Source organism: Brassicibacter mesophilus, assembly GCF_050433385.1.
GTDB lineage: Bacteria > Bacillota > Clostridia > Tissierellales > Proteiniboraceae > Brassicibacter > Brassicibacter mesophilus.
The window spans coordinates 1-52988 of sequence record NZ_JBNPXI010000027.1; the positions used below are offsets into that span (position 1 = coordinate 1).

Here is a 52988-nt window from a genome sequence, read left to right on the forward strand (position 1 = left end):
CTTCTGATGAAGGAAGAATACCTTCTTCAGTTACTTAGGTATAGAAAAGGTTAAATATGTATTAGCCTTAATGGCTATATCATTATTATACAAGGGAGGTGAAGAAATGTATAAAATAAGAGATCCAAATAGAAATAGCCTTAAAACTCAAAGGACTGCCGCCTAGCAAGTCGACTTAGAGTTAAAAGACTATTTGTTACTTTCATTATAACAATTAATTAGATGTATGCATACAGTAATATAAAAAATTTTTAAAATCAAATAAATTTTATAGCTTAATTAAAATATAAAAATCATGAGAATATAATAATAAAAAAGGATGGTGTAAACATGAAAATTTTAAGCAAAAGCTTAATAAATTTTCTTATTATAAGCATTATATTAGCGTCTGTTGTAATAGCGGCGCCAGATAAAGAGAAAGATAGTATATATTTGACAGAAGATTTAACATATAATAATCTCATAAAAAATATTGAGAAGACAAATAAAATGGAAGATGCAGAGAAATACAAATATATTATAATTGATAAAAAGGATAAGTATTTAAAAGAAATCGATAAGTGGTTAGAAGAAGGTAAGAAAATCATTATTAAAGATAAAGATATTAGTAAATATAACTTTGATAAATTGGGATTATCTGCAGAGCAAATTAAAGATAAGGAATTAGAGCGAGGCGAATATTTAAAAGAAATGGGGTTATATAAAACTGGGCTACTTATTTATGAAAAAGAAGACGGAAGCAGAAACTATGTTAATATCAATGTAAGTAATGAAAGTGAGGATTTTGTACTAGAAACATTTAATAGAGCTTTTACAAGTGACTATAGTGCTCTTATGGAAGCCGAATCATATATGACTATAAGTGGTGTAGCGTGGACACATGCTGGTACAGAAACAGATTATAACGCGCATCCTCAAGGACTAGATGTAAGATGTTCTTTAGTAGTATATAAAGACCCCAATTCACCTGATGACCAAGATGAATATCATACTTTTGCCGAATTTAGAACAGATGCTGAGATTGTAGATATTCCTGGAAGTACAGGAACTAGACACATAGATCAGGTTCGTTTAAAAATATTGAATAGCGATGGAACGGTTTATAAAACTGTACCGGAATCAAACATTAGTAATGAACCAGAATTCTCAGTATCATATCCTTGGGGAGTTAGTACACTCTTTAGTTTTGGTACAAAAGTAGATGTAACAAAAACAGATGGCGGAATTAATGATTCTTTCGTAAAGTATGAATTTGAGCCTCAATCAATGGGCTTAGATTCATATACTAGTGATATGCAATCTCTAGTTGGAATAACAACTGTAGGCAGTTCAAGTTCTTATAACTATTATGGTTACTATTTTGTTGATTTAATAGTATTTACTGATCCAGAAGGAGTATTGGATGGTGATCAAACTTATAATTCTTACATTAGAGTTAATAATAATTAGTACTAATTAAGTACTGTAATAGGTGTAAATGAAGATATAAACGGCAGAAACTATTCTAGAGGATATGTCTACACTCTACAAAACAAATAGACGAAGTGTGAACAGAAGTACGGACACAGGATTCTACTTTTTGTTCACACTTTTGTTTTGTATAGAAATGCATAAAAACAAATAAGAATATCAATTTGATGTAGATAGCCTGTTCTAAGGATTTTCGTTGTAATTAACTGAGTATAAGGGTTGTAAAGGTGGAGCTGTGAAAAGAGTCTTCCTTATTTATTTTTTGACTTAAAAAATATTTTGAAAATTAGTACTTTAATCTAGGATAGATTATTCATAATCGAAACATATATCGCATTATATTTATAGTTATTTTTAAAAAAATGATTAGGCATAGTGAAAATCCGATACAGAAGATAATGTATCGGATATCTATTTCTTGTATATATAATTTTACTTCTATACTACACCAATTCCTGCTTCTTCAAAGGTTATCATTTTTTTATTCATAAATGCAGCAGCTTCTATTATGTTAAAAGCAAGCGCCGCACCACTGCCTTCTCCTAGTCTCATATCAAGGTCAAGCATAGTTGGTAGTCCTAGTAAGTCAGAAGCTGTTTTTGCCCCTTTTTCATTGGAGGCATGAGAGCTAACCAGATATTGTTTAACCTTAGGTTCTATAGTTGCTGCAATCAGAGCAGCTGCTGTAGATATGTATCCATCTACTACAACAGGTACTTTATTAGCAGCTCCAGCAATCATTACTCCAGCCATACCGGCTATGTCAAGACCTCCTACTTTAGCTAATACGTCTATTCCATCTTCTTTGTTTGGTTTATTTATTTCAACAGCTTTCTTAATTACATTTATTTTGTTTATTAATTGTTCTTTGGGAAGATTTGCTCCTACTCCTGTGATTTCACTAGGATCAATACCGCTTAAAACAGAAATTATTGCTGTGCTTGGAGTAGTATTTCCAATACCCATTTCGCCAGTACCTAGCAAATTTCTTCCTTTATTTATCTGGTCAGTTGCTATTTCAATTCCTACTTCTATGGCTTTAATAGCTTCTTCTTTTGTCATAGCAGGTCCCTTAGTCATATTATCAGTACCATGCTTTACTTTTCTTTTTATAACGTTTTTATCGTCTATATCTTCCATTACTCCGATATCAACAGTTATAACATCTGCTTTTGCCTGTGCTGCAAGTGCACAAACACCACTTACTCCATTAGCTATATATGAAGTCATCATCTTTGTTACTGCCTGAGGCGCCGCTGCAACACCTTCTTCACACACACCATGATCAGCAGCCATAACAATTATAGCTCTATTATCAACACTCGGATGAAGTTTTCCTGTTATTCCAGATAGTTGGACAGCTATATCTTCTAATTTTCCTAAGCTTCTTTGAGGCTTAATCAAATTATCTATCCTCTCTTTTGCTTCATGCATTGCTTCTTGATTTAACACTGTTATTTTTTGTAGAGTTTCATTTAATATTTTCATATATATTCCTCCTATTTTAAAATATAAAAAAATCCACACCAAAAATGGCGTGGATTTTCCATCATCCTCACCTAGGCCTGCTTTTTCACACGAAGCGGCTTAGTAGTTCTTAGGCAGGTCTCCTGACTTAGGTTCATCACCAAAGTACTGCCTTCCCTCAATAAAGAAGTGGCATATTAGTATTGGCTTACCTTTACAGTGGCGGGCCCGTTCGAGATTTTCACTCGATTCCCTATTCTCCCTTATTACAGGGCACCTAAAAAATGTTATTCATTTTATTATATATAGATTTTATTCATAAAGTTACTAAATGTCAATAACATTAGCGAAATTATTATGCCTTAGACAGTTATTCAATATGCATTTGAAAAATGTATACTAGATATTTCTAAGATGAATTTTAGTAGTATATTGATGTTCTTATTAGTTTAACATCACATGATTCGACATTATTGAAGTTAAAGCAGAATGTATTTTCTGAGGATTTTCTAGTTATTTCGAATATATCGCCTTGTTGTAGTCTATACATTTTGTTTAATTCTGTAACGACTTCAAGATTCCCTTTTACTATATAGAATACATCTGTTATTGTTGAGTAGTTTCCGGTAACTTTATTAGTAAATATTATTTTTTTAGATACTTTTTCTTTTAAAATAATAGACTGTAAATTTCCGCAGCATCCACTAGACATCATTAAATTAAAATCAGTTACCTTTCCATAGCTTTTTGTAGTCCATTCACCTTTAAAACTGTCTTGTTCAAAAGCACTTAATTCAATAGTGTGATGCCCCTCATGTTCAAGCCGAAGCTTTTCTTCAATAATCATTATTATCCTTGATATTCCTGGCAAATATGTAAATGTAGATTCTTCATCATCAACTTTAGCGGAACTTAACCTCCATTTGAAGTTTCGTTCACCATATTCAGCTTCTTCTGGATAAATTAATAGCTGTGCTGTAGTGCCTCCTGACCATTTGCTCGTTTTATGCTCTTCTTTTTTTATAATACTAATTTTATTAATCAAGAAGATATCCTCCTTGTACAGTAATGTTTGTGTTGTAATACTTAATTCTAACTATATAGCTTGAATTCATAAAAAGTCAATATTCACTATAAAAATGATTTTTTTGTCAATATACACTTTCTAATACTTTTTTCATCAATTTTGGATAAACTAAATACATCGGGAGGTGTAAATGATGAAAAAAATTACTTTATTATTATTAATACTTATTTTGATTTTAACATCTTGTTCAATAGGACAAAATAATAAACCTGAAAAACCAAATACAGACTATTCTCAGAAAAAAGGACCAAACATTAATCCCAATGAAGGTGGAGAAGGTGGTCAGGACATAACAAATAGAGATGATGTGGAGCCTGATATTAATCATATCGATATTGAAGTAGATAGGAAGATGACAGATGATGCAGTAAAAAATGGTAAAGAAAAGAAAGACATTATATTAAATCAAAACAATTCTAAAAAAGATAATACGAAGGGGTTTAATAGTCAAAAGCTTTCAGATAACATTAATACAGGTATCTTAATAGAAAGATATAATACCAAGGTGCCAGACTATATAAATGTAGATTTAAGGTATGCTGAATATGACATACCACTTGATTATCTGCTAGTTACGACTGAAGGAGTAAAGATTTTTACTGAACCTAGAAAAAGTTCAAGTACACTAGGATCAGCAAACTTTTTTGCAAAAGTAAAATTGGAAGGAAAAGTAAAAGGCGAATATATAGACGCGCTGAAAACTGACGAATGGTACTTGTTATCTTGGATGGAAGAAGGGCAAATAGCATATGGATATGTAATGAAAAATGCTGGTGAACCAAGAACATTCAGATTTGATAAAATGGCTCAATCGATTAGAGGTCTTGAAGATAAGCTTATTGATAGGAAATATGGATATATATCGAACTATAAGGATAGAAATGGCTCTCCTCCACTAAAAGACGGAAAGGCTATAGATGAGTTTGGTATTCAGGCATATCAAAGTGCTCCTGCATATTCTAGTCTAGAAGATATGTCAGACTTTAGATATTTTCCTGATGGAACGATTGTATTTATCCATGATGAGCAAGGTGAATACTTCAAGGTTGAAAATTTAGCATATCAAGGAATGTATTGGATACCTAAAAAGTTTATTTCATTTGATGATAATATAGATAGTCTCAATAAGGTAGTAGTTGTAGATAAATTAAATCAAAATCAAGGTGCTTTCGAAAAAGTAGACGATAAATGGACACTTATTTCGTATACATTAGCTACAACAGGATCAACAGAACAAAATAAATTTGAAACTCCGACAGGATTCTTTAAGCTATTAGAAAAAAGAGATAGATTTTATTATATTAATGACAAAACAAAAGAGCTTGGTGGATACGCACCTTATGGAACAAGATTTACTGCAGGAGCTTATATTCATGGTGTTCCAATTGATTATGTCAAGAAGAATGGAGAAAATGTAGATCCTGGTATGCGAGAATATTTATTTACTATAGGAACTACTCCTAGATCACACAAATGTGTCAGGAACTATACAAGCCATGCTAAGTTTATATATGACTGGGCAGATGTTAACGATACTGCAGTGATAGCTATTGATTAGTATAAGAGAAAAAGTCTTCTTTTAGAAGACTTTTTTGTTCTTAATAAAAAACATGTAATAAACATAAAAAAAATATAAAAAGTATAGCACATTTAACTAAATATGATATAATATATAGTATAGTAAATGATAAAGGAGACGATAAACAATGAGCGAATATAAATATATAAAATGGTTTAATGAAATAAACAAAGAAGATATCCCTGTAGTAGGAGGGAAAGGAGCAAACTTAGGAGAGCTTACAGTAAAAGGAGTAAATGTTCCACCAGGGTTCTGTGTTACCGCATCAGCATATTCAGATTTCATAGAAAAATCTAATTTGCAATACGATATAGTAAATATTCTTAATCAATTAAATGTTGAGGATTCTGCTCAATTACAAGCTAAGAGCTCGGAAATAAGAGGACTTATTATTAAAGCGAATATTCCAACCGAGATAGAAAATGAAATTGAGAAGGCTTATATAGAGTTTAGTTCAAAAGTTAACTTAGAAAACCCTCAAGTAGCTATAAGAAGCTCTGCAACAGCAGAAGATCTTCCAGAAGCGTCTTTTGCAGGACAGCAAGATACATATCTCCATATTGGTGGGATAGAAGAAGTTATGAGACATATTAAAAGATGTTGGGCTTCTTTATGGACAGCTAGAGCAATATATTACAGACAAGATCAAGGATTTAACCATCAAGAAGTTTCATTAAGTGTAGTTGTTCAAAAAATGGTTAATAGTAGAATTGCTGGTGTTATGTTTACAGCTAATCCTATTACAAGTGATATGGGTCAAATAATGATCAATGCAAGCTGGGGTTTAGGCGAAGCAGTAGTATCAGGTATAGTAACTCCAGATGAATATATTTTAGACAAAGGAACACTATCAGTAGTTGAAAAAAATATAGCTGAAAAGAACACAATGGTAATAAAAAATATAGATGACGTTGGAACTGTAGAAATCAAGGTTGGAGAGTATCTTGGATATGAAAAAGTAACATCACCATGCCTAAATGATTTAGAGGTAGCTAACCTAGGTAGAAATGGTATGTTAATTGAAGAGCTTTACAAGGCACCTCAAGATATAGAGTGGGCATTAGATAGTGATACTGAACAGTTATACATCTTACAAGCAAGACCTATTACTACTTTAAAAGGGGAGAAAAGTGAAATGGCAGCTGAAGAGCGTACAGAAGAATTGAAAATGTTAGCAAAAGGATTACCAGCATCACCAGGAATTAGTAGTGGCAAAGTTAGAAATATTAAGGATATTAGTGAAATAGAGAGGGTACAAGATGGAGATATTCTTGTAACAGTGATGACTAATCCTGATATGGTCCCAGCAATGAGAAAGGCTGCTGCAGTAGTAACTGATGAAGGTGGTAGGACATGTCATGCTGCTATTGTATCAAGAGAATTAGGCATCCCTTGCATAGTGGGTGCGAAGAAAGCAAGCGAAGTATTAAACGAAGGACTTGAAGTTACAGTTGATGCTACCAGAGGAGTAGTATATAAAGGGAAAGTATTGCAAGAAAAACAACAAGCAAAGAATGAGAAGACAACAGCAGCAGCTGGATTTAGTGAAGAAATAATGAGTCAATTATCTCCTATAACTGCTACAAAGATATATATGAACTTAGGGGAGCCTGAGATGATTCAGAGATATAAGAACCTTCCTTTCGATGGAATAGGTCTTATGAGAACAGAGTTTATATTTACTAACCTAGTAGGTGCACATCCTATGTATCTATTAAGAACTGGTCAAGGACAATTATTAATAGACAAGATGGCAGAGGGTGTTACAAAAGTAGCGCAAGAAATATATCCAAAGCCAATAGTAGTAAGATTAAGTGACTTTAGAACAAACGAGTTCAGAGGATTAAAAGGTGGAGACGAAGTTGAGCCAGTAGAAGCTAATCCAATGATAGGATGGAGAGGCGTATCAAGATATATCTCTAATGAATATGAAGAAGGCTTTAGACTAGAGTGTAGAGCTATTAAAAAAGTAAGAGAAGAGTTTGGATTAACTAATGTATACGTAATGCTTCCATTTGTAAGAACTACTTGGGAACTAATTAAAGTAAAAGAAATCATGGTTTCAGAAGGACTAGTTCAAAGCAATAACTTTAAAATCTGGATAATGGCAGAAGTTCCATCAGTAGTATTTGAAGCAGAAGAATTTGCTCAATTAGTAGACGGATTTAGTATAGGAAGTAACGATTTAACTCAGCTTGTAATGGGTGCTGATAGAGATTCAGGAATATTAAACAATATGGGATATTTTGACGAAAGAAATGAAGCAGTTAAAAGAGCAATATCAATATTAATAAAAGCTGCTCATAAATATGGAAAAACTATATCAATCTGTGGTCAGGGACCATCTCAATACCCAGAGTTTGCTGAATTCTTGGTACAGCAAGGGATAGACAGCATGAGTGTAAATCCAGATACAGTAGGATATACAAGAAGAATAGTTGCTTCAGCAGAGCAAAAAATAATTCTTAAAAAATTAAGAAGTCTATAAAAAATATAAGAATCACCCTCAGATATATTAGAGGGTGATTTCATTGTTTTTTGAATGTCTTTTTAATAATTTAAAAGGACTTTGTGATTATAAGTAGAAGTAATTAGTATAATAAATTATAAAGCTTTGAAAGGGGTTTCCGTTAATGAATTCTTTTGACAATAATCCGAGAGATTACTCTACAAACAATCATAATTATCCAAATGAGTATCTAAATAGATACGATAGTGATGAAGTTGTTACACTAGGTACATGGATTGGGGTATTATTTATAACTGGAATTCCTCTTGTTAATATTATTGGTTTACTTGTTATGGCCTTTGGAGTAGAAAATAAAAATATAAGAAACTATGCAAGAGCGTCACTAATACTGTTAGTAATCGGATTTGCAATAGTTTTATTACTAAAGGGTTGTAGCTAGTTGTTTCTCTTGAATCTTACATTAAAAGATATAATATTGTCTACACATTCGGCCCATATTTTACCATCTTGGATTTCGACTAAGTTTTTTGCAATGGCTAGTCCAAGTCCAGAGCCACCGCTGTTTGATGACCTTGATTTTTCGACCCTATAAAATCTATCAAATAATTTGTCTAAGTCTTCTATTGGTATATTATCCCCTGTATTTTCTATATCTATAGTTACAGTGTTCTGATCTGAAAACAGAGATATTTTTACTATACCTGGCTTATAGCTGTATCTTATAGCATTCATGAGAAGATTTTCAAATATACGTACAGTTTTATCTGGATCGATATCTACATATATTTTTTCTCCGCTTATTTTCTTAACGAAAGTAATATCATTTTCCCTTGCAATAGGAACTAGCTCTTCAATTAACTGCTCAAGCAATTCATTGATTGAGACAGTCTTTAAATCAATGCTTACACCTGAATTAGACAGCTTTGTATATTCAAACAAATCTTCAATTAGAACTTGGAGCTTTTCTGATTTTTTATAAGCTACTTCAATGTAATTTTCAAGATCGTCAGCACTATTGAAGTTTTTATCTTTAACTAATCTTAAGTATCCCATAATTGAAGTCAACGGAGTTCTCAAATCATGAGATACGTTTGTTATAAGCTCACTTTTCATTTGTTCAGCTTTTCTTTCATTTTCAATTTTTGTTCTTAGCTCAATAGCCATAAAGTTTATGTTGTTTGCCAAAGCACCTAACTCATCTTGGCTTTTGACCTTAACACGATAATCTAAGTTTCCGGTAGCTATTTCCAATATTCCTGCAACTAATTCTTCTAGATATCTTACTTTTCTCTTTGTTATATAATAAAAAAGGAATATAAAAGTTGCGATTGCAGTAACTGTAGGTAAAAAACCGTCGCCTCGATAATAGTAAACTATATTTGCTTCAGGGATTCCGCTAACTATAAGATAAGCGTTTGTGTTTTTTATACTTATAGGATAAATGCTATAAAACTCTTTTCGATTCTCAATATATTCTTCATTATAATTATCAGTATACCTGTTATTCATAGCATTTTTTAAGATACTATAAATGTCTATTTTAGTTTCAGCTGCGTTATCTGATTTATAAAGCACATTACCATCTATATCTGTAATTCTTACTTTTAACCCCTGTGAATTGCTCCTATTATTGATAAAATCTTTAAATGATTCTTCGTTATTAACAAAATCACTGTTTCTAGTTAGACTATCAATAATATACTTTGCCTCTGAGTCTATATCTCTGATTCCAGATTCATAGTCAATAGTAGCATATCTATTTTGGTTTAAATTATCTACAATACCCAAGACAATGACAGAAGCAATTAGGCATAGAGCAATAGTTAATATGAGTTGTAGCCGTATATTCTTTTTTACCTTGGATTTTATACTTAGAAATATATTTTTTAAAAGCTTAAAAATATTTAGTTTTTTAAATAAATTTAATCTATTTTTCAACTTTATAACCTACCCCCCAAACTGTTTTAATGTATCTAGGTTTTCGTGGGTTGGCTTCAATCTTTTCACGAATGTTTCTTATATGGACCATTACTGTATTATCAGATTGCAAAAAAGGCTCCTTCCATACTGACTCATAAATTTTTTCTATGCTAAATACTATTCCTTTATTTCTTGAAAGAAGCAAAAGAATATCAAATTCTCTAGGAGTAAGTTTAATGTTTTTTCCATCTATTTTTACTTGATGGGTAGAAGTATTAATAACTAAATCATCTACTTCAATTTCTTCATTATTGTTACTAGTGCTGTAGTCATTTAGCTTTGTATATCTTCTTAATTGAGATTTTACTCTAGCGACTAGTTCCAATGGATTAAATGGCTTTGTTACATAATCATCAGCTCCGCTGCTTAGTCCTAAGATTTTATCCATATCCTCAGATTTTGCTGATAGCATGATGATTGGCATGTTTTTTTGCTCTCTAATTTTAATACATGCTTTTATGCCGTCAAGTTTTGGCATCATGATGTCTAGTATTATTAAGTCAACTTTTTGATTGTGTAAGATATCTAAAGCATCTAATCCATTAGTAGCTTTGATAATATCGTAACCTTCATTTTTTAAATATATTTCTATTAGTTCTCTAATTTCTTTTTCGTCATCAACAACGAGAATAGTTTTTCTTTCCATTGAGATACACTCTCCAAATCTAATTTATATATTATATTAAAAATTACCTCTCCTAATATTATAGCTGAAATTGCATCTAAAACCACATGTTGTTTTACAAATAAGGTTGATAAAATTATTAGTATAGAAATTGAACTAATTATTAATGTATTATACATATTTCTGACATTACTTTTTAATATTGCTTTCATCATCAAATAACTAGTATATGAATGAATGCTAGGGAAGCAGTTATATGGATTATCATTGCTGTATATTAATAAAACCAGCTTGGATAGTATATCATTACCAGTTATATTAGGTCTATGGACTGTTGTCTGGTACACGAAGTATACTATAAAACAAACTATCATACCTAAGTTATATGATATTAAAGTTTTATAATACGTATTCTTATCCTTTAAAGCTAAATACACAAGGACAATAAAAATGAAAAAATACCATGATACGTATGGAATAATAAATACTTTCATAAATGGAATTGCTCTATCTATGCCTGTAATTAAAACATTAGCTCCATTTCCAGGATTGTTCAGAAAATTATAAAATATACTTACGATTGGAATAGTAAGTAAACAAGCTAATGCTACAAGAGTTTTGCTGATTTTTCTCAACTTTAGTCCTCCTTTGATTATCTTATAGCATTAATTATAATAAGAAATTCTTAAAATATCTTTATATAGAATCTTAAGAAATTCTTAAAATTAAAGGAGCTACTTGAGTGATCAAATAGCTCCTTTATAAAGATGATATTTGTTAAAATGCAGGAACAACTCCTCCATTGTATTCACTTTCAATAAATTTCTTGATTTCCTCTGACTGTAAAGCTTTAATTAAAGCTTGAAGCTTAGTATTATTTTCTTCTCCTTTTCTAATTGCAATAATATTTGCATAAGGAGAATCTGCTCCTTCAAGAACGAGAGCATCTTTAGTTGGAACAAGACCGGCTTCTATTGCATAGTTTCCGTTAATAACAGCGCCATCCACATCATCTAGTATCCTTGGAAGCTGAGCTGCTTCTAATGGCTTGAATATAAGGCCTTTAGGATTTTCTGCTATATCTTTCTCAGTTGCTTTTAAACCTGCATTTTCATTTAATTTTATAATACCGTTATTTTGTAACAGGATAAGTGCTCTTCCGCCATTAGTTGGGTCGTTTGGAATAGCAATAATAGACCCTTTTTTCAACTCATCTATAGATTTTAATTTATTTGAATATAGACCTAATGGTTCCACATGAACTTGACCTAGTGATACAAGCTCTAAGTTCTTTTCTTGTGCAAAGCTTTCTAAGTATGGAAGGTGCTGAAAGAAGTTTGCGTCGATTTCTTTTTCTGCTAATGCTAGGTTTGGCTTAACATAGTCAGTAAATTCTACAATCTGAAGATCTATACCTTGTTCTTTAAGCTGAGGCTTTACTTTTTCAAGAAGCTGAGAATGAGGCATAGGAGTAGCACCAACCTTTAATATGTTTGAATTGTCGTCCTTTGATTGACATCCACCTAAAACAAATCCACTTAATAATACAGTAATTAATAATACAATAGCTAATGATTTTTTCACAATTACTCCTCCTTTATTTTCTTTTATCAATTCTTGCAGCAATTTTATTACCAATAGTCTGAACGCCTTGAACCAATATGATAATAACAATAACAGCTGAAATCATAATGTCAGTTTTAAAGCGATAAAGACCATAACGAATAGCTAAATCCCCAAGTCCACCTCCTCCAATAGCTCCTGCCATTGCAGAATAACCAATTAGATTAATTATTGTAAGTGTTATGCCTAAAACTAGAGAAGGCATTGCTTCAGGAATGAGCACCTTGAAAATAACTTGAAAAGTAGAGGCGCCCATAGCTGATACAGCTTCAACTATTCCTTTATCTACTTCTTTTAAAGAACTTTCAATAATTCTTGCAACAAAAGGTGCCGCAGCAATTGCTAAAGGTACAATAGTTGCTGTTGTTCCTATAGTAGTTCCAACAATTATTCTAGAAACTGGAAAGACTAGAATCATAAGTATGATAAATGGAAAGGACCTGCTTATGTTCACAACAGTGCTCAAAACAGAATTCAATAGTTGTTTTTCCCAAATACCATCTTTTTCGGTTATTACTAAGAGTACTCCAAGTGGAAAGCCTAGAAGTAATGCAAATACAGTCGATACAGAAACCATATATATTGTTTCCCATATAGATGGGATAAGTAGAGAAAACATATTATCCATTCCAAATCACCTCTAATCCTATATTTTCATCAATTAACCATTGAGAAGCTCGCTCTATTTCGTCTGTTGACCCTGTAAATTGTATAATTAGATTTCCTACACTTGTTGACTGAAGTTCATTTATATCACCAGAGAGAATATTGATATCAATATCGAATTTTCTTATTAATGATGATATAACAGGTTTTTTAGCTGACTCACCTAAGTAACTTAATCGCACTACCTTAGAATTAGAGATTTTAGGAAATATAATTTCTTCTTGAGAACTGTGCTTAATATGAGATACAAAAGTTTTAGCCGTTTCTGTTTTTGGTTTTGCAAATATTTCTTCTACAGTATTTAGTTCGATTATTTCTCCACCTTCAATTATTGCAACTCTATTACATATCTCACGTATTACTTCCATTTGATGCGTTATGAGTACAATTGTTAACCCATACTTGTTTTGAATTTCTTTTAATAAATTTAGAATTGATTTTGTTGTTTGAGGGTCAAGCGCTGATGTAGCTTCATCACATAGCAGAACCTTTGGGTTATTAGCTAGTGCACGAGCAATAGCAACTCTTTGCTTTTGTCCTCCACTTAACTGAGATGGATAAGAATCTTTTTTATCTGTCAAGCCAACTACGGAAAGTAATTGTTCGACTCTTCTGTTAATCTGGCTCTTATCATATCCAATTATTTCGAGAGGGAATGACACATTTTCAAATACAGTTCTTGAGCTAAGAAGATTAAAATGTTGAAATATCATCCCTATGGTTTTTCGTATTTCCATAAGTTCTTTTTTCTTGAGCTTTGTTATATCAGTTCCATCAATAGTGATATTTCCACTAGTTGGATTTTCTAATCTGTTTAATGTTCTTATAAGTGTAGATTTTCCAGCTCCACTTAGGCCTATTATGCCAAAAATCTCTCCCTTGTTTATCTCAAGGTTAATGTTTTTTAATGCATTTACACTGTTATTCTTGCTTTCATATGTTTTATATAAATTGGTTATTTTTATCAACTACTTCACTCCTTTATTGAATTATCGCAATAAAACGAACAAGCCAAACTAAGCTGCAAATAGAAAAATAGTCTATTTTAAAAAATATAGCTAATGTAATTTAATGCAAATAAAAAAACCTCCTTCGAATGAAAGAGGTTATATGACGATAAAAGCCAGCCTCTCTCATCTTTCAGCATATAATGCTGCAGGAATTAGCACCTTGTGTTTTGAACACCGGTTGCTGGGTTTCATCGGGCCAGTCCCTCCACCTCTCTAGATAAGAGCGTTTTATTTTGTTTATTAATCTATTATATTATTCTATTTTAAATTCATGACACCATATTGTCAATACCTATTTTAAAATTTTATTGATATATTTAAAATAGAGTTTGTTAATATAATCATTTAAAGTAAAATATGGAACGATATGTTTACTGGAGATAAACCAGGGTAAACAAATATATAAAAATGAATATAAGCTTAAAATAAATAAGTAGGAAAAAAGCATTTGCATATTCTTTTCTTTCAGGATTATCTGAACCTATTGGTGCCTTATTAAGATATTTTCTTTTAATGAAGTTTTTCAATGAGACAATATTTGGGCTAATCTTTGCAGTATTCACGCTCTTGCGCAGGTAATTAATAGAATTTGTGATGACTATTAATAGGAGATCCTATAGAGGATTAATATTAGTAGTTGTCCCATTTTTAAAATATTATATACAATGGTCATGAATAATGATAGAAATGTGAAGAGAAAGGACAAAAAATTATCTATAATATTAATATATTGACTTTACAAATTTCTATATTTCCTATTGACTTATATATTGATAGTGTTATAATGTGATTGGAAACATATCCAACTATTGGATGTTTATTTAAGAATATAAGATAATAATATTTTAAAATAGTGTACTGATTTAGGGAAAGGGGTGCAAAGCCCCTGCTGTAGTCGCAGCTGTAACCGGTTATGAAGACTAAAGTAAGCCACTGCAAGTTGAATTGTGGGAAGGTTTAGTTCTGAAGATGACCCGGAAGCCAGAAGACCTGTCATTACGCTCTTCTTAGAGTCTCCGACTTAGAGTAAGGGAAGATATAGGTGTATTTTTATAAGTTAGACAGACTAAAATTAGACTGAATTTTGTTTAGTTTTATTCAGTTATGTCTAATTATTTACCTGTGTTTATAAACCCTATCCTATGTGGACAGGGTTTTTTGTTTTGCAATACTATTTTTAAACAGTTTAGAAAAGGAGATGATTCATGCTTTATATTTAATTATGAGTAAGAAATATTTTAATTACTGAGGAGGGGTAGTGTGTATAAAAAGATAATAAGTTTAGTATTAGCACTTTCGATGGCACTTAGTTTAATACCAGTATCTACATTCAGCTCATACGCTGATAGTAATTATGCATATGAAGCTGGCGCTACTGTTACTGAAGATGTATATGGAACAGAGAGAAAAGTAGATACAGCTTTAGATGAATTAAGAGGTTTTTATAAAGATTATCAAATAGATTATATACCAGCTATGGCGTATAATCATTCTAGCGATAATTTAGATAATGACATAAAAATCATTAAAAAAAACTTAAGAACATATAATTCAACAAAAAATGTATATAACTGTTACAAGGGCATAATGGAAGCTATTGCCTGTGACAAAGACCCTAGGAGCTTTCAATGCAATGGTGAGGAGCTAAATTATGTTGATACTCTTATAGAAAAGCAGGATCCTAACACGGGAGAATTTAATAGTGACATAGAAACACATGCATATTGTATGCTTGCTCTAGACATGGCAAGTGGAGATTATGATAAACAAAAAGCAGTTGATGTATTGAAAAACAGCTTAAATGTTAAAGACGGCAAAGCCAGCTGCAGTGATGATTTGAAAAAAACAGCTGTTGTTATGACAGCACTTTCAAATCATAAAAGCATAAACGGAGTAAGTGCATTAATAGATAATTGCGTAGCATACATAAAATCAAAACAAAAAGATGATGCTGGATTTTTCAAGGACGAGCCAGAGATACTTGGTCCAGTAATACAAGCGCTTATAGCAGTAGGAGAAAATCCTGTAGCAGAAGATTATATAAAAAATGGCAATACGATGGTAGATGTGCTGCTACAATATAAAAATAGTGATGGTACATATAATAATAGTCCTTGGTATAAGAAATACGTTAAAGAATCTACTGAAGCTGCATTTGCAGCATTTGCAGATTTGAAAAAAGATAGCTCTATGTTCCATGAGCTTATGATAGAGGTTGGGGATACTCCAGCAGATATTTTACTTAGCGTTGATACTAATGAAATTATAGAAGGTAAAACTCTAAAAGTAAAAGCTACTGTAGTGGATAATCAAGGAAGGCTTGTTTCAGGTCAAAAAGTAAACTGGCAAAGTGCTGATCCTGTTGTTGCTGAAGTAGAAAATGGAATTATAACAGCTATAAAAGAGGGTAGTACAACTATAAAAGCACAGCTAGAAGGAAATGCTACTATTTCAAAAAGTATTGATATAACAGTAGTAAGCAGATTACCAGCATCTATAAAGATATATTTAGATGATGAAGAGGTTAAAGATACGGTTACTGTAAGAAAAGGTGAAAGCATAGAACTTCATTCAAAAGTGTTTGACAAAGATGACGAACAAATACAAGATTCAGTTGTAACTTGGGAAATAGTTAATGGAAGCGACAATGTACAAATAAACAATGGACAAGTTACAGGAATGAACAAAGGATATGCAACCATCAAAGTTCAGTGCCAGGATGTAGTTAAAACTGCTAACATATCAGTTATATTAATTACAGATTTGGTTAAGGATGCATTAGATGAGACTAAAGCATATTTTGATGATAGAGACTTAGATTATTATTCAGCTTTAGCGTTAAGGCATTGTGGTATTGAAGAAAGTACGATAAAAGATAATATAAAAATAAATTCATATACAAGTAATCCTGAAGATTATGCAGAAAATATTATCGCCCTAATAGCAGCAGGTCTAAATCCAAGAGATTATAACGGCAACAATTATGTGGATGAATTAGTAAAATCTCAAGATGATTCAGGGTATTTCAAGATAGGATATAATTACACATATCCTGAAAACATAATATTACCAATTATTGCATTAGATATGGCTGGAGCTAATTATGATAAAATAAAAGCTTTAAGTGCATTACAAATAAAAGTAAAAGTTGTTGGAGATAACAAATGCTTTGAAGGTCATGGAGATTACAATAATATCGAGATGACTTCTCTTGGAATTATTGCGATGTCTAATCATATGCAAATAGAAGAGATTAGTCAATTAGTAGCAAAATGCAAAGGTTATTTAAAATATAAACAAAATGATAATGCTGCGTTTGAAGCCAAAAGTGGATATGGATATGATGAAAAGGAAAATTGTAGAGCCACAGCATCTGTAGTTCAGGCATTAATCTCAATTAACGAAGATCCATTGTCATCAGAATGGATGAAAAATGGTAAAAACTTATTTGATGCATTATGCTCTTTTAGAAAGGAAGACGGATTTAAAGAAACTCCTTCATCTTATTCTGTAGATGCTAAAGCAACATCAAGAGCCGTTGGAGCATTAGCAGATTTAGTGAATAATAAATCTATGTTTAATGAATATGGTATTGAAATAGGTACTGTGCCACATAGCATAGAGATTATTTATGATCAAGATAGTGTTAAAGAAGGACAAAAAATAAAGCTTAGTGCAAAAGTACTAGACGAGGATGGAAAACTGGTTCCTAATGTGGAAATCGAGTGGTCAAGCTCTGACCCTTCTATTGCAGAAATAGATCAAAAAGGATTTATTACTGGAATAGAAGTAGAAGAAAACAAAACTGTTCAAATTACTGTTAAAACAGTTAACTTAGGAATATCTGCAACTAAAGATATTACTATAAAGGCAAGAATTCCTTATGAAATGAAAATAAATCTTCCATCAGGAAAGACAGACAAAACTTTAAAAGACGGACATAAGATCGTTCTATTTGCAAAGATTTTTGAACAAGACGGAGAAGAAATAGAGCATGAGAATGTTATTTGGAAAAGCTCTGATGAAAATGTAGCTATTGTTGATCAAACTGGTCTTGTTACAGCACAAAGTGTAGAAAAAGATACAGAAGTAACCATAACTGCAATATCACAGAATAAGCAAGAGGTTAAAGAGAGTATAGTACTGAATATCTTAGCTATAATACCAAATGAAATAAAAATATATTCTGAAGAGCAGGAAATAGAAGCAAAGACTATAGAAGCAGGATACAAATTAAAGCTTGAAGCAAAAGCTTTTGAGGCAGATGGTGCTGTTATAGATAAAGCAGAAATAGTATGGGACACCTCTAATAAGAACATAGTAAACATAGACAAAAATGGACTTGCTGAAGCAAAAGAAGTAGATGAAGATACTGAAGTTACAATTACAGCAAAAATAGATGGCTTTACTACAGAAAAGGCATTGACTTTAAAAGTCGTTCCAAAACAAAGCAGCAAACAAAAAACACAGAAAATAATAAATGATTTAAATGCATATTATGAGAAAGATGCAGAATACGATTATCTTGAAGCTATGGCATTAAATAGAATTGGATTCGACGTAGAGGATATTCAAAAGAAGTTTAGTATAACGAAGGTGAATTTTAATACTGGTTGGGATGGCTCAAAATCTATTGACTATTCTAAAGCTATCATGGGACTAGTTGGATTAGGATTAGATCCAAGAGATTACGAGAATAAAAATTATGTGGAATATTTGTCTAATTCACAAGTAGAAAAAGGTCATTTTAATCCTAGTAAATATTCTTATACAGATGATGATGAAGCTGACTTCATAGGATATTCCATCATAGCTTTAGACATGGCAGGTGCCGAATATGATATTAATAAAGCCACAGAAGCGTTAAAGGATATGTTCTATATATCAGGTAATAGGGCTTTTGTAAAGAAGTCTTCCTATTCAAGTGATCCTGATTTAAGGAAAACTGCTATAGCAATAATTGCTCTTTCAAATCATACTGGCAAAAATGGAATACAAGATTTAATAGACAAAACAAAGGTATATATAAAGGAACAATATAATGAGTGGGATATAAAAACAGATTGTGAAACTATTGCATATACCATTCAAGCATTGGTTGCTTTAGGTGAAGATATAAGCTCAGACGAATGGATTAGGATAGATGGTCATGGTAATAGATTATCAATGCTAGATTTTCTTTTGAAGCTTAAACTAGAAAATGGATTTAAAGAAAACATAGATGATGATAAAATCAACAACGAAGTAACAGCATTAGCTTTTATAGCTGCTGTTGATGTTAATACAGGAAAATCGACATTCAAGGATATAAAAATAGAAACTGGAGCTCCAGTAAGAGTAGAAATATCATCGCAAGACGATAATACTGAAATAAAAGCTGGCAAGACGTTACAATTATCAGCTAAGGCATACGATGAAAATGATAAATTTGTGCCTTCGCAAAAGTTCACATGGTCTGTAGATAAACCGTCTATTGCGAATATAGATAGTAATACTGGTCTAGTTACAGCAGTTAGTCCAGGTACAGTGGTTATTACTGCTGTGATAGAAGATTCTAATGTTAAAAACAACATAACACTTAAGGTAGTATCAGTTACACCAAATAAAGTAGAAATATCAATTGATAAAAACATAACACAAATAGAAATAGGTAAAAAAATAAAGATAAATGTAAAGGTATATGATAAAGATGATGAAATAATAGAAAATCCTTCTTTAGAGTGGTCAATTAATCCAAGCGACTCAGCAAGCATTGACGAAAAGGGTATTTTAACAGGCCTAAAAGAAGGTCAGGCTACAATAGCAGCTTTTGTTGGGAAAAATGATGGAAGCAAGTTATCCTCTTCAGTAAGTTTAGAAATAATTAGAGGAAAAAAGGTAGAAGAAAATATAAAAGAAGCAATTGCTGGTGCAACATACTATTTTAGCACACAAAAAAACTATGACTTTATTACATCACTGGGGCTGAGATATTCAGAGACAGGTACAGACAAAATACTATCTAATATCAATGTATACTCTGCAGATACTCTTCATAATAATTCAAGAAATATTATGAACATAGTAGCAGCGGGAGAAAATCCAACTAATTATAATGGGAAAAATTATGTTGATTTAATATTGAACTCTAATACTAAGTTTTATAAAGATAGTAATACAGAATATATTGCAAAAGCAATAATAGCTTTAGATATGAGCAGTGCAAGCTATGACAAGCAACAAGCAGTTGATTCGTTGATAGCTAAACTTACAGAAGAGGACGGTAAATATTATGCTGTAAGTTATTCTTCTCCAGATACTGAAGTGACAGCATGGACGCTGATAGCTCTTTCATATCATAAAAATATTTCTGGGGTAGATAAGGTAATAGAAGGTATTAAAAATTACTTGTTAGAAGAGCAAGAGGAAAACGGATTAATAGAAAAATGCGAATATACTTCTCTTGTTGTTCAAGCATTAATAGCTTTGGGAGAAAATCCTCTTGAAGGAAATTGGGTAAAATACGACATATATGGAAATGAGGTTACATTATTAGATGGAATATTAGCATGCAAGGATGGTAATAGATTTAAGTCTACTCTTTCAGCTAGTCAGCCTGGATATTATACAACACAATACGCACTAGCAGCTTTAGCAGATTTAAATAAAAATAAATCTATGTATCATGAACTAAATTATGTAGAAGCAGGAGAGGCTGCTAAGATAAAAATAGACTCAGAAGATTTGACTCTCGTTGTAGGTGAAGAAAAAGACTTAGAAGCTCAGGCATTTGATGACCAAAATAATATAGTAAGAGATGCTGAAATAGTATGGAAAAGTTCAAAGCCTGAACTAGTAAAGATTGAGAATGGAAAGCTAATAGCATTGGGTATAGGAGAAGCTAAGATAAGAGCAGAGCTTAAAAACAATGAATCAATATTTGATGAGATTACAGTTAATGTTAATGAAAGTCAAAATATTGATTTGAAAGTAAAAGCAGCAATTAGTAAATTAATCAGCTTTTATGATGAATATAGTTCATATGACTATATGTCAGCTTTATCTTTAAGACATTTAAATAATGACTTTGATGTAAATAAAGAAAAATTAGCATCAAATCTAAGACTTTATACTAGAGATTATGCTATACATTATGCTAAGAACATCATGGAAATTATTGCGGCAGACTTAAATCCTAGGCTATATCCACTAAAGAATTCTGAGGGTGAAATAATAGAATACAAGAATTATGTTAGAGATTTAGTTGAAGCTCAAAATGAAAATGGAGAGTTTTTAGTAAATGAAGTCGGAGATAAGGATAGTATTGTTTCATTGTCTCTTTCTATCATGGCACTTGACATGGCAGATGCTGACTATGAGGTAGAAAAAGCGGTAAATAGGCTTGTATATATGCTTAATGATACAAAGTACGACAAAGATGGCTTATACAATGAAGTAGAGACAAAAGCTTTAGCTATAACTGCATTATCAAAACATAAAAATATATCAGGGGTAAAAGAGATAATTAATACTTCCCTAGAATATATTAAATCTAAGCAAAATGAAGACGGAGGTTTTGATCATAGCGGGTATGATAATAATCCATTCGCAATAGGAACAGTAGTTCAAGCATTGATTGCCAATGATATTGATCCTATGACATGGGTTAAAAATGGTAATACAATGGTAGAAGTTCTTATTGAACGACAGCTTGAAAATGGAGAATTTGAATATGGAGAAAACCCACCTTCAACTCCTAATGATGAGATATTTGGAGATTTTAAATGTACTGAAACTGCTTTTGCAGCATTGGCAGATGTATATAGAGATAAATCTATGTATTATTCAATTGGAGTTAATGATGAAATTAAAGAAAGAATAGAAGCTGAGATAGAATTTTTAAAGAAACACTATGAAGAATATGCTCAGTTTGAATTTTTAGCAGCTCCAGCTGCAAATTTAGCAGGAATGAGCAAGGAACTATTAAAAGAAAAAGTGTTTAGATATACAAAAACTGATAGTGCTTTTCAGTCCTCAAAGACTATAGTTTCTTTAATAGGTTCAGGTCTAGATCCAAGAAATGATGTAATTGACGAGGACGAAGTTAGAAACTATGTTTATGAGTTAAAATCATCACAAATGAAGTCAGGTGACAATAAAGGAGAGTTTGTTTTAAAAGAAAGTGACAAAAATTCAATACAGGCACTAGTTAACTCTATTATTGCGCTTGATATGGCAGATGCTAAATATGATGAAGAGTCAGCGGTGAAAAGACTAATCGAAATGATAGAAGCAAAAGACTCTCATACTTATAGAGAAATACAATTAGAAGGATTTGCGCTAATTGCTTTGGCTAATCACAAGGATATAGAAGGGGTAAATGAAGAGATAGACAAACTTATTAACTTCTTAAAGGCAAAGCAAAATGAAGATGGCGGGTTTGATATCAATGATGGATGGTATCAGGGTAAAAACAGCCCTATTGCAATAGGCGGTGTGATTCAAGGATTAATTGCAAATGGGATAAATCCTCTTTATTCTGGTGAATGGATTAAAAATGGCAATACAGTTCTTGATGCATTGCTAAAGAGTAAGGTTGTCAAGGAAGATATTAAGGTAAGTGGATATTCAAAGGGTGAAGGAGATACATTTGCATATTATGGCTCAACATATCAAGCTTTTGCAGCTTTAGTTGATTTATACAATAATGAAACTATGTTCGACAAGCTAGCAATTAAATATGATAGTCCAAGTGCTGATGATGCTGTTCGTATTGAAATTGAAGAACCTGACAATACTATTCTATATTTAGGAAAAACCTTAGAGCTAAATGCAAAGGTATATGATAAAAATAACAAAATAATAGAAGATGTTGAAGTTCAGTGGATTAGCTCTGATGATAGCATAGCTACTGTTGAAAATGGAATTGTGCTAGGTAAATTACCAGGAAAAGTAACTATTACAGCTAAGTTAGAAAATAGTGATCTTGAAGATAGTTTATCTATAAGTGTGACAAATAGTTCTATAAGACAAATTAGAGTTGAAACCTTAGACAAAGGGCTAAGACCTGGAGATAAAACTAAGCTTACTGCCAAGGCCTTAGATGATAATGATGATGTGATAGAAGGTAAATCTTTCAAATGGATTAGTTCTAATAGAGACATAGCAGAAGTTGATTCAAATACAGGTGAAGTTACAGCAATGTCTTCAGGCACAGTAGTTATACGTGCTATACTTGAAGATAATGAAAGCTTAGAGGGAAGAATAGAACTCAACATTGTTCCAAAGAAAGAAGCATACGTTTATGTACGAATTGAAGGATATAATAAAACTGTAGTTGAAAAAGCGAAAATAAAAGTAGACAACTTTAATATGAATCCATATGCACAAACAGTAGATATGGGACCAGATGCATTAGTTAATCCAACTGCGGCTCATGCAGTAATAAAAGCACTTCAATTAGAAGGATATGATGTACTAGATAAAAATCAAGTTGATATAACAAGCTTTTTCTTAAGTAAAATAGGTGAGGATGATACAAAAGGTTCAGCAGGATGGATGTTTAGAGTAAATGGTAAGATGCCTGATGTTTATATGCAAGATGTAGAACTTAAAGATGAAGATAACGTGCTAATTTATTATGTAAAAGATTACAATAAGGGTATATGTACTGAGCTCTTACCTAGTAAAAATGTAGTAGACGAGAATGAAGCGGTTCAATTTACATTGAAGGATTTAGATAGTGATAAAGTAGTAAAAAATGCTGCTATTTGCGTTAATGATAAAATATATAAGATAAATGACAAGCCAGTATTAACAGATGCAAATGGAAAAGCAACTATTATATTTGAATCAAAAGGTGAATATAAAATATCTGCTGCAAGAACTGAAGCAAGCCAATACTTTATTACTCCAGATCCAATAACAATTGTTGTGGGTGAAATAAGTGTACCGACTAAGATTGTAATAACAGAAGTGAAAAAAAATGAGTTGAAAGTCAATGAAAAGTTGCAGTTAGAAGCGGAAGTATATGCTAATGAAAACCTATTAATTGGTGAAGATGTAATATGGAGCAGTTCTGATACAGAGATAGCATCAATAGATGACAAAGGACTTGTGACAGCATTAAAGCTTGGCAAAGTAACTATTACAGCTGCTGTAGCTAAAAATACAAGCATATCTGATAATATACAACTGACAATAAGATCAGAAGAGCAAACAGATCAAGAAAGAATAGAAAGCGCAATAGAAGATTTGAGAGGCTACTATTCAAAAGATAAAGAATTTACATTTAGAGAAGCAATAGGGTATAGATTTACAAGTGAAGATTTAGAAAATGATCTTTCAATAATACAACAAAAATATAAAGTAAAAGGTAATCCTCAAAGTGCATCAGACTATGTAGGAAACATAATAGGATTAATAGCAGCAGGAAAGAATCCAAAAGACTATAATGGTACAAATTATGTTGAGGTATTAGTAAAGTCACAAAATAAAGACGGTAAGTTCATGATAGGCAAATATGATGATTATGCAACAACAGTAGCATTCAGCATTTTAGCATTAGATATGGCTAATGGAAAATATGATGTCAATAATGCAGTGAGAGCATTATTATCATATCAAGATAGAGATGGAAGCTTTGGAGGACCTGATGAAACAGCAATGAGTATAATGGCTCTTGGAAAACATAGAGACATATCAGGAGTAGATGCATCTATTAACAATGCAATAGAATATCTAAAAAGAAGTCAAACAAGTAATGGTGGATTTGTAGCTTTCGGTAAAGAAAACCCATACTCAGTATCAGCTGTAATACAAGGACTAGTAGCGGTCGGAGAAGATCCACTATCAGAAAGCTGGATTAAGAATGAAAACACAATGCTGGATTCACTATTATCCTTTAAAGAAGACGATCATTTCAAAAATGTATCAGAATGGGGTACAGACATAGATATGTCAACAGAACAAGCATTTATGGCACTAGCAGATTTATATAGAGGAAAATCAATGTTCAACGAAATAGGACTAGAAGAAACAAAACCTTCAAAGATAGAAATACAAGCGTCTTCTACTACTATAAAGGAAAATGGCAAGCTAAAGCTTAATGCGAATGTATATGATAAACAAGATAAATTGGTTACAGGATTCAATCTGATATGGAATAGTTCAGATAGCAGTATAGCTGAAATAGACCAAAACGGATTAGTAACAGCAAAGAAAGTAGGAAAAGTAACAATAAATGTAAAAGTAAAAGGGTATGAAGCAATAACAGATACAATAGAATTGACAGTAGAGTCAGAGGAAATAAAAATAATAAGAGTAGGAAATGAACCAATAAAGAAAGGTACAGAAGCAAGACTAGAAATAAACATAAAAAATAACAGCAAAGAAAGTAAAACAGCTACATTCATAATAGTACTATACGATAAAAATACAAATAAGATGATAAACTACTCTTACGTAAAACAAACATTAGAAGCATCAGAAGATAAAAATATGGGAGCAGGATTCCTAATCCCGGAAAAAGGAGATTATATAATCAAAGGCTTAGTATGGGATGGCTTTGAAAGTCAAGACATATTATTAGCTAATCCATTGATTATAGAGGTAGAATAATAAAATACAGTATTTACCTGTCCTACAATGGTAGGACAGGTAAATATTATTTTTCAGTAAAAACAGTCTTTTTTATTTTGGAGGATTACTATGAAAAAAAAGCTTTTGGTTTACAGTTTAATAATATTAATACTTCTGTTTGCAGGATGTCAGGCTGATGAAAGGGCTCTGAAATCTAATGACGATCAATTAAAGTTGAACTTGATAGTATCAAAAAACTTTGGGCAACAAGTAATATATGATGAAGTGTTAGAGTTTAAAGAAGACATGAATGTGATGGAACTGTTAGAAGAAAATCTAACTATTGAAAAAGCCTATGGTGGTAGCTTTGTAAATTCAATAAATGGTATCAAATCTGGATTTACTGGAGTTAAAGATAAAAAGAAAATAGATTGGTTTTATTATGTAAATGGAGTTTTGGCACAGGTAGGTGCAGAAGACTATTATTTAAAGCCAAATGATGTTGTAGTATGGGACTACCATGATTGGAGTGAAAATGCATATGTTTCTAATGTAATTGGCAGTTATCCATACAATTTTATGAATGGACATGGTGATGAAGTATTAGGTATTGATATTTTGACTACACAAGATTTTGAACAACAAGCTAACAAGCTTGCAGATTATTTAAACAGTAAAACAGGTAGAGAAGTAAACTTTAAGGTTTATGATAAAGACATAGAAAATGAAATAAGCAAAGATGGGACAAATACCATTGTTATTGGAGATTATAAACAAATACTAGGGATAGAGTATATAGATAACATTTACCAGAGAGGAGAAAAATCAGGGATATTTTTCAAAATAGATAATAGGAGTGTGGTTGCGTTAAATAATAAGAATGAGATTCAAAAAGAATATGAAAAAGGTGCAGTGATTACTTCAATACTAAAAAACTATGGTTCAGCGGCTAGTATCTGGATAATAACGGGCAACGATGAAAAATGTATAGAAAATGCAATAGAAACTTTGTATAAAGAGTCTGAAAAGATTAGGGGTATGTTTTCTACTATTATTAGTGAAAAAGAGATAATAAATATTCCAACCGAAAATTAATTAGAAATACGGTGATTTTATGAAAAATCTTCATCCATTTACTGTACTATTTCATACTATTACTTTGTTGCTTATGGTATTAGTATATAATCATCCATTGTATATAGTTTCAATGCTAGTATATTTGATACTGATTTTTATGTTGTCAGGAAATAAAGACAAATTGCTTCAGATTTTGAAATACAGTTTATATATGTTTGTTTTAATTTTGATAATAAATCCATTAGCATCAAGCCATGGTATGACAATAATTTATAAAAGCTGCAGATTGCCAGTGATAGGCAAAATAAAAATAACTTTAGAAGCTATTTTTTTCGGGGTAAATATGGGTTTAAAGCTTATAATTATTATGCTGATATTTAAAATATATGATGTATTCATAGATAGAGATATTGTCTTTAATCTGTTTTTAAAATACTTTAATAGGTTAGCTATTACAATATCAATGACAATAAATATAATACATAGATTAAAGCTAGATATCTTAAGAGTTAAGGACGTGATGATTTTAAGAGGAGCTAATTTAAAGCAAAAAAACATATTTAACAAGATAAAAGTACATTATCCAATATTAAAGACAATACTTATATCTTCACTCGAAGGTTCATTAGATAGAGCTGAAGCCTTGTATTCTAAGGGATATGGCAAGAAGATAAAAAGAAGTAATTATTATAAGATAGATATAAAATGGTTTGACTCAATACTTAACGTTTCTACACTAATAATAATAATAGCTTTTTCACATAGTCTGATTTCTCAAAATGCTATATATAGATATTATCCTATTGTTCAAAGCGTTGATTTTTTAGACATAAGTTTATTGTTTTTATGCGGCTCATTTATTATCTATGCAGCATTAATATGGTGGTGGAAAAATGAAAACATTTAAGATAGAAAATTTAACATATTTTTATCCAAAAAGTAAAGAATCTTCTCTGAAAAATATTAATCTTATAATTAATGAAGGTGAATTTGTACTTGTTCTCGGAAAATCAGGATCAGGAAAATCAACACTAGCTAGGGTGTTTAATGGAATAGTACCTCGATTTTATGGAGGAAGTATTTGTGGGAAAATAGATCAAGAGCAGGATATTGGTATGGTATTTCAAGATCCCGAAGCACAGCTAGTTATGAACAAAGTAGAAAGTGAGATAGCATTTGGTCTTGAAAATATGGGGATAGAGCGTTCTGAAATGAAAAAAAGGGTTCTTGAAACACTTAATTTTTTAAACATAAGTGACATCAAGCATCATAAGACTTATGAGCTTTCAGGAGGACAAAAACAGAAGGTTGCTATAGGTAGTACGATTGCAATGGGTCATAGGTTTTTAGTATTTGATGAGCCTACATCTCAGCTAGACCCAGTAGCTTCAGAGGAAATATTAAATGTAATAAAAAGGTTGAATGAAGATTTAGGATATACAATAGTTCTAATCGAGCAACGAGTAGATAGATGTATACATTTGGCTAATAGAATTATATTTATGGAAGACGGAGAAATTGTATTTGATGATGAACCAGAAAAATTTGTTTTTTGGAATAATTCTAATGCATTAGCATTTGTACCCGACATAACAAGATATTTTGTAAAAATGGGACAGAAAGAAATTCCACTCACTGTAAAGGAAGGACGAAAAAAACTTAGTAAGTTATATTATTCTGAAATATGTATTACAAAACTAGATTCTGATAAGAATTCTATTAAAAATCTAGTTATAAATAGAAACGAAGAAGCTGTAAAAATTGAAAAGCTTTCTTATAAATATGAAAATGGAATCCAGGCATTAAAAGAAATAGATCTATCAATATATAAAGGTGAGATATTTGGAATAATGGGTGAGAATAGTGGGGGTAAAACTACTCTGCTGAAAAATATAAGTGGGATGTTGCAACCTACACAGGGAAAGGTAATGGTTAAAGGAGAAATAGGATATCTTTCACAAAATCCTAATGATTATTTATTCAATGACACTGTGTATGAAGAACTAAAATATACTCTAGATAACAAAGGAATAAAAGATGATAGAAGAATTGAGAAAACTCTTAAAAAACTTGACATATACAAGTTTAAAGAAAAAAATCCTAGAGATTTAAGTGGAGGAGAAAGACAGAGAGTTGCTTTGGCTTCTATATTAGTTATGTCTCCAGAAATACTTATTTTAGATGAACCTACAAGAGGATTAGATAATGAACTAAAAAAAGAACTAACACAAGCTATGTTAGATTTCAAAAGAGAGAACAAGACAGTTATTCTAGTTACCCATGACATTGAATTTGTATCTAAATTATGTGATAGAGTATGCTTGATATTTGATGGAACTGTGGCAAAAGTAGGGTGTAAGTATGATGTTCTCACATCTGGGTTGTTCTATTCTAGTCAGATAAACAAACTTTTTACAGGATATTCAGACAAGGTTTTAACATTAGAAGATGCGTTAAGCTTAGCATGTAAAAGGGGTTAGTTACAATGAATTATGGTTTAATATCTATTCTAGTATTGACGGGGATATTAGCTTGTATTTTTATATCTTACGAGAAAAAAGAGATTTCTATTAAAAAGATTTCTCTAATAGCAACCTTAGCGGGGTTTGCAGGGGTATCTAGAGTTCCATTTGCAGCTATTCCCAATGTTCAACCTACTACTTTTTTAGTTATTATATCTGGATATGTATTTGGTCCGTATTTTGGATTTATAGTAGGAGCAGTTTCGGCAATCGTATCGAATGTGTTTTTAGGTCATGGTCCATGGACATTGTGGCAAATGCTAGCTTGGGGGCTTTCCGGGCTTAGTGCAGGGATATTACAGAAGATCAATAAAAATTCTTCAAGATTTTTTTTAGCTGTATATTGTTTTCTTTGGGGTTTTTTATTTGATTATATTATGAATTTATGGCATTGGCTGTTTTTTATATATCCATTGAATTTAAAAAGCTTTATAGCTGTATATATTAATTCATTTTATTTTGATCTGTTGCATGCATTAGGCAATTTTGGGTTTGCATTTTTACTGGGAAAAGATTTTATAAATGTACTTTCTAGATTTAAAGACAGACTTACCTATACAGAGCTTCCAGACAAAGTAATCTAATAATATGAGGAAAGGAGATTGTATGAAAAAAACATTAGTTTTTGCGTTGATTATTGTACTTCTATTTTCAAGCATTTCATTTGCAAATGATTTAGTACCGACTATTACATATCTTAAAAGTCAAGATTTAGATGAGTGGGGAATTTTAGCACTATATGCATCAGAACAAAAACTAAATAATTGCAGCTTAGATAAGATTAACTCAGATATCACTACTGACTATGAAGCGTATATTGTTGGAGCAGTAGCTTTAGAAAAAGATGTTGCGAGAGAAAAAAATATAGTAAAAAATAGTCAAAGAGATGATGGGAAATTTGCAGATTATATTGATGGTACGGGGGAAGAGCTTGTCAATGCACACATATGGGGTATTATATCGTTATATGTGGCAGGGGAAAATAGCTACGATAAAGAAGGTGCTCTTGATTGGTTAAAGGAAAATCAAAATAGTGATGGAGGTTTTCCGATTTTTGTGGGAGACAATAATTCAAATGTTGATTTAACAGCAATGGGGGTTGTAGCATACAAAGCACTGGGACTTGATAAGGATTCAGGAGAAGTAAAATCAGCGTTAAAATACATTGATGATAACTTGTATACTAAGGAAAGCTGTGAAAGCATCGCTTGGGCAATATTATCAAAGATCAGTGTTAAAGCAAACGTAGATAAAAAAATGTATAACAAATTGTTAGAATATAGGTTAAATGATGGTGGCTTTAAACATATAAACACCATATCTAAGTCAAACTATATGGCAACTTGGCATGGCTTATTAGCAATGGTAGATTATAAAAATAAAATATCTATTTTTGATAAATTACATAATCTAAATAAGTTTAAAGATCTAAAGAGAGGCAATTATGCTTACGAGGAAATAATGGCACTTGTAGGTAAAGGTGCCATATCTGGATATTCTGATGATACCTTTAAGCCTCATAATCCAGTAAAAAGAAGTGAATTTGTTAAAATACTGATTTATGCATTAAATATGGAAAAGGAAACCTCATCATATTCATCTGATTTTAAAGATTTGAAAAATCATTGGGCAGATAAAGTTGTAAAATTAGCAGTCCAAAAGGGATTTATCAAGGGGGTGGGAAATAGAAAATTTGCACCTGATAATAATATAACAGGTGCAGAAGTGATTGCTGTAGTTATACGAGCAAAGGGATTAGAAGAGAAGGCGAAATCAATAAATGGTAGTAGCTGGTATGAAGGATATGTGAAAATAGCTAAAGAAGAGGGGTTGTTGTATAAAAACTTTGCTCCAAACAAGTATACTACAAGAGCACAGTGTGCCGAAATAGTATATAAGTTGATCAAATAATTGAAAGATAGCACTAACGGACAGAAAAACATCATTTTTATTTGAGGAGGATAAGTATGAAAAAGAAATTACTATCGATTTTACTCATATTGTTGTTAGCAGTTCCTTCGTTTGCAGCAGCGGCAGACATTGATTATAGTGTAAAAGGCAATATTGTTGAGATCCTAGTACAAGGAGCTAAGGATTCACCAGTAAGTATTGTAATAAGTGATAGCGGTAGGAAATATTATATTGATCAAGGGACTACTGATTCAAATGGAGAAATTACCTTTAAAACTTCTCTAGAAAAAGGTAAGAAATATAATTGTGCAGTAAATATAAACGGAGAGAAGAGTATAAAGCAAATATCTTTAGAAGATGATCAGACTATACCAGAAGAGCCAAATACAGCGTATATTTACATTAAAGGATACAAGGGTGTAATATTGACTAAGACAAAAGTGGAAATACAAGAAAATGACACAGTAATGAGTTTGACAAAAAGAGTACTAAGAGCAAATGGAATAGATTACAAAGGTAGTTCAGGATATATAGCAAGTATAGATGGGCAAGGGGAAAAAGATAAAGGACCTGGAAGTGGATGGATGTATTCTGTCAATGGAGAATTTCCTGATATAGGTGCAGATAGTGTAGATGTATATGATGGTGATTATATAAAATGGCTATATACAGTTGACTTAGGTAAAGATATTGGTAATCCATATGAAGAAGATAACCCTATAGGACAAGCATATGATCTACTAAATGATAAAAATGCTAGTGAAGAGGAAGTCATAGATGCGATAAATATTATACATGATGCTTTCAGAGATATAGTAAGTCAAGCTAAAACTGAAAAAGAAATAAAAAATGTAGTAAATGAAGCGGATAAAATGTACGATTCTTTATTGCAAGTATCACAAAGAATAAAGACAGAGAAGCTAGCAAAAGAAGTATCAGGAAAAAGCATAGAAACAGTTAAAAATTTGGGGAAATTACTAGACAGGACTACCGCAGAGAAAATTGAAAAAGAAATAGACAAGGTATCACAGCAAAATATGGGATTAATATTATATTTGACAAGCAGAATAGAAGAAAAAGCTGTTGATAAAATTATAAACGATATGATAGATACCTCACTCTATATAGAGGATAAGCTAGCAATTAACAAAGTATCAGCTAATAAAGCTAAAGAGAAAAAAGTATCGATTCTGATGCCTGAAATAAACAAAGAAGAAATACAGATTGTACTACCATATAAATTACTGGAAAAATCTAAGGAGAAAAATATTGATAAGATTCAACTGAATTCACACTTAACTTCTTTTAATATAACACCAAATATTTTAGGCAATAAGCTTGATAAAAAAGATCTAATACTTATAGTACGAAACGGAACTAGTGCAAAACTTGAAGGTGAAGTAGTAAGTCAAATACCAAAAGAAAGTGCAGTAATAGAGTTAGAAGCAATGCTAGGAAAAGAAAAGATTAGAGACTTTGAAGAGAATATAGAGGTAAGTATACCATATAAAGCATCGATAAATGACAGTGATGCTATAACTGTGTTTTTCATTAAAAATGATGGAAATATTGAAACTGTGGGAGGATTATATAACCCTGAAAATAAAACTGTAAAGTTCATAACAAATCATTTTAGTAAATATTTTGCAAAAGAAGCAAAAGGAAATTTCACAGACACAGTTGGCCATTGGGCAGAAAAAGAGATAAGTATTATGGCAGGAAAGGGAATAATAAACGGTAAGCAAAATAATGAATTTGCTCCAAATGCAAACATAAGTAGAGCAGAATTCGCAGCTTTGATTTCTAGAATGCTAAAATATAAAATTGACGATACGGATAATATGCCATTTGAAGACGTAGATAAAGCAATGTGGTATTATGAGCCAGTTTTGGCTACATATAAAAATGGTATAATTAATGGAAATAATGATGCAAAATTCAACCCAGAAGGAAATATAACAAGACAAGAGATAGCAAAGATAATCTCTAAAGTATTAGAAAGCAAATTATATAATGGGGGAGATACAAAAGATTTAAATATATTTAATGATAAGCAAGAGGTAGCTTCTTGGGCAGAAAAAGAAGTTGCATTAGTATTAAGAGAAGGAATAATAAAGGGAGTAGAAGAAAATAGATTTGAGCCAAACAAAAATGCAACAAGAGCACAAGCTACGGTAATGCTGTACAGGCTATATCAGTTGATGTTAAAGTAAATAGTTAGAGTTTTAAGATGTTGTTGTATAGGAGTATAGCAGTTATGCTATACTCCTTACTTTACAATGTGGGGAAATTCTAGTATCTCCACCAAGGACCGTATCCAGGTCTATAGCCATACCTAGGGCAGTATCCATATCCAGAGCCATACCCCGTACTTGGGCAATAACCACACCTTGGGCAAGAATATCTATGTCTATATCCACATCTTGGACACAGATATTCTTGATCATCTATATTTTGAATTTCATAATTATAATCGTAATTGTAGTCATGGTTCATAAGAACACCTCCTCGTACTTTTTTTCATGTCCTTTTGCACTACTAATGTATGTTGTACACTTTTTGTTGACACTTATTTATAAAAATTTTATACAAATCAACAAGATATGCAAAAAAATATAATTTATATATGGACTAGTTCTCAAAAAATGATAAACTATAGTAGTATGTTAGACTTATTCATAAGGAGATGGACTAGATTGATTGAAAAATTTGCGGTTAATTTTACAAGTGGAGAGCTAGCTATGGCAGTATACGTTATTATTTTAAGTATCATTGGATTTATTATGATGGGAATAGATAAAACTAAGGCTAAGAATGGCGATTGGCGAGTACGAGAAGCAACATTAATGACTATTGCTTTTCTTGGAGGAGCTATAGGCGTGCTATGTGGAATGCTGATTTTTAAGCATAAGATTAATAAAAGTAAATTTAGACTTGGAATTCCATTGTTATATCTACTTAATAGAGCTATAGAAATAGTAATAGCTTCATATTTAGGATAAATAGTAGCGGCCAGTTGATGGCCGCTATATTAATATCTTCCTCTCAAAATATTATAAACCTCTTCTGGGGTTTTATTTTTTGCTTCAATTATTGGAGCACCTGTTCTATAATCTTTACCAGTATTTAAATCAATGTTATTTTTATCTGATATAACTATCCCATCATAATCAAAGGATGTAATATTGTTTAAGTTTTCATTCTTATACAATTTGTGTACATCATATCCTGATTTTTCTAAAAAATCAATATGAGATGTTAAAGTATTTTCAACTACAATTTTTCTATTCATAGCTTCACCTCCATTTCATATATTTAGTATCTCCATTTTGAACTAGAATAATTTAATATGAGAAAACATAGTTTCTAGATACCAATAAATGTAATAAAATTACTTAAAATGATTGAAATTTTTATAATAAAACTAGGGATTTTGAGAGAAAATATTAAAGATTATAAAAGAAAGGAGAGTTTTTTATGACTTTACAAAACCCATTAAATTTAAATCAAATTAATCAAATGGAGCTTCAAAATTTGAGAGAAATTGTTGGCAGTCACAAACTGATGGCAACAAAATTGAGCGAATATGCAAATCAGTGCCAAGACCAACAAATTAAGCAAATGTTTACACAAGCAGCACAATCAGCTAAAACTACTGCACAAAATCTTACTCAATCATTATAAAAGGAGGGTTAATTATGCAAGAGAGAGATATGGTAAATGATGTTTTAACAATGACAAAAGCTAGTATGGGCAGCTATGAAGTAGCAATTGGATGTTGTTCTAATCAACAGCTTAGAAGCGCTTTACAAAAACTAAGAGATGAAGCAGAGCAGTTCCAATATCAGTTATACCAAATAGCTGAGCAAAAAGGGTATTATACACCTGCACAGCAAGCTAGTCAACAGGAAATAACACAACTTAAAAATCAACTTAGTCAGAGCTAAAAAAGTGGCGAATTTTTTCGCCACTTTTTTTATAACTCATAGGAAAATCTTAGCTTTCCTTAATATAAACTTTTCGTTATATGGGCTTCAATAAAAGGTTCCTTAAATAATAAATTAATGCTTCTATAAAAGCCTTTTTATTTAATAGTTTTTTTCTTTTTGGCAATTGCGTCAACTATGATTGCAATTGCTCCGTCCCCTGTGACATTTGTTGCAGTTCCAAAACTATCTTGAGCAAAATGGATTGCAATCATCAGCCCTTGCTGAGGCTCTGTAAATAAAAGCATATCCTTTAACAGTCCCAATGCTGCATAGACCCCACCACCTGGTATACCAGGTGCTGCAACCATGGTCACACCAAGCATCAAAATGAATGGAAGCATTGTTGCAAAAGTTGGAGTTTGACCAGATATTAACATTACTCCCATAGAAGCTAAAACTAAAGTGATTGTGTCGCCAGCCAGATGTATTGTTGCACCTAATGGTATAACAAAGTCAACTATATCTTCAGTAACATCATTGTTACGAGCACTTTGCAGTGTGACAGGGATAGTAGCAGCTGATGACTGAGTTCCTAAAGCTGTAAAGTATGCTGGAAGCATGTTTTTTATAGCTCTTAAAGGATTTTTACCACTTACAGTCCAAGCTATCGTGTATTGAACTAGGATGTAAACTATTTGCAGAATAATCAAAAGCGCAAATACAGATGAAAAAGCTTTTAATGTTTTGAATATACTACCTTCTGCTGTTAGTCTTGAAAAGATACCAGCTATATGGAATGGAATCAGAGGTATCAAAACCCATTTTACTACTAATTCAATAACATTTTGAAAATCTCTTAACGCTTCAAATAAGTTTTTTCCCTTTATATATGCCATACCGAGTCCTAATACAAATGCAGTAACTAGTGCTGTCATTACGCCCATCATCGGAGGCATTTCGATAGTGAAATAAGGAGATACATCAACCTGTGCAGCTTTTGCAGCTTCACCAGCCTTAATGACTGAAGGCAGTATGGTAGAGCCAATGAAGAATGCTAAAATCCCTGCAATAATAGCTGATAAATAAGCTATGGCTGCAGTAATGCCTAACAGTTTTCCTGCACCTCTACCTAAGTCAGCAATACCTGGTGCAACAAAGCCAATTATTATAAAAGGAATGATAAACCCTAAAAAGTTACCGAATATGCTTGAAAAAGTACTAAAAAGTCTGACTATCACAAAAAAGCCTGCGGCTTTTGATATCAAACCAAGAATTATACCAAAAATAATGCCAGCTATAAGTCTTGGTAATAAACCTATTTTTTTAGTCATATTAATTCTCCTTTTCTTTAGTTTATTTAATAGTTTTTGTATTAATCGAGAAAATATAAGTAAGACTAGTCTACGAAACATTAGTTATTTGAGGTAAATGTCCATATTATTTCAAACAATACTAATGTTTGTTAAAAAAAATTAATTGACTATTATTATAGAACATGATAGACTACAGAAAAGCCTTTAAATTGATCCAGAGAGATCAGGAAGGAAAGTTATACGATGTATTTATGCCTATTAGATAACTATGCCTTCCTGATTGGAAGGTTTTTTTTATGCAACAAAAAAATTTAATACCTTTAAATTGGTCCAGAGAGACTGAAAAGGAGTGATAACATGTTAAAAGGTAAACATTTAATCGAACCTATGGATTTTACTACAGAGGAATTAGAGGAAATATTTGTTTTAGCAGACAAAATTATTGAGAATCCTGAAAAATTTTCGCATATCTGTGACGGAAGGATTCTGGCAACACTATTTTATGAACCAAGTACAAGAACGAGATTCAGCTTTGAAGCTGCAATGCTTAGACTAGGAGGAAACATAATAGGTTTTTCAGAGCCTAACTCAAGCTCAGTTGCGAAAGGTGAAAGTATAGCAGATACTATTAGAACTGTAGGATGTTATGCAGATATAGCAGTAATGAGACATCCAAAAGAAGGAGCACCAAAGGTTGCTTCGTTAAATTCAAACATTCCTGTAATTAATGCCGGAGATGGCGGTCATCAGCATCCAACTCAGACATTAACCGATCTATTAACTATAAGGTCAATAAAAAACACCTTATCTAATCTTACTATAGGGCTTTGTGGAGATTTAAAGTTTGGAAGAACAGTCCATTCACTTATTAAAGCGATGTCACGATATAGTAACAATAAATTCGTATTGATTTCCCCAAAAGAATTAAGAGTTCCTGATTATATAAAGAAAGCATTAGAAAAAAATAATATTGAATATAAAGAGGTTGAAAAGCTTGAAGATTGTATAGATGAGCTAGACATACTATATATGACAAGAGTACAGAGAGAAAGATTTTTCAACGAAGATGATTATATAAGACTTAAAGATAGCTATATATTAGACATGGAAAAAATGCAAAATGCAAAAAGTGATATGATAGTACTTCACCCACTTCCAAGGGTAAATGAGATATCTTATGATGTGGATAACGACCCAAGAGCTTGTTACTTTAAACAAGCTAAATATGGAATGTATGTGAGAATGGCTTTAATAGCTAAACTTTTGGGGGTGGATAAATAATGGTTACTATAAATAGTATAAAAAGAGGTATTGTAATAGACCACATAAAAGCTGGATATGGAATCAAAATATACAACTATCTAAACCTTGATAAAGCTGATTTTACTGTTGCACTAATAAAGAATGCTCCGAGTTCAAAGTGTGGAAAGAAGGACATTATAAAGATTGAAAATGCAATTGATATAGATTTTACTGTATTAGGGTTAATAGACCCAAACATTACAATAAATATAATAGAAAATGAAGAAATAAGTGATAAAATAAAGCTTCAGGTACCACAAGAGGTGGAAGATGTTATAAAATGTAAGAATCCAAGATGTGTAACATCAATTGAAAGAGGTATAACACATAGATTTTCACTAGTTGATGAAAAGAGCGGACAATACAGATGTCAATATTGTGATGAACTGTATACCTTTACGGAGGTGTAAGCATGGATTTACTAATAAAGGGCGCAAGAATTGTTGATAGTACGCAGGACTTTACTGGAGATGTATTAATTAGTAATGGACATATTTTGAAGGTTGATAAAAATATTAATATAGATTGTAAAACAATTAATGGGGAAGGGCTTATGCTGCTTCCTTCGTTTATAGATATGCACTGTCATTTTAGAGAGCCTGGATATGAATATAAAGAAGAGCTACTAACAGGATGTCGTTCTGCATTAGCTGGAGGATATACTGCAGTTAATCTGATGGCAAATACAAAGCCAGTATGTAGTAATCAAGAAATAGTTGACTATGTACTTGAAAAAGCAAAACAAATAGACTTAATTGATATACACCAGACAGTATCGATTACAACAGATTTTAATGGGAAAGATATAACTCATTTAGATGATATATCATCATCAGTGAAGTTTATCTCTGATGATGGAAAAGGAGTTATGGATAATGAAGTAATGCTAGAAGCAATGCTAAAAGCTAAAGAGAGAAATATGATAGTAATATCTCATGCAGAAGATGAAAAGCTAACAAAATATGATACTAGACTCTCAGAAAATATTATTACAGACAGAGATATAGAGCTTGCAAAATATACAGGTGCATGGCTTCATATGGCACATGTAAGTACAAAAGAAGCAATAGACAGTATTATAGATGCTAAGAAGAACTTTGACAATATAACCTGTGAGGTTGCACCACATCATATAGCACTTACAAGTGATACAACATATAGAGTAAATCCTCCACTTAGAGAAAATGATGATATAGAAGCTTTAATCACAGGCATACAAAAAGGTTTTGTTGATGTAATAGCAACTGACCATGCACCACATACCTTTGAAGATAAACAAAAAGGGGCTCCAGGTATATCTGGGCTGGAGACCGCATTTTCAGTATGCTTTACTGAGCTTGTAAAGGCCGGACATATAAGTATGAATAGATTATCAGAACTGATGTCTAAGAATCCTGCAAGAATCATGAGATTAAACAAGGGTGAGATAAAGGAAGGCTACGATGCTGATCTTGTTTTAATAGATATAAATAAGAAACACAAGGTTGAAGCTAAAAGATTTTTATCAAAGGGAAAAAATACACCTTTTGATGGTATGGAGTACTGGGGAACTGTAGAAACGACCATTAAAGGTGGAAGAATTCTATACAATAGGGAGGAATATGAAAATGATAATAGATAAACTATATGAGTCAGTACAAAAAAATGGACATGTATGTGTAGGATTAGATACTTCACTAGAGTATATCCCTGATGAAATTATGAAAAAATATACTAATGTGTCAGATGTAATATTTGAATTTAATAGAAGAATAATAGATTCAACTTTGGATGTAGCTGCGTGTTTTAAGGTACAGATAGCATATTATGAAGCATATGGAATAGAAGGTCTTATAGCATACAAAAAAACACTAGAATATATAAGAAAAAAAGGGATTTTAGTAATAGCAGATATAAAGCGTGGAGATATATCTAAGACAGCAGAAATGTATGCCAAGGCACACTTTGAAGGAGATTTTGAAAGTGACTTCATAACACTAAACCCATATATGGGAATGGATAGTATTGAGCCGTATTTAAAATATGCAAAAAATAATGAAAAAGGCATATTTGCATTATTAAGAACATCAAATGAAGGTGCAAAGGATATTCAATATATCGAAGCTTCAAACGGTAAAAAGATATATAATATAGCATCAAGTAAGATACAAAGCTTAGCGAATGAGTATATGGGCAAATATGGATACAGTTCAATCGGTGGGGTTGTAGGATGTACACATATAGAAGAAGGAATTGAAATCAGAAAGAGCTTAAATAACATGTTCTTCTTGATACCTGGATATGGTGCACAAGGTGGAGCTGCTGATGATGTGGCAATATACCTAAACAATGGAAATGGTGGGATAGTAAATTCTTCAAGAGCAATACTTCTAGCATATAGCAAACATCAGGACGGTGAAAGCAAATTCGACTTATATGCAAGAGAAGAAGCTGTTAAAATGAAGGAGGCTATAAGAGATGCAGTTAAAGTATACTAAAGAAACGGTAGCTGAAAATATAAGAATAGCTGATAACATTTTTAAGCTGACAGTAAAAGGCAATCTTCAAGGTTACCCAGGACAATTTTATATGCTTAGGTCATGGAGTATGGAGCCATTTCTTTCAAGACCTATCAGTATCAATTATAGAGATGACAACAGTATATCTTTTCTATATGAAGTTAGAGGAGAAGGAACAAAACTATTTAGCAAATTAAAAACAGGTGATGAAATTGAACTTTTAGGGCCATTGGGTAATGGGTTTAAAACTAAGGAGATAGCAGGAAGAGTTGCAGTAGTAACTGGAGGCATTGGTATAGCTCCTATGTATTATACAATTAAGTCACTAATGAAATTAAGTAAATGTGATATTGATTTGTATGCTGGTTTTAGAGAGGAAGTTTATCTAGTAGATGAGCTACAGAAGCATGTTGAGAATATATATTTATCTACTGATAACGGAAAAAAAGGGCATAAAGGATATATAACAGATATATTTGAACCTATAGACTATGATATAGTATTGTGCTGTGGACCTGAGATAATGATGAATAAAGTAATAAAAAAATGTAACGAAGCTAATGTTCCAGTGTATGTTTCAATGGAAAAGCATATGGCATGTGGTATAGGTGCCTGTCTAGGATGTACATGCAAGACAGTTGAAGGAAATAAAAGGACATGCAAGGAAGGACCAGTATTCTCAGGGAAGGAAGTGGTAATAGATGCTTAACGTAGAGCTATGTGGAGTTAAACTTAAGAATCCTGTTATATCAGCATCTGGTACCTTTGGATTTGGACAGGAATATGCAGAGTTATTTGACATATCTAAACTTGGTGGAATATGTACAAAAGGTCTTACACTTAATAGAAAAGAAGGAAATGATGGAATCAGAATACATGAAACAAAGGCTGGAATTATTAATAGCATTGGCTTACAGAATCCGGGAATAGACGAGTTTATTAGTGTAGAGCTGCCAAATATGAAGAAATATGACACGGTAGTTATTGCTAATGTGGGTGGAGGAAGCATTGAAGAGTATTTACAAGGGATAGAAAAGATAAATGATACAGATGTTGAGTTGATTGAGCTTAATATATCATGTCCTAATGTAAAAAGCGGCGGTATGGCTTTTGGAATAAAATCTGATGTAGCATATGAAGTAGTAAAGGAAGTAAAGAAGATTTCAAGAAAACCAGTGATTGTAAAGCTCTCACCCAATGCTGAGGATATAGCTGATATGGCAGTTAAATGCTGTGAAGCTGGTGCAGATGCATTATCTTTAGTAAATACTTTTAAAGCAATGGCAATAGATATAGGCAAGAGAAAACCAGTGTTTAACAACATATTTGCTGGTCTGTCTGGTCCAGCAATCAAACCAATAGCATTGAGAATGGTGTATGAAGTTGCTGAGGCAGTTGATGTTCCTGTAATCGGTATAGGAGGTATAATGACATCAGATGATGCAATCGAGTTTATTATGGCAGGTGCAGATGCTGTACAGATTGGTAGTGGAAACTTTATAAAACCTGACATATGTTTAGACGTTATAAATGGGATGACAGACTTTATGAAAAAAGAAGGTATAAAATCAATAAAAGAAATTAAGGGGATTGCGAGGAGGAGATAATATGGTAATAGAAATATTAAAAGAAGTAGAAGCATTATTAGAGGGACATTTTTTACTATCTTCAGGCAGACATAGCAATAGATATGTACAATGCGCAAAACTTTTACAATATCCAGAGAAAGCAGAAAAGGTACTAAGTGTTGTAACTGACAAAATAAAAGACTTAGATATCGACGTTGTAGTAGGACCAGCTATGGGTGGAATAATAGTGGCCTATGAGCTTGGAAGACAATTAGGAAAACCTGCTATTTTTACTGAAAGAGAAAATGGAATGATGACACTGAGAAGAGGTTTTGAAATAAAAAAAGGTCAAAAAATATTGATAACTGAGGATGTAGTAACTACCGGAAAATCATCTCTTGAGACCATAGAAGTTTTAAAAAGCTATGGAGCAGAAGTTATTGGAATTGCATGTATAGTAGATAGACGAGGAAGTAACAGTGAAATAGAATACCCAATTTACAGTGCAATCAAGCTTGAAGTAGAAAGCTACGATAAAGATGATTGCCCACTTTGTAAGCAAGGTATAACATATGTAAAACCAGGTAGTAGAAAAATATTTGAATAATATAAAAAAGTAGAAGTGGCAGTAGTCACTTCTATTCTTTTATATAAAGTATGCCAACAGTATTAGGACCACAATGACTTGAAATAACACAGCCTGCATCTGTTATAATAACATCATTGACATTAAGAGTTTTTTCAAGCTGTTCCTTCAGATATTGTGCATCATGAAATCCTAAAGAATGGGTTACAAATACTCTTGTTAGATCCATATTATTCTTATCCTTTAATGCATTTTTGAGCATTGTATCCAAGATTTTTTCTCTTTTACCCCTTGCCTTTTGTCCTACGGTCATACCACCTTCTATGACTTTTATTACTGGTCTTATTCTAAGTACATTTCCAAAAATACTCTGTAATGCAGAGCATCTTCCACCCAGATAAAGGTAGTCAAGCGTATCAGGTACAAATGCAGTTTCTACTTTTGGAACAAGTTCTCTTATTTTAGAAGAAATTTCTTTGATATTCATCCCTTGATTTGCATAATCAACAGCCTTCATTACTAGCAGACCTATTCCTGTTGATAAATTTAACGAATCAACTATCTCTATTTTTGCATCAGGAAATTCACTAGCGGCGATTCTAGCATTTTGAATAGTAGATGATAGTTTTGTAGAAAGACCTATATATAGGATTTCATTACCTTCATCAATACTTTTTTTAAAAGCATTAATAAAGTCTGCGGGAGACGGAGCAGAGGTTTTAGGTAATTTACCAACTTTTTTTACTTCATCATATAGCTGGACAGTTGTTATTTCTATGCCATCTTTGTATGTATCATCACCAAAACCAACATATAAAGGAACTATTGATATATCATGCTTTTGAATTAGTTCTTGACTAAGGTCTGCAGTACTATCAGTAAATATTTTAACTTTAGCCAATAAAATTACCCCCTTTATCATAACCATCAATATTATTATGCTATGAAACATAGCTATCATAATAAATAATATCATAAAATATAGTATGTTTATCTTGAATAATATTTAATATTTCGAGATTACTTGCCATTACTAACTAAATTCTTGTGTAAGCTATATATTAATATATACTTATCTAAATTATGATAGCTATAGTACAATTGACTGTTTTGCTCATATATGATAATTTATTTTTAAGACAAAATCATATTCTATCTTTGTGGAGGTGCATAATGAACGGAATTTTTCTTCAGGGTGGAGGCGCTAAAGGAGCTTTTCAAGCAGGTGTTATATATGGGTTATTTGAAAATGGATTAGAATTTGATATTATATCAGGAACTTCTATTGGAGCTATTAATTCGTATTATATATACTCTGGAAACTTTGAAAAAATGAAAAAGATGTGGACAGAAATGAAATTTTTTAGTGATGAGATTAATGATGCAGCATATCTTGAAAAAATGAAAGTTGTAGAAAATCAAATGATGATAGATGCATTAAAAGATCTTGATGGGCTAAATCGGTCAGTACACTCTGTATATGTTAACTATGTAGAAATAAAAAAAACTAATATAGAAGAAGTAGCAGTGGATATCACAAAGCTTTCAAAAAAAGATATGCTTGATTCTATAAAATATAGTTCTCTACTACCATGTAGAGTTGAAAATAGAGTGTCATTAGAAGAATTCGTCAAGAATTTTGATTCAAAAGCTGTATTCGATAGATTTAAAGAAGATTTGGTAAAAGGAGAATATGATGGATATAAGCTTGATGGAGGAATACTAAATAATAACTTTTTGAACCCTTTTGTTAAAAATAAAGTAGATAAGCTTTTTATTGTTGTATTTAAAAAGGACTATGAAGTACCTGAATACATTTTAAATAATTATAAAAAAAGTGATATAGTTGTCATAGAGCCTGAAACAGAAATGACTACAAGAGATACATTAAGATTTGAAAAAGAGTTTTGTAAAAAAATATTTGATGAAGGATACAAAATAGGGAAAACTATTAAATATTAAAGTCTTCCTAGCATAGCTTTTAGTACTTCGTCAAATGGCTTATCACCAATTTGATCCATCATTTTTTCTAGTTCTGTTTTTCTTTTTAAAGATCCTGCTAAAATAATTTGAATAGTTTGATTTTTATCTACTAAAACTGATTCAACACTTAACACACCACCTAACAAACCTGAGATAACCAATATTTGTGAGGGAGTTAGGTTCAGATTATTGTTCTTTTTTTTTTCTTTATTATTGTTATCATTATTGTCTTCTTCGCAACCAAGCCCCAGTTGGTGCATGGCTTTTTTCATTAAACTGTCGAGTTGGTTGTTGGAAAACATAAATTATCCTCCTTAAAAACTGACTTTAGAAATTATAGAATTACTAATTATCCTTTGAACTATCAGGTTTGACACAAGTACATATCAAAAGTACTATAAAGATAACAGAGATAATTATAATAAAAAGATCTGATTTAACAGTTTCAGTACAAGACATTTCAACCACTTCCTTATTATTACATTATATTATTTTATGTATTAATTGTTACATATAAGCTTACACATACTATATTAATGTATCCAGGGAGTGTAAAAGAAAGAAAAAAATAGCTGTTGACATGTGACAGTGTGTCATATAATATCATTATATGACACACTGTCATTTTAGTTTGATAGATTATTACTAGGAAATGGAGTGATAGAAATGCCTAAGCAAACCTTCTTAAATTTACCACAAGATAAAAAAGAAAAAATAATTACCGCAGCACGAAAAGAGTTTTCTAGGGTATCTTTATATGAAGCATCTATTTCAAACATTATTAAGGAGGCTGATATACCAAGGGGAAGTTTCTATCAATATTTTGAAAACAAGGAAGATATATTTTTCTTAGTTTTAGAAGAAGATAGAAAGATTAATGAGGATAAATTTAAGGACTTTTTAAAGAATACTGAAGGCGATTTAATTGAATCATTTATTCAATTATATGAATACTTAATTCATTCCTTCAAATTTAAAGAAAACAAAAATTTTTTTAGAAATGCTTTTTTAAATATGAGTCATAGGATGGAACAGACACTAGCACCAGAGCTTAAGAAAGAAAATAAAAATGGAAGATTTAATGAATTTATAGAATTAATAAACATATCAAAATTAAATATCAACGTTACCGATGATGTTCGCACTATATTTAGAATACTTATGGCTTTAACTATGAGTAATATAGTTGAGAGTTTTGCAAAACGACTATCATTTGATGAATCCATGCAAGCATATAAAAAGCAAATGGATTTGGTGAAAAAGGGGATATACAAATATAATGCATAAGAAGTTATTTTAGAATATTGCACTAATAAAGCATTACAAATTATATAAATTAGTTAGGAGTAGGTTGAACTATGTTAAAGTTAGTTAAATATTTGAAGCCATTTATTGGATTTATTATAGCAGCAGTTGTTCTATTATTCGTACAAGCAATGGCTGATTTATCACTTCCAGATTATATGTCTAATATAGTAAATGTTGGTATTCAACAAGGCGGAATTGAAAATGCTGTACCTCAAGCAATACGACAGGAACAGATGGATAAATTGACTATATTCATGAATGAGAATGAAAAAAATAAAGTCTTAGACAGATATACTCTCATCGACAAATCAAATTCAGATTATGATATGTATGTTAGTCATTATCCCAATTTGGTTAATCAGCCTATTTATGTTCTAAAAAATACTGAGCAGTCTGAAATTGATGAATTAAATCCTATAATAGGTAAAGCATTCCTTGCTGTTTTAGGTATTGATAAGATGAAAGATGACGCAACAGATGGGGTTATTGATTTCAATGACACTAAAATTCCTGCTAATACAGATCTATTTAGCTCGTTTAAAAAATTACCTGAAGATCAAAGAACTCAAATCAGTGATGAGATGAACAAAAAGTTTACTGTTTTAGGAGATAAAATGATTATTCAAGCAGCTACTGGCGCTGTAAAAGCTGAGTATGAAACATTAGGAATGAATACAGATCAAATACAAAACAGATATATTATTCGTACTGGAATAATAATGCTTTTAATTTCACTTATCAGTGCGGCTTGTATAGTTGGAGTTGGCTTTCTTGCTTCAAGAACAGCAGCAGGCTTATCACGAAATTTACGTAAAAGTGTATTTACTAAAGTAGAAAATTTCTCAAAAGCAGAATTAGATAAATTTTCTACTGCTTCACTTATAACAAGAACTACCAATGATATTACACAAATACAAATGCTTATTGTTATTATGATAAGAATGGTTTTCTATGCACCAATTATGGGTGTGGGTGGAGTAATAAGAGCTTTAAGTAAAAGTCCATCTATGTCATGGATTATAGCTGTAGCTGTAATAGCGCTTTTTGTTTTAATAGCGATTGTATTTTTAACTGCATTACCTAAGTTTAAGATCATCCAAAAGCTTATAGACAGACTTAATTTAGTAACTAGAGAGAATCTCTCAGGGATGATGGTTATAAGAGCATTTAATACTCAAAGATTTGAAGAAAAGAGGTTTGATGAAGCTAATAAAAATCTTACTGACACTAATCTTTTTGTTAATCGTATAATGGTCGTTATGTTTCCGACTATGATGCTTATAATGAATGGTATAACTCTGTTAATAGTTTGGGTAGGAGCCCATCAGATTGCTAATTCAAGCATGCAAGTAGGTGATATGATGGCATTTATGCAGTATGCAATGCAGATTATATTTGCATTTTTAATGATGTCATTTATGTTTATTATGATACCAAGGGCTTCTGTAGCAGCTCAACGTATAGCTGAAGTTTTAGATACTGAACCTGAAATTATTGATCCCCAAAATCCTAAGAAGTTTAATAAAGATATAGAAGGGGTAGTTGAATTTAAGAATGTTTCCTTCAGATATCATGGAGCTGAAGAAGATATGCTAAAAAATATAAGCTTTAAAGCATTACCAGGGCAAACTACAGCTATTATTGGCTCTACAGGGTCTGGAAAAACTACATTAGTTAATTTAATTCCCCGTTTTTATGATGTAACAGATGGTCAGCTTCTTGTTGATGGTGTTGATGTTAGAGAAATTACCCAATATGAACTTAGAAATAGAATAGGCTATGTACCTCAAAAAAGTACATTGTTTAGCGGTACTATTGAGTCAAATCTAAAGTATGCTAATGAAAATGCTTCTAATGATGATTTAAAAGAAGCTTCAGAAATTGCACAGGCTATGGAATTTATCATGGAGAAACCAGACGGATTTTCAACAGAAATATCTCAAGGAGGAGCTAATGTATCTGGAGGGCAAAAACAGAGATTATCTATTGCACGTGCATTAATGAAAAAAACACAAATCTATATCTTTGATGATAGTTTTTCTGCTCTAGATTTTAAGACAGATGCAGCTCTTAGAAAAGCTTTAAAAGTAAAAACTAAATCAAGCACGATCATAATAGTTGCGCAGCGTGTTTCAACCATTATGAATGCTGAGCAGATAATAGTCCTCGATGAGGGTAAGATAGTAGGTATAGGTAATCACAAAGAGCTTATGGGAAATTGCAAAACATATCAAGAAATTGCCTTATCACAGCTTTCAAAGGAGGAATTAGCATGAGCCAGAATAACAGCAAGAAAAACAACCCTCGTGGCACTGCTGTAGGGCAAAGAGGTATGGGGCATGGTCCTAGAGGTATGATGCATGGCGGTGACAAAGCTCGTAATTTCAAAGGCACGATGAAAAAATTGATTGAGCATTTAAGTGTTTATAAATTTTCAATAATCGCTGTGCTAATATTTGCAATAGCTAGTGCTTCTTTTTCTATAGTAGGACCTAAGATTTTAGGAAATGCAACTACTAAGCTATTTGAAGGCGTCTTAGCTAAAATTACAGGTACAGGCAATATAGATTTCGATTATATTGGTAGGATAATCATATCTTTATTAGGACTATATTTATTAAGCTCATTGTTTGGATATATTCAAGGTTGGATAATGTCTAGTGTTTCAATGAAGGTAAGTTATCAGTTTAGAAAAGATATATCTGAAAAAATTAATCGTCTGCCTCTTAAATATTTTGATAGTACAAATCAAGGAGAGGTATTATCGCGTGTTACTAATGATGTGGATACTCTCGGGCAAACACTAAACCAAAGCTTAAGTCAAATCATAACATCAGTGACAACTGTAATAGGTGTTTTTATTATGATGCTAACAATAAGCTGGAGAATGACTTTAATTGCATTAGGAATAATCCCTGTATCAATGATGCTCATTATGTTTATTGTTAAGCGTTCTCAAAAGTTTTTTAAGCAACAGCAGGACTATTTAGGAAATGTAAATGGCCACGTTGAAGAGATGTACAGCGGGCATATTGTGATGAAAGCTTTTAATGGAGAAAGGAAAAGTATTGGAAAATTTGATGCTCTAAACAATAAGCTTTATGGAGTTGCATGGAAATCTCAGTTTTTAACAAGTATCATGATGCCTCTTATGAATTTTGTAGGAAATTTAGGATATGTAGCAGTAAGTATTATGGGAGGATATCTGGCAGCTAAGAGAATAATAGAAGTTGGTGATGTGCAGGCGTTTATTCAGTATGTACGCCAATTTACGCAACCCATTTCTCAAATTGCAAATATATCCAATATACTTCAGCAAACGGCTGCTTCTGCTGAGCGTGTTTTTGAATTTTTAGAAGAAGATGAAGAAGTACTTGATGCTACTAATCCTGTAAAACTTAATAATGTCGAGGGGCAAGTTGAATTTGAAAATGTATACTTTGGATATAATCATGATAATATGATCATAAATAGCTTTTCAACCTTAATTAAACCAGGACAGAAGGTTGCAGTAGTAGGACCAACAGGTGCAGGCAAAACTACAATAGTTAAATTATTAATGAGATTTTATGACATAAATGAAGGATCAATTATGGTTGATGGACACGATATAAGAGACTTTACTCGCCATGATTTACGTTCAATGTTTGGAATGGTTTTACAAGATACATGGCTTTATAATGGCAGTATAATGGAAAATATTCGCTATGGTCGTCTTAACGCAACAGATGAAGAAGTTATTTCTGCAGCAAAGGCAGCACATGTAGATAGCTTTGTTCACACCTTGCCAAACGGTTATAATATGATACTAAATGAAGAGGCTACAAATGTATCACAAGGACAAAAGCAGCTGATTACAATTGCAAGGGCAATACTTGCAGACCCAAGAATTCTTATTTTTGATGAGGCTACAAGCTCAGTTGATACCCGAACTGAAGTGCAGATTCAAAAAGCAATGGATAACCTTATGAGAAACCGCACAAGCTTTATAATTGCTCATAGGCTATCCACAATACGTGATGCTGATATAATCCTAGTAATGAATAATGGTGATATTATTGAACAAGGCACTCATAAAGAATTACTTGCAAAGGCTGGATTCTATGCAAATCTATACTATAGTCAGTTTGATATATCTCAAGTGAGCTAATATAAGTTTTTATAAAAGGAGATGCTATCTATATACTTGGTAGTATCTCCTTTTATAGTAAAGAGTCCTATTATTTATACTGTAAAAATTAAATGTTTATATCTCTATCTATTTTATTAATTGCTTTTTCTAATACAACATCAGAATCAGATATCATTTTATATCTACTGACATTTGGGTCATCTAACTCTCCCCCCATTTGATGAATAACTTCTTTTACTTTTTGTAACTCTTCTTTTTCACACTCAGCAATTACCGTATAATTAATATCAGTTATTTCCTCAAATCTTCCGAATCCACTTACCATAGGGTTAGAAGCTGATAAAGAAGATTTGCTTCTATCTATGTCATCTGAACCAGAGTTTAAGACTAAATCAGAAAGACTTTCAGAATGCTCTGTGCCTGCAAGATTAGTTTTAATATTTCTATTGCCAATATAATGATCATTAATATCTACGATAGCATTAACACATCCTAAGTTTTTGAGCTTTTCAACAGTTTTATTAGCAGCGCTTATTTCACTAAAATATCCTATTATTTTCATCATTATCACTCCTAATTATAGATTCTAATTATATTTTGTTTTATTCTGTTGATTTTATTCTAAACAAATTCTATTATGTGTCAATAAACATAGACATGAAAATTCATGAATATTAAGCAAGTTATATATAAGTAAAAAAAATTTAGAAATATTAAAAAAAGTTAGATATTATAGTATAATATAATTAAACCGCATAAGGATTGTTTTTAATGCTTGGCGTACAAGAACTAAAGGCATATTTATAACAGCATAGTATTTTAGAAATAAGGGGTGTAAGGGATGGAAAAAGAGCTAGGTAATAAAATAAAAGAATTAAGAACGTCTCAAAATCTAACTTTGAAGGACCTAAGTGAAAAGACAAATTTATCTATAGGATATATATCACAGCTTGAACGAGGACTTACTTCTGTTGCGATATCAACTTTAGGGAACATTGCAGAAGCATTGGGTGTAGAGTTATCATACTTTTTTTCTGCCGCAAAAGTGAACAATAAGAGAATTATTCGTAGTTACGAGCAAGAAGTGACATTAGTTGAAAACGGCAGATTCATACATCATGACTTAGCTAATAACATTGAATGCAAGGATTTTACTCCTGTTTTGAAAACTATACTCCCAACATATACTGATGAAGTTATTACTCCGTATACACATAATGGAGAAGAGTTTATCTATGTATTAGAAGGTATATTGACTATATTTATTGAAAATGAAAGACATGATATTTATCCTGGAGATAGTATTCATATTAATTCCAATACACCACATAACTGGTGTAATTATACTAATAAGATAGTTAAAATACTTTCTGTTAATTCGACAAACGCATAGCGTTTATTTATAGATAGAGTTAAAAAATAGAAAATATATGATTTTGATAATTAGAAATAATTTCATTGAGAAATATAATTTATATTATTGTGAGGGGATAGGTTAGTATGCTAGATATAACTAAAATACCTTTTAGCAGATATGGTTCTTTTATAACAATCTCTCCTATTTGGGGAGATGATAAAAACGAGCTTTATATAAGAATTATTCGTGGAGGAGATATGAATGAAGAATACGGTAAAATCTTCAAAATCCAAACTATAAACGAAAATGGAGAGGTAATTCCATATAGTGTAAATATGACAGAAGTTGAATTGATATTAGAGGCAGATGAAGGGAAAATCTGTTTTTGTATAGAAAATAAGTCGGAATTAAGGGTATATGGAGAAAACATTGGACTTAGACTTAGCATGGAAACACATAGCTATGATAATGTAATGAACTTGAATAAAAACAGGTGTAGAGTTAATAATTTTACATATGACATAAAGTTTATGATAACTTCATTTGAGGGGCATTTAAGAGTTGATGCACCATGGGACACCTCCCACTCAAAATATGCTATTATAGAACTTTTTCCAGAGAATAAAAGCAGCTCCTTTAATGGAGTAATAGAGGAGTTTAAAACAGTATGGAAACAAAAAGAATACACGAAATCTTATCTCGAAGTGTTAGAAGATATAAAAAGAGAGTATAGAGAGTGGAATGAAAAAACTTTGAAGTTACCTGAGAAGTATAGAGAAGGGAAAAAAATAGCTAGCTACATTACTTGGTCGTGTGTTGTTCCGAGTGAAGGAAGATTAACAAGACCTGCTATGTACATGTCAAAAAACTGGATGACAAACATTTGGAGCTGGGACCACTGCTTTAACGCTATGGCATTAGTTCATAAAAATCCTGAGCTTGCTTGGGATCAATTAATGATTTTCTTTGATATTCAAGATGAAAGTGGTGTTTTACCCGACTTTGTGAATGATAAGTTTGAATACTTTAGCTGCACAAAGCCTCCAATACATGGATGGGCTATAGATTATATGATTGAATACAGGCCAGACTTTTTTGATAAAGAAAAATTGAAACAGCTATATGAACCTTTAAGCAAATGGACTGAATACTGGTTTAGGTATACAACTATCGATGATTCAAGTATTCCTTCTTATAGTCATGGTAACGATGCTGGATGGGATAATAGTACAATTTTTAGTAAGGGAGTACCATTAAAAAGTCCAGACTTATTGTCTTTTCTTATATTGCAAATGAAAACATTAGGAAATATAGCAAACAAGCTTAAAGATAAAAAACTGCAAATATACTGGGAAGATAGAGTAGAGGAATCATTAAAAAGACTATTAGATTATTTTTGGACAGGGAAAAAATTTGTACCTAGAAAAGACAACATAATGGAAGACGAGTTTGACGGAGATAGCTTAATTATGTTTATACCAATTATACTGGGTAACATGCTTCCTAAAAATATAATCGACAATCTGGTTGATGGGTTAAAGGAAGAGGGAAGATTTTTGACTAAGCATGGTCTAGCAACGGAAAGCTTAAGAAGTAAATACTATAAAGAGGATGGTTACTGGAGAGGTCCAATTTGGGCTCCAGCTACTATGCTTATTGTTGATGGACTTTGTAGAGTAGGAGAATATGATTTTGCTAAGGACATTAGCAAAAGATTTGTTGAGATGGCTAATAGTAGTGGTATGGCTGAGAATTTTAATGCGGAAACAGGTGAAGGGCTAAGAGATAAGGCATTTACATGGACTTCAAGTGTGTTTTTGATTTTAGGAAATAAGCTACTAGATATGCAATAATAAAACATAAGGATGTCATAACTTAATCTGTTGTGCTATCTGATAGATAACAGGCTATAGGAATATTATGCCAACGCAAATGGGTATAGTATCCCTAATAAGAGCAATTGTAT

The 52988-nt window shown here is 31.7% G+C and carries 41 protein-coding genes and 3 riboswitches; of the genes, 27 read left to right on the top strand and 14 right to left on the bottom strand.

What is annotated here, in order from left to right:
- Positions 1–330: 330 nt before the first annotated feature.
- A complete protein-coding gene (locus tag HNR33_RS19680; protein WP_429086912.1) occupies positions 331–1449 on the top strand; it encodes a hypothetical protein in 1119 nt (372 codons plus the stop codon).
- 459 nt (positions 1450–1908) lie between these two features.
- On the opposite strand, the gene cobT is transcribed toward HNR33_RS19680, so the two are convergent.
- Together cobT and HNR33_RS19690 are read right to left on the bottom strand one after the other, a co-directional pair.
- Entirely contained in the window at positions 1909–2958 is a 1050-nt protein-coding gene (gene cobT, locus HNR33_RS19685; protein WP_429086915.1) for a nicotinate-nucleotide--dimethylbenzimidazole phosphoribosyltransferase, read from the bottom strand.
- A 95-nt stretch (positions 2959–3053) separates the two neighbouring features.
- A riboswitch (cobalamin riboswitch) is annotated at positions 3054–3233 on the bottom strand.
- A gap of 125 nt (positions 3234–3358) precedes the next feature.
- Entirely contained in the window at positions 3359–3982 is a 624-nt protein-coding gene (locus HNR33_RS19690) for a HutD/Ves family protein (protein ID WP_429086917.1), read from the bottom strand.
- Between the two features lie 175 nt (positions 3983–4157).
- Between HNR33_RS19690 and HNR33_RS19695 the strand changes: the two genes are divergently transcribed.
- The 3 genes from HNR33_RS19695 to HNR33_RS19705 all read left to right on the top strand — a co-directional run bounded on the left by HNR33_RS19695 (position 4158) and on the right by HNR33_RS19705 (position 8512).
- Positions 4158–5582, top strand: a complete 1425-nt coding sequence (locus HNR33_RS19695; protein ID WP_429086920.1) for a L,D-transpeptidase — start codon at positions 4158–4160, stop codon at positions 5580–5582.
- Positions 5583–5730: 148 nt separating this feature from the next.
- Positions 5731–8091 (top strand): phosphoenolpyruvate synthase, encoded by a 2361-nt coding sequence (gene ppsA, locus HNR33_RS19700; protein ID WP_429086922.1) that lies wholly within the window; start codon positions 5731–5733, stop codon positions 8089–8091.
- A 145-nt stretch (positions 8092–8236) separates the two neighbouring features.
- Complete coding sequence (locus HNR33_RS19705) at positions 8237–8512, top strand: hypothetical protein (protein ID WP_429086924.1); 276 nt, start codon at positions 8237–8239, stop codon at positions 8510–8512.
- Here the strand turns inward: HNR33_RS19705 and HNR33_RS19710 are convergent.
- From HNR33_RS19710 to HNR33_RS19735, 6 genes are all read right to left on the bottom strand, one after another.
- A complete protein-coding gene (locus tag HNR33_RS19710) occupies positions 8509–10011 on the bottom strand; it encodes a sensor histidine kinase (RefSeq protein ID WP_429086926.1) in 1503 nt (500 codons plus the stop codon). The genes HNR33_RS19705 and HNR33_RS19710 overlap by 4 nt on opposite strands.
- A complete protein-coding gene (locus HNR33_RS19715) occupies positions 10001–10699 on the bottom strand; it encodes a response regulator transcription factor (RefSeq protein ID WP_429086928.1) in 699 nt (232 codons plus the stop codon). Before HNR33_RS19715 ends, HNR33_RS19710 begins: the two co-directional genes overlap by 11 nt.
- Positions 10645–11313: a phosphatase PAP2 family protein gene (locus HNR33_RS19720; protein WP_429086930.1), complete on the bottom strand. Its 669-nt coding sequence runs from the start codon at positions 11311–11313 to the stop codon at positions 10645–10647. The genes HNR33_RS19715 and HNR33_RS19720 overlap by 55 nt, the downstream gene beginning before the upstream one ends.
- 142 nt (positions 11314–11455) lie before the next feature.
- A complete protein-coding gene (locus HNR33_RS19725) occupies positions 11456–12262 on the bottom strand; it encodes a MetQ/NlpA family ABC transporter substrate-binding protein (RefSeq protein WP_429086932.1) in 807 nt (268 codons plus the stop codon).
- Positions 12263–12275: 13 nt separating this feature from the next.
- Entirely contained in the window at positions 12276–12929 is a 654-nt protein-coding gene (locus HNR33_RS19730; RefSeq protein ID WP_429086935.1) for a methionine ABC transporter permease, read from the bottom strand.
- Positions 12922–13935 (bottom strand): methionine ABC transporter ATP-binding protein, encoded by a 1014-nt coding sequence (locus tag HNR33_RS19735; protein WP_429086936.1) that lies wholly within the window; start codon positions 13933–13935, stop codon positions 12922–12924. The genes HNR33_RS19730 and HNR33_RS19735 overlap by 8 nt, the downstream gene beginning before the upstream one ends.
- 162 nt (positions 13936–14097) lie before the next feature.
- Positions 14098–14201, bottom strand: a riboswitch (SAM riboswitch).
- Positions 14202–14819: 618 nt separating this feature from the next.
- Positions 14820–14989: riboswitch (cobalamin riboswitch) on the top strand.
- Positions 14990–15237: 248 nt separating this feature from the next.
- Here HNR33_RS19735 and HNR33_RS19740 point away from each other — a divergent pair.
- The 7 genes from HNR33_RS19740 (at position 15238) to HNR33_RS19770 (ending at position 33259) form a co-directional block, all read left to right on the top strand.
- Positions 15238–25575 carry an Ig-like domain-containing protein gene (locus tag HNR33_RS19740; RefSeq protein ID WP_429086938.1) on the top strand — a complete coding sequence of 3446 codons (10338 nt, stop codon included), beginning with the start codon at positions 15238–15240 and terminating at the stop codon, positions 25573–25575.
- A gap of 90 nt (positions 25576–25665) precedes the next feature.
- Positions 25666–26631 (top strand): DUF4430 domain-containing protein, encoded by a 966-nt coding sequence (locus HNR33_RS19745; RefSeq protein ID WP_429086940.1) that lies wholly within the window; start codon positions 25666–25668, stop codon positions 26629–26631.
- A 19-nt stretch (positions 26632–26650) separates the two neighbouring features.
- Positions 26651–27520 (top strand): energy-coupling factor transporter transmembrane component T, encoded by an 870-nt coding sequence (locus HNR33_RS19750; protein ID WP_429086941.1) that lies wholly within the window; start codon positions 26651–26653, stop codon positions 27518–27520.
- On the top strand, positions 27507–29093 hold the full coding sequence (locus HNR33_RS19755; RefSeq protein WP_429086943.1) for an ABC transporter ATP-binding protein: 1587 nt from the start codon (positions 27507–27509) through the stop codon (positions 29091–29093). The genes HNR33_RS19750 and HNR33_RS19755 overlap by 14 nt, the downstream gene beginning before the upstream one ends.
- Before the next feature lie 5 nt (positions 29094–29098).
- Complete coding sequence (locus HNR33_RS19760; protein WP_429086945.1) at positions 29099–29719, top strand: ECF transporter S component; 621 nt, start codon at positions 29099–29101, stop codon at positions 29717–29719.
- A 22-nt stretch (positions 29720–29741) separates the two neighbouring features.
- On the top strand, positions 29742–31046 hold the full coding sequence (locus HNR33_RS19765) for an S-layer homology domain-containing protein (RefSeq protein ID WP_429086947.1): 1305 nt from the start codon (positions 29742–29744) through the stop codon (positions 31044–31046).
- A gap of 56 nt (positions 31047–31102) precedes the next feature.
- Positions 31103–33259, top strand: a complete 2157-nt coding sequence (locus tag HNR33_RS19770) for an S-layer homology domain-containing protein (RefSeq protein WP_429086950.1) — start codon at positions 31103–31105, stop codon at positions 33257–33259.
- Positions 33260–33338: 79 nt separating this feature from the next.
- On the opposite strand, the gene HNR33_RS19775 is transcribed toward HNR33_RS19770, so the two are convergent.
- The gene (locus tag HNR33_RS19775; RefSeq protein ID WP_429086952.1) at positions 33339–33542 is read right to left on the bottom strand and encodes a hypothetical protein; all 204 of its coding nucleotides are present in this window, start codon (positions 33540–33542) and stop codon (positions 33339–33341) included.
- 200 nt (positions 33543–33742) lie between these two features.
- On the opposite strand from HNR33_RS19775, the gene HNR33_RS19780 reads away from it, so the two are divergent.
- Positions 33743–34048, top strand: a complete 306-nt coding sequence (locus HNR33_RS19780) for a DUF1294 domain-containing protein (protein WP_429086954.1) — start codon at positions 33743–33745, stop codon at positions 34046–34048.
- Positions 34049–34077: 29 nt separating this feature from the next.
- On the opposite strand, the gene HNR33_RS19785 is transcribed toward HNR33_RS19780, so the two are convergent.
- On the bottom strand, positions 34078–34338 hold the full coding sequence (locus tag HNR33_RS19785; protein ID WP_429086956.1) for a YkuS family protein: 261 nt from the start codon (positions 34336–34338) through the stop codon (positions 34078–34080).
- A gap of 185 nt (positions 34339–34523) precedes the next feature.
- Between HNR33_RS19785 and HNR33_RS19790 the strand changes: the two genes are divergently transcribed.
- Both HNR33_RS19790 and HNR33_RS19795 read left to right on the top strand, forming a co-directional pair.
- On the top strand, positions 34524–34730 hold the full coding sequence (locus HNR33_RS19790) for a hypothetical protein (RefSeq protein WP_429086958.1): 207 nt from the start codon (positions 34524–34526) through the stop codon (positions 34728–34730).
- Positions 34731–34744: 14 nt separating this feature from the next.
- Complete coding sequence (locus HNR33_RS19795; protein WP_429086960.1) at positions 34745–34993, top strand: spore coat protein; 249 nt, start codon at positions 34745–34747, stop codon at positions 34991–34993.
- Positions 34994–35130: 137 nt separating this feature from the next.
- Here the strand turns inward: HNR33_RS19795 and HNR33_RS19800 are convergent, their stop codons facing one another.
- The gene (locus HNR33_RS19800; RefSeq protein ID WP_429086961.1) at positions 35131–36306 is read right to left on the bottom strand and encodes a dicarboxylate/amino acid:cation symporter; all 1176 of its coding nucleotides are present in this window, start codon (positions 36304–36306) and stop codon (positions 35131–35133) included.
- A 339-nt stretch (positions 36307–36645) separates the two neighbouring features.
- Between HNR33_RS19800 and pyrB the strand changes: the two genes are divergently transcribed.
- The 7 genes from pyrB to pyrE are packed head-to-tail and all read left to right on the top strand — an operon-like array spanning position 36646 to position 42263.
- The gene (gene pyrB / locus HNR33_RS19805; protein ID WP_429086963.1) at positions 36646–37569 is read left to right on the top strand and encodes an aspartate carbamoyltransferase; all 924 of its coding nucleotides are present in this window, start codon (positions 36646–36648) and stop codon (positions 37567–37569) included.
- Positions 37569–38000 carry an aspartate carbamoyltransferase regulatory subunit gene (locus HNR33_RS19810; RefSeq protein ID WP_429086966.1) on the top strand — a complete coding sequence of 144 codons (432 nt, stop codon included), beginning with the start codon at positions 37569–37571 and terminating at the stop codon, positions 37998–38000. The genes pyrB and HNR33_RS19810 overlap by 1 nt, the downstream gene beginning before the upstream one ends.
- Positions 38001–38002: 2 nt before the next feature.
- Complete coding sequence (locus HNR33_RS19815) at positions 38003–39211, top strand: dihydroorotase (RefSeq protein ID WP_429086967.1); 1209 nt, start codon at positions 38003–38005, stop codon at positions 39209–39211.
- Entirely contained in the window at positions 39198–40067 is an 870-nt protein-coding gene (pyrF, locus tag HNR33_RS19820; RefSeq protein WP_429086969.1) for an orotidine-5'-phosphate decarboxylase, read from the top strand. Before HNR33_RS19815 ends, pyrF begins: the two co-directional genes overlap by 14 nt.
- The gene (locus HNR33_RS19825) at positions 40048–40797 is read left to right on the top strand and encodes a dihydroorotate dehydrogenase electron transfer subunit (protein WP_429086971.1); all 750 of its coding nucleotides are present in this window, start codon (positions 40048–40050) and stop codon (positions 40795–40797) included. Before pyrF ends, HNR33_RS19825 begins: the two co-directional genes overlap by 20 nt.
- Positions 40790–41695 carry a dihydroorotate dehydrogenase gene (locus tag HNR33_RS19830; RefSeq protein WP_429086974.1) on the top strand — a complete coding sequence of 302 codons (906 nt, stop codon included), beginning with the start codon at positions 40790–40792 and terminating at the stop codon, positions 41693–41695. The genes HNR33_RS19825 and HNR33_RS19830 overlap by 8 nt, the downstream gene beginning before the upstream one ends.
- A gap of 1 nt (position 41696) precedes the next feature.
- Positions 41697–42263 carry an orotate phosphoribosyltransferase gene (gene pyrE, locus HNR33_RS19835; RefSeq protein WP_429086976.1) on the top strand — a complete coding sequence of 189 codons (567 nt, stop codon included), beginning with the start codon at positions 41697–41699 and terminating at the stop codon, positions 42261–42263.
- 31 nt (positions 42264–42294) lie between these two features.
- On the opposite strand, the gene HNR33_RS19840 is transcribed toward pyrE, so the two are convergent.
- Positions 42295–43143, bottom strand: coding sequence for a DegV family protein (locus HNR33_RS19840; protein WP_429086978.1), 849 nt, complete (start codon positions 43141–43143; stop codon positions 42295–42297).
- A gap of 272 nt (positions 43144–43415) precedes the next feature.
- On the opposite strand from HNR33_RS19840, the gene HNR33_RS19845 reads away from it, so the two are divergent.
- Positions 43416–44204, top strand: a complete 789-nt coding sequence (locus tag HNR33_RS19845; protein ID WP_429086980.1) for a patatin-like phospholipase family protein — start codon at positions 43416–43418, stop codon at positions 44202–44204.
- Here HNR33_RS19845 and HNR33_RS19850 read toward each other — a convergent pair.
- Positions 44201–44527, bottom strand: coding sequence for a hypothetical protein (locus tag HNR33_RS19850; RefSeq protein WP_429086981.1), 327 nt, complete (start codon positions 44525–44527; stop codon positions 44201–44203). The genes HNR33_RS19845 and HNR33_RS19850 overlap by 4 nt on opposite strands.
- Positions 44528–44891: 364 nt before the next feature.
- Here HNR33_RS19850 and HNR33_RS19855 point away from each other — a divergent pair, with 364 nt between their 5' ends.
- From HNR33_RS19855 to HNR33_RS19865, 3 genes are all read left to right on the top strand, one after another.
- On the top strand, positions 44892–45512 hold the full coding sequence (locus tag HNR33_RS19855) for a TetR/AcrR family transcriptional regulator (protein ID WP_429086983.1): 621 nt from the start codon (positions 44892–44894) through the stop codon (positions 45510–45512).
- A 71-nt stretch (positions 45513–45583) separates the two neighbouring features.
- Positions 45584–47809, top strand: a complete 2226-nt coding sequence (locus tag HNR33_RS19860; protein ID WP_429086985.1) for an ABC transporter ATP-binding protein — start codon at positions 45584–45586, stop codon at positions 47807–47809.
- Positions 47806–49683, top strand: a complete 1878-nt coding sequence (locus HNR33_RS19865) for an ABC transporter ATP-binding protein (RefSeq protein WP_429086988.1) — start codon at positions 47806–47808, stop codon at positions 49681–49683. Before HNR33_RS19860 ends, HNR33_RS19865 begins: the two co-directional genes overlap by 4 nt.
- A gap of 88 nt (positions 49684–49771) precedes the next feature.
- On the opposite strand, the gene HNR33_RS19870 is transcribed toward HNR33_RS19865, so the two are convergent.
- Complete coding sequence (locus tag HNR33_RS19870) at positions 49772–50227, bottom strand: hypothetical protein (RefSeq protein ID WP_429086991.1); 456 nt, start codon at positions 50225–50227, stop codon at positions 49772–49774.
- Positions 50228–50506: 279 nt separating this feature from the next.
- Between HNR33_RS19870 and HNR33_RS19875 the strand changes: the two genes are divergently transcribed.
- Both HNR33_RS19875 and HNR33_RS19880 read left to right on the top strand, forming a co-directional pair.
- On the top strand, positions 50507–51058 hold the full coding sequence (locus tag HNR33_RS19875) for a helix-turn-helix domain-containing protein (protein WP_429086993.1): 552 nt from the start codon (positions 50507–50509) through the stop codon (positions 51056–51058).
- Between the two features lie 107 nt (positions 51059–51165).
- Positions 51166–52875, top strand: a complete 1710-nt coding sequence (locus HNR33_RS19880) for an amylo-alpha-1,6-glucosidase (protein ID WP_429086996.1) — start codon at positions 51166–51168, stop codon at positions 52873–52875.
- The last annotated feature ends 113 nt before the right edge of the window (positions 52876–52988 follow it).

Coding starts and splice junctions, on each gene's coding strand:
- HNR33_RS19860 (WP_429086985.1), top strand. CDS start 45,584: ATGTTAAAGTTAGTTAAATATTTGAAGCCATTTATTGGATTTATTATA.
- HNR33_RS19765 (WP_429086947.1), top strand. CDS start 29,742: ATGAAAAAAACATTAGTTTTTGCGTTGATTATTGTACTTCTATTTTCA.
- ppsA (WP_429086922.1), top strand. CDS start 5,731: ATGAGCGAATATAAATATATAAAATGGTTTAATGAAATAAACAAAGAA.
- HNR33_RS19750 (WP_429086941.1), top strand. CDS start 26,651: ATGAAAAATCTTCATCCATTTACTGTACTATTTCATACTATTACTTTG.
- cobT (WP_429086915.1), bottom strand. CDS start 2,958: ATGAAAATATTAAATGAAACTCTACAAAAAATAACAGTGTTAAATCAA.
- HNR33_RS19795 (WP_429086960.1), top strand. CDS start 34,745: ATGCAAGAGAGAGATATGGTAAATGATGTTTTAACAATGACAAAAGCT.
- HNR33_RS19870 (WP_429086991.1), bottom strand. CDS start 50,227: ATGAAAATAATAGGATATTTTAGTGAAATAAGCGCTGCTAATAAAACT.
- HNR33_RS19745 (WP_429086940.1), top strand. CDS start 25,666: ATGAAAAAAAAGCTTTTGGTTTACAGTTTAATAATATTAATACTTCTG.
- pyrB (WP_429086963.1), top strand. CDS start 36,646: ATGTTAAAAGGTAAACATTTAATCGAACCTATGGATTTTACTACAGAG.
- HNR33_RS19800 (WP_429086961.1), bottom strand. CDS start 36,306: ATGACTAAAAAAATAGGTTTATTACCAAGACTTATAGCTGGCATTATT.
- HNR33_RS19825 (WP_429086971.1), top strand. CDS start 40,048: ATGCAGTTAAAGTATACTAAAGAAACGGTAGCTGAAAATATAAGAATA.
- HNR33_RS19880 (WP_429086996.1), top strand. CDS start 51,166: ATGCTAGATATAACTAAAATACCTTTTAGCAGATATGGTTCTTTTATA.
- HNR33_RS19680 (WP_429086912.1), top strand. CDS start 331: ATGAAAATTTTAAGCAAAAGCTTAATAAATTTTCTTATTATAAGCATT.
- pyrE (WP_429086976.1), top strand. CDS start 41,697: ATGGTAATAGAAATATTAAAAGAAGTAGAAGCATTATTAGAGGGACAT.
- HNR33_RS19865 (WP_429086988.1), top strand. CDS start 47,806: ATGAGCCAGAATAACAGCAAGAAAAACAACCCTCGTGGCACTGCTGTA.
- HNR33_RS19775 (WP_429086952.1), bottom strand. CDS start 33,542: ATGAACCATGACTACAATTACGATTATAATTATGAAATTCAAAATATA.
- HNR33_RS19855 (WP_429086983.1), top strand. CDS start 44,892: ATGCCTAAGCAAACCTTCTTAAATTTACCACAAGATAAAAAAGAAAAA.
- HNR33_RS19755 (WP_429086943.1), top strand. CDS start 27,507: ATGAAAACATTTAAGATAGAAAATTTAACATATTTTTATCCAAAAAGT.
- HNR33_RS19785 (WP_429086956.1), bottom strand. CDS start 34,338: ATGAATAGAAAAATTGTAGTTGAAAATACTTTAACATCTCATATTGAT.
- HNR33_RS19695 (WP_429086920.1), top strand. CDS start 4,158: ATGAAAAAAATTACTTTATTATTATTAATACTTATTTTGATTTTAACA.
- HNR33_RS19730 (WP_429086935.1), bottom strand. CDS start 12,929: ATGGATAATATGTTTTCTCTACTTATCCCATCTATATGGGAAACAATA.
- HNR33_RS19810 (WP_429086966.1), top strand. CDS start 37,569: ATGGTTACTATAAATAGTATAAAAAGAGGTATTGTAATAGACCACATA.
- HNR33_RS19790 (WP_429086958.1), top strand. CDS start 34,524: ATGACTTTACAAAACCCATTAAATTTAAATCAAATTAATCAAATGGAG.
- HNR33_RS19760 (WP_429086945.1), top strand. CDS start 29,099: ATGAATTATGGTTTAATATCTATTCTAGTATTGACGGGGATATTAGCT.
- HNR33_RS19770 (WP_429086950.1), top strand. CDS start 31,103: ATGAAAAAGAAATTACTATCGATTTTACTCATATTGTTGTTAGCAGTT.
- HNR33_RS19715 (WP_429086928.1), bottom strand. CDS start 10,699: ATGGAAAGAAAAACTATTCTCGTTGTTGATGACGAAAAAGAAATTAGA.
- HNR33_RS19850 (WP_429086981.1), bottom strand. CDS start 44,527: ATGTTTTCCAACAACCAACTCGACAGTTTAATGAAAAAAGCCATGCAC.
- HNR33_RS19815 (WP_429086967.1), top strand. CDS start 38,003: ATGGATTTACTAATAAAGGGCGCAAGAATTGTTGATAGTACGCAGGAC.
- HNR33_RS19830 (WP_429086974.1), top strand. CDS start 40,790: ATGCTTAACGTAGAGCTATGTGGAGTTAAACTTAAGAATCCTGTTATA.
- HNR33_RS19845 (WP_429086980.1), top strand. CDS start 43,416: ATGAACGGAATTTTTCTTCAGGGTGGAGGCGCTAAAGGAGCTTTTCAA.
- HNR33_RS19875 (WP_429086993.1), top strand. CDS start 50,507: ATGGAAAAAGAGCTAGGTAATAAAATAAAAGAATTAAGAACGTCTCAA.
- pyrF (WP_429086969.1), top strand. CDS start 39,198: ATGATAATAGATAAACTATATGAGTCAGTACAAAAAAATGGACATGTA.
- HNR33_RS19705 (WP_429086924.1), top strand. CDS start 8,237: ATGAATTCTTTTGACAATAATCCGAGAGATTACTCTACAAACAATCAT.